The sequence below is a fragment of the Pseudoflavitalea rhizosphaerae genome (assembly GCF_003991355.1).
In the GTDB taxonomy this organism is placed as follows: Bacteria; Bacteroidota; Bacteroidia; order Chitinophagales; family Chitinophagaceae; genus Pseudobacter; species Pseudobacter rhizosphaerae.
Window position 1 is genome coordinate 288357 of the sequence record NZ_RCSU01000007.1, and the last position, 53157, is coordinate 341513.

Consider the following 53157-nt stretch of genomic DNA (forward strand, 5'->3'; position numbering starts at 1 on the left):
TAAAATGGTGATTACTGCGCCGGCGATAGTGATATACGCGCCGGTCATATTCTTGTTGGTGAGCTTATACCAGACGGAGAGGTTGTAATAAATGCCCAGGAAGATACTGGCCATGCTCAGCACCGGCACAATATGCAGGCCTTCGGCATACTCCGGATGTTTGCCAGCTATCAATACTTTCCAGGCATCCAGGAAGAGTGCGATGAAGAGGAACATGAAACAGCAGGCAATTACGAAGAATTTCATCACCCTGGCGTACATGCGCTGCGCGCCTTCATTCCGGCTCTGATTGAAGAAGAAAGGCTCGGCCGCCATCCGGAAGATCTGGATAAAGATGGTGATCAGCACGGCCAGTTTGTAGTTGGCGCCAAATACGCCCAGTTCGAACTCGCGTTGCGAAACAGTGGCCGTTGACACTTTCTGATAAACCAGCCTGCTCAGCATTTCATTGATCATTCCCCCGAAACCAACAATGATCAGCGGGTAACTGTATTTCATCACCGCTTTCCACAATTTCATATCGAACTGGAAACGGAAGGAAGTAAACTCTTTATATAACAGCAATAAACATACGGCGCTGGCAATTACGTTGGCGATGATGAAATAGCCGATACCGATCTCCGGTCTGTACAACTGGCCAAGAAAAGTATAGGGATCAGCTTCGCGTGCGGGTTTGGCTACATAGAAGAAGAACAGCACAATGGCAACGTTCAGCACTACCGTTACCATATTGATGAATGCATATTTGCGCGGCCTTTCTTCCTGCCGTAAACGCGCCATGGGTATGGTATAGAGCGTATCGAAGAAAACGATCCAGATCATCCAGGTCACAAATTCCGGGTGTCTTTGCATCCCGATAAAACTGGTCAGCGGTTTCTCGAATAAAAAGAGAAGGGCGGTGAACAGGATAGTGGTAATGATAACGGATACGTTGAGGGTATTGTACAGTTTCTGACGGTCATGGTCCTGCGCAAACCGGAAATAACTGGTCTCCAGACCATATGTAAACAAGATGTTAAGGAAGGGGATAACTGCGTAGATCTGCGTGAAAGCATAGGAACCGTTAGGGTCAAACAACTGGAACCCCAGCAGGCTGATGCCAAAGCTGAGGAACCTGCTGAATATCCTGGGAACGCCATACCAGAGGGTTTGACCGGCTAATTTCTTGATGCTCAAACGCGGATTATTTATAGATCAGCGTCAAAATTAAGGGTTCGGTTGAGAATACTGGCTGAAATTCAACTTACCGGCTTGTTGATGGCTGAATTATGCAGGGTTTATTGTCCGTTAGTTGGTGCTTAGTTGCCTGGTAATTGCCTGGTAATTGCCTGTTAGTTGCCTGTTGAGTGCTGTCGGAGTGCTGCGGAGGCTATGGAAGAGGTACCCTGATGGCATAACGGTCTGCTCAACCATTCTGTTCATTTCCTGCGGATATTCTAAACAGTTATGTATTTTTAGCCCGTTAAACCAAGTTGATAAACGTATGAAAAAACGAATCCCCTTCTTCAGCCTGATGGCTGCTTCCCTCCTTTTTAGTGCAACTTCATTCTCTCAAAGCGCTATTGAAGGTAAAGTGGAACACACGAAAGGCAACAAAGCAGCAGCAGTTATCGAGCTTCCTTATCCTGAGGAGGAAGTTGCAGATATGCTCAGTGATGCCATGGCCGCCAGAGGCGTGAAAGGCGATAAGGCCAAAGGTTTTGTTGTGTACCGCAATGTGCGGCTGAACGACAATGACCAGGACCTGAATGATATGCATTTCAAAGTGGAACGCAAGAGCCGCAAAGAAAAAGATATCACCAATGTGTACCTGATCATCGGCAAACCCAGCGAAAATATCGGACTCCGCTCAGCAGTTGATTATCACAAGATCGAAGAGGCAAAATCCTTCCTGAATACTATGGTGCCTAAAATGGAAGCACATCACCTGGAAGTGCAGATCAAAGAACAGGAAGCACTGGTAATAAAGGCTGAGAAGAAGTTCCAGTCGCTGGTGGAAGATTCTGTTTCTTATGTAGAAAAGATAAAAGGACTGGAGCAGAAGCTGAACACCAACCGTACAGACAGGGCATCCCAGGATGTTGAAGTGAAAAAACAACGCCAGACACTGGAAGCAATGCGTTCCAGGAGAAAGCCGAAATAATATCGGAGATTGGCAGTCGCTCGCCTCCCGGCGAGCGACTTCTATTTGTTCGCCTCCGGCGAACACCACGTCGCCGGAGGCGACTAAACAAAAGTCACTCGCCGGAGGCGAGCGACTGGCGACTCACTAATTACACTTCGCGTTTTGCTTCCAGAGTAAAACCGATAGTGGTCCCCACATCAGGGGTACTACGCACATGGATACTTTGTCCATGTGCTTCTATGATATGTTTACAGATGGCCAGTCCCAGGCCGGTACCGCCCTTGTCTCTGCTGCGGGCGGTATCAGTTCTGTAAAATCTTTCGAAGATGCGGTGCAGGTGTTCTTCTTCAATCCCGATTCCATCGTCGCCAATTTCAATCAGTACATGCGAGTCGTCGGTTTTGTAAACGCTGGCAACAATGGTGCCTCCGTTCTTACCGTATTTACAGGCGTTTTCCACCAGGTTGGTGAGTACCTGTTTGATCTTCTCTTTATCGGCAAACACAGTTATCGGTGCTTCACAACCTTTTTTGATAGAGGTTTTGATCTGCTTTGCCTGTGTTTTGATGGAGAGGGAATCGTAAGTTTCGCGGATCAGGTCCTGGATGATGAAATTCTGTTTGTACAATAATTGAGCGCCGCTTTCGAGTCGTGAAATTTCATCGAGGTCATTCACCAGGTTCACCAGGCGGTCTACGTTCTTGGAGGTATTCTGCAGGAACTTCGTTCTTACTTTTTCATCATCGGCAGCGCCGTCCAGCAGTGTTTCCACAAAACTCTGGATAGCGAAGATGGGCGTTTTGAATTCGTGGCTCAGGTTCTGCAGGAATTCTTTGCGGAAGGCTTCATTCTGGCGGAGCGATTCAATTTCACGGTTGCGTCTTTCACCCCATTCTTCCACGTCTTCCCTTACCTCATCGATACTTTTTTGAGGAAGGATGTATTTGAAATACACTTCCTCTTTCTTGGTGGCCTTGGTCTGGTAGATCAGTTTGTAAATGAGTTTGATCTTCCGGTAGATGAATCTTTCCAGGGTAATAATGATGAGGGAATAACTACCGGCGAATACAACGCCGAGTGAGACCAGACCGATCTTCCAGTTCATGGTGAGCACAGCGATACCGATAGCTATCGGGATCGACAGGATGCCGGCTGTGTAAGCGGCTAATTGCCGGGGAGACAGGTTTTTCGTGGAAAGCATACCACAATATTACAGATCAAACTTATAACCTACGCCTTTTACAGTTGTGATGCAGTCCACGCCGAGTTTCTGACGGACTTTCCGGATGTGGACATCGATGGTGCGGTCGCCCACAATTACATCGTTGCCCCATACATGATTGAGGATCTCGTTCCGCAGGAACACGCGTCCGGGCCTCGAAGCCAGGAGGTACAGGAGCTCGAATTCCTTTTTAGCCAGTACCACGGAATTGCCATTCACTTTCACTTCAAATTTCACCGGGTCGATCTCCAGGTTGTCTATGCGGATCACCTTGTCTTCCGGCTCATCTTTGTTGACTCTTCTGAAGAGGGCATTTACGCGGCTGACCAGTACTTTGGGACTGATGGGCTTGCTCACGTAATCATCGGCGCCGGTTTCCAGGCCTTTGATATGGGAGCTTTCATCGTTCAGGGCGGTGAGGAAAATAATAAGGGTGTCTTTGAAGGCAGGCTGGGCGCGAAGGATCTCACAAACTTCCACTCCATTCTTCTTAGGCATCATAATGTCCAGTACAATCAACTGAGGCTGGCTTGATTTGGCCTTTGCCAGGGCATCATCACCGTCTTTGGCAGTGATCACATCATACCCTTCCCGGCTCAGATTGTACTGTATGATCTCAAGGATATCCGGTTCATCATCAGCGATTAAGATCTTCTTTCCTTTAGAATCCATGTTAACAATTAATTTACGCAAAGTTAATTTACCGCTGCAAGCCACATGTAGTTAATCGATTATGAAATTGTTAACTGATCTAATACGGGAATAATTGATTTTCCGGGCGATACGGTCAATTGGTCGTATTTTTGCAGGGTATCAACGGAGTTATCGCACCGTATGAAACCATCTATATCAATCGTTATCTTATTGATCCTGTTCTGTGGGGACCTCCTTGGTCAGGGACAGGGAGCTTCCAGTTATCAGATAGCCAGGGAAAGATCCCTCTGGCACGACAATATCGATAAGGCGCAGCTGAAACTTCAACTGGAATTCGACCGCCTGCGGATCGATACGTCCACCAAATTGCAAGCGCTGGATGCCATCACCCGCCAGGTGAATGAAATACAGATGGATATCGAAACAGATTCCACCCTCAACAGCAATGATAAAGGCCGTTACCTCCGTACGCTGGAATACTTGCTCCGCGGGTATGGCGATAAAGTGAACAAGCGTGATTTCGGTCCAACCATGGGGCCTGCCCTTGTGAAAGCCTTTGAAAAAGGTATCGATCTCAACAGGAAAAAGGAAAGTATCAAACTCCTCGTTGATGAAGTGGACTATGGGATTGGAAAGATCATCGTGGATTGTTTCGAATTCTATTTTGCCGACAATCCCGGGATGGCAGGTTCCAAAGTGACCCTGCTCCGCAAGTTCATTAAACTGCATCCTGACCAGGCGCTTCCCGTGCTACGGGATAATCCCAATATATATTTTGCCGATAGTCTCATCAGCGTGGTTGCCCAGCGCGATACCCGCCGGCTCTATGATTATGCCGCAGCACGAAACAAACTGGGCGACCGTATCCGCAATCACCCGGATACCTTCGTGAACATGGTGGCAAGAATGGCCAATAGCAAGAGCGGACAATTGTATTTCCCTTTTCTCGATAATCTTCTCAAAGGCAGGATCACACTCGCAGAGATCGATAGTGTGAAAGATGATGATTTCAAATATTTCAGGCTGATGGTGAAAACGCGGATCGATTATGCTGCCCGCCTGCTTCCGCCGCTCCGCGATACCGCCCACGAAATGAAAGCCCTTACCGCCATGATGGCGAGCAAGGCCAAACAATATTTTGTAAGAGAGATCAATGCCCTTCATGATGTGAACAATTCGGCTGTACGCTTCAAAAGACTGGAAGGCCTCACACCGCAGGAACTCTATTACATCTCCGTTCTCAGTGAAGACGAACTCTATACTTCAAGTTATGTTAGCGGCGTTTACCCACGCATCTTCGAGCGGATGGCCAATCCCCGCGGCGATAGTCTCCTGATGAGCGTCCACGGCGATTACTTCCGCAAATTCATCAAGATGGCCGCCGGATACAATACACTGAACAATTTCCTCGGCACCATGGGCAAGGAAAATGCCGCCACCCTCATGCAGTCGTTTGTGATCGGTCTCGAAAAACCGAAACCGGGAGGGGACGAACTGGAAGATGCGGTGGATGTAGCCGATTCCTATAGCAGTATCATGGACAAAGACAAGGAAATGGCCGGCTTCGTGCTCAACCAGGTCCGCTGGAGTTACGAGAAAAATGTACGCGAGAACAACAAGCGCGGCATCGTGATCTACAACCTGCTCAAGATACTTTTCCAGTCCGCAGATACAACTACCAAAACCGATCTCTCCGCAGAGCTTGGCATTCCTTCGATCTATGATCAGGATTACAAAGGGCTGGTAGATGATAGCGGCCGGGTCATTCAACAAGTGTTCTTTTATGGCGATGAAGACAAGGACGGACAACTCAGCTTCATCAATTTCATGAATATGTTCCGCGGAAGAGCCGAGTGGAGGATCAATGATAAAAATCCTGAATGGGTAACTATCAATTCTACCAGGGGCAAGCCCGTTTGGATCTATGCCAACAGGCCCCTGCTTGGCGATGATGATCCGGACGAAAAAGCACAGAACAAACTCATCGCATACCTGGAAGAACGAAATCTCAGGCCTTCCGTGGTGATCCATCGCGGACATAGCTACCACCTCGCGTCCACACTCAAGAAGCTTGCGCCGACTGCTAAAATTGTGGTGCTCGGTTCCTGTGGCGGGTACAATAACCTCAATGAAGTGTTAACTATTTGTAAGGATGCGCATATCATATCTTCCAAACAGGTGGGAACGAAAGTAGTGAACGAACCTATCCTGCAGGCTATCAACAACAACCTGGTGGCAGGCCGGAATATCGACTGGATCCCGATGTGGCGCGATCTCTCCGGCAAATTCAGGAATGATGCCGCCGCCAGGGAAAAATTTGACGACTACATCCCCCCGTATAAGAACCTTGGTGCCATTTTTATCAAGGCTTATCGCAAAGCGATGGGAGAAGAGTAATTATCACACTAACAGTACCTATCTTTGCCCCCTTGTATGTCAGAAGGGAAGGAGAAAAAAATATTCAACTTTGGTTTGCTCAGAAGGGTGTTCCAGTTCGCTGCCCCTTATAAGAGAAGATTCTACATTTCGTTGGGCCTGGCGATACTACTGGCAGTATTATCACCCATCAGGCCATATCTCATACAACTTACCATCAATGATTATGTGAAGGACGGAGCTGCAGCCGCTCTCGTAGACAAGATCCGCTTCATCGATATTGTGATCTGGGTAACCGTTATCCAGATCGGGTTATTGCTGATTGAGTCCGCCTTCCGGTTCTGGTTCTCCTTCCTCACGGCCTGGCTGGGCCAGAGCGTAGTGAAAGACCTGCGTGTGAAAGTGTACAGGAAGATACTCGGACTGAACCTCTCACAGTTCGATAAAACGCCCATCGGCACCCTCACCACCCGCACTATCAATGATATCGAGGCCATCAATGATATTTTTGCTGATGGACTGATCCCCATCATTGCAGACCTCTTATCCATCATCGCCATCCTGCTTTTTATGTTCCTGAGCGACTGGCAGCTCACCCTTGTGAGCCTGGCGCCATTCCCGATACTCATTGCAGCCACTTATGTTTTCAAGGAGAGCGTGAACAAATCGTTTATCCGTGTACGTAATGCCGTGGCTGCGCTCAATGCCTTTGTACAGGAACATATCACGGGAATGCCAGTGGTGCAGGCATTTGCCGCAGAAGACCGCGAGTTCAATAAATTCAAAAAGATCAACCGCGAACACCGCAACGCCAATATCAAAGCCATCTTCGCTTATTCGGTTTTCTTTCCCGTGGTGGAAATTGTACTGGCCGTAGGCACCAGTTTACTCGTTTGGTGGGCGGCTACCCATGCCATGCAGCTCGAAGGCAAATCGGCAGAAGACCTGATCGGTAAAATGATCTCCTTCTATCTCTGTCTGAACCTGCTCTTCCGCCCGCTCCGCGTGATTGCTGATAAGTTCAACGTTCTGCAGATGGGTATGGTGGCCAGTGAGCGTGTGTTCAAAGTACTGGACAATGAAGATTATGTGAAGAAAGATGGGCAGTTTTCACCGGAACAGGTGAAGGGAAAGATCGAATTCGATCATGTGAGCTTTGCCTATGTGGATGACCGTTATGTGCTGAAAGATGTAAACTTCAAAGCACAACCCGGGGAAACTATCGCGATTGTTGGGCATACAGGCAGCGGCAAGACCACCATCATCAGTCTGATCAATCGACTCTATCATATCCAGAAAGGTGCTATCCGCGTGGATGATGTGGATATCGAAGAATTCCGGCTGGATGCGCTCCGCAAAAATGTAGGTGTAGTGCTGCAGGATGTATTCCTGTTCTCCGGTTCCGTGCTGGACAATATCACGTTACGCAACCCCGCGATCCCACGCGAAAGGGTAGTTGAAGCAGCAAAGCTGATCGGTATGCACGATTTCATCATGCAATTGCCCGGCGGCTATGATTACAACGTGATGGAAAGAGGTAGTACCCTGAGTTTGGGGCAGCGACAGTTATTATCGTTTATCCGCGCATTATTATACAATCCATCCATTCTGATCCTGGACGAAGCCACTTCTTCGGTGGACACAGAAAGCGAATTATTGATCCAGGAAGCTATCGAAAAATTGATAGCAGGTAGAACGAGTATTGTGATTGCACACAGGTTGAGCACCATCCGCAAAGCCACACAGATCATTGTGCTGGACAAGGGAGAAGTGAAGGAAGCCGGTAATCATGAGGAACTGATGAAGCTGCAGGGCTTTTATTACAAGTTGCACCAGATGCAGTTTGAGAAGCAGGTGCAGGGGTAGAGGAACGATGAATGTATTGTATTCATTTTTTCTTTGTAGTAAGCTATTATCATTGTTTTAAGGACCTGTAATTTTATACTATGGAAAAGCAGGAAATAATCATTTATAATACTTCGGATGGCAAATCATCTGTACTACTTTATGCACGTGATGGAAATGTTTGGATGAACCAGGCTCAGTTAGCGGAACTTTTTGACACCTCCGTTCAAAATATTAGTAATCACATAATTAATATATTGAAAGAGAGTGAGTTGAGTTCAAATTCAGTTGTCAAGGATTACTTGAATACTGGTGCTGACGGTAAACAATATAATGTTTCTTTTTACTCACTTGACATGATCCTGGCAATTGGATTCAGGGTCAGGAGTAAACGCGGAACTCAATTTAGAATATGGGCTAATCAAAATCTTCGACAATATTTGATCAAGGGTTTTCTGATAGATGATGAGCGTTTAAAAAATCCAGATGGTAGACCGGACTATTTTGATGAACTATTAGAACGGATTCGTGATATCAGAGCTTCAGAAAAGCGGTTTTATCAAAAAGTAAGAGACCTTTTCGCTTTGAGCTCCGATTATGATCCAACCGATAAAGCAACACAAATGTTTTTTGCTGAAACTCAGAATAAATTGCTGTATGCAGTTACGGGGAAAACTGCGGCAGAGATCATTGTAACAAGAGCTGATGCAGATAAGCCTAATATGGCTTTGACATCATGGAAAGGTGAAGTAGTTCGTAAGCAAGATATTTATATAGCCAAGAATTATTTGCTAGAGGATGAAATTGATACCTTAAACAGGTTGGTAGTAATCTTTCTTGAAACTGCAGAGTTAAGAGTTAAGAACCGTAACGCACCAACTATGGGCTTTTGGAAAGAAAATGTGGATAGGATCCTTGAATTCAACGACAAAACTGTATTGAAAGATTCCGGCAGAATAAGCAATGCCCAAATGGAAGAAAGTGTTTCTGAGATTTATGAAGTTTTCAATAAGAAAAGAAAGGAAATAGATGCTAACCTTGCTGATCTTCAAGACCTGGAGGAGTTGAACAATAAATTGGCTGCCCAAAAGAAAAAAGAGTGAGCTACAAAACGACTGTACCAATTCTTCTTCCCAAAGAAATTAGTAAATTGCATTAATGAAAGAGTATCCGAAAAAGGAGGAGCAGCATCTTCAACAAGTAAATGATCACGATGCTGAATACAAATCCCATCAGGATGTTGAAGATAAACGTTTGGAGCAGCATATGCGCTTATCTGATATCGAGAAATACAAACTTTTTCGCAGAATGTTGCGTATAGGTAAGATGCTGGCATCCGCTAAAATCACTCACCAGTCTTAATTTCTTTCTATGGACATAATGGATGATGGTCTGTTAAGGTTTTGGAAAGGACTAAACCAGAATGGAGTTTTGTACATAATGGTTGGCGGTTTTGCAGTCAATATGCACGGATATATTAGAGCGACTGCAGATGCAGATCTTCTTCTGAAGACGGTATCGTGCTTGATATAATGACTTCATTAAAAGGAGTCGATATTAGTTTTGAGGAATGCTTGAAAATGGCTTCAATTGCAGAATTGGAAGGAATCAAAGTGCCTTTTCTTCAGATTAACCATTTGAAAGTGCCTTTTCTTCAGATTAACCATTTGATAGATAACAAGAAAGTGGTAAACCGACCTAAGGACCAGTTAGATGTTATTGAATTGGAGCGTATAAGAAATCTCAGGCAGCAAAAAGGCTGATTTTCAAGTAATAGTGTTTTAAGAACATATCTGGTTTTAATTCCACTTTTTCATTTTCGTCAATTTTGTGACCACTTGCTCCTGCATTTTTCCTCATGGGCCCTCTTTTTCCCTCCTTTCAGTAAAATACTTTCAACACTCGTTCTTTTTCAGCCGTCCCCAACGTATCTTTGCGCCAAATTTAACGACAGGTATGAAGGTTAGCAGTCTCAAATCCTTTGCTGTAGCGAGTTTCAGCCTTTTTATGATTCTATTTTCTAATGTAACTCTTGCACAGCATGACCAGCATGAAGAACAGGGCCATGCCGCTACAGAAAAAAAGAAGGGTTTCGATGCCAATAAGGTGATTTTCGACCACGTTCTGGACGGGCATGAATACCATTTCATGGACGTTACCGGCGAAGATGGTCATTTGCATCCCATTTCCCTCCCGCTGCCTGTAATGCTTTACTCCCCGCAGCGCGGTTTCACTGCATTCCTCAGCTCTAAATTCGAGCACGGTCATGCAGACTATAACGGATACAGACTGGTAGATGGTAAAGTGTTCCCTGTGAACGAAGCCGGACAGATCGATGAGTCCGTAACAGTTTACGATATCTCCCTCACACGTAACGTAGTTCAGATGCTGGTGGCGCTCACCTTACTGGTGGTGATCATGCTGAGCATTGCTAAAAAATACAAAAAAGGAATTGGTGTAAAACAGGCTCCATCTGGTTTCCAGAATGCCATCGAGCCTGTGATCACTTTTGTAAGGGATGAAGTGGCAAAGCCAAACCTCGGTCATAAGTATACGAAGTATCTGCCCCTGCTGCTGACCATCTTCTTTTTCATCCTGATCAATAACCTCTTTGGCCTGCTCCCCGGATCAGCCAACGTAACCGGTAATATCGCGTTCACTGCTGTTCTCGGTGTGATCTCTTTCATTGTGATCCTCTTCAGCGGTAACAAACATTTCTGGGGTCATATCTTCAACCCACCTGTGCCTGGTTTTGTGAAGCCCATCATGGTGCTGGTTGAGTTCCTCAGTATTTTCACCAAGCCATTCGCATTGATCATCCGTCTTTTTGCGAACATGCTGGCTGGTCACATCATTATTATTTGTCTGATCTCACTGATATTCATCTTCGGAGGCATGAGTGCAGGTATCGGTTGGGGATTCTCACCCATCTCCATCGGTTTCTCTGTGTTCATCTTCCTGATTGAAGTGCTGGTAGCATTCATCCAGGCGTTCATCTTCACTAACCTCACAGCCGTGTTCATTGGCCAGGCTATTGAAGAAACACATCACCATGATGATCATGCGCACCACGATCTGCCGGATGATGCAGTGATCATTTAATAAACGTTGTCATTTTTTATCAATTCTAATAAAAACAGAAAAATGGATCTTTTAAACATTATGTTGAGCGAAGTAGCCTGGGCTAATGCCGGAGGCGCTATCGGTGCAGGTATGGCTGCAATCGGTGCTGGTATCGGTATCGGTCAGATTGGTAAAGGTGCAGTAGAAGCTATTGCCCGCCAACCGGAAGCTGCTAACGACATCCGCGCTAACATGATCCTGACTGCTGCGTTCGTAGAGGGTGTTGCCCTGTTCGCAGTTATCGCAGGTATCCTGGCTATGTTCGTTTAAACAAACATTATTACTGCATCCAACGCAAAGGGCCGAGGATGCAGTAATCTTTCAAATTCTGTTTTTAATTACTGTTGCTATTATTAAAGCTTATATATGATATTACTTAAATCCGGCATCGACTTACTTGTACCAGAAAATGGTTTATTGATCTGGACTGCGCTGGCTTTCCTCATCGTATTCTACATCCTTTCCAAATTTGCCTGGAAGCCCATCCTGAACTCCCTGAAAGAAAGGGAAACAGGTATTGCTGACTCTCTGGCTACTGCCGAAAGAGTAAAGGCTGAAATGGCCCAGATGAAGAGCGATAATGAAAGACTGCTGGCTGAAGCACGTGAAGAAAGAGCAAAACTGCTGAAAGATGCTGCGGAAACAAGAGACAGGATCATCAACGAAGCAAAAGAAAAAGCAAAAGTTGAAGCCAACAAGCTGATCCTGGATGCAAGATCTGCTATCGAACAGCAGAAAATGGCTGCCCTCACTGATGTGAAAAATCAGGTTGGTAACCTCGTTATCGAAGTAGCTGAAAAAGTACTGCGCCGCGAACTGGCCAATAAAGCTGAGCAGGAGAACTATATCAAATCATTGGCAAGCGAAGTGAAACTGAACTAATTTAATCTTTATTATGCCCAATCCACGTTTAGCTGGAAGATATGCAAAGAGCCTGGTAGACCTGGCGCTCGAAAGAAATGCACTGGAGGAAGTATATAAAGATATGCTCTTCCTGCAGAAGGTTTGTAAGAACAGTCGCGATTTCGTAAACCTGCTGAAAAGCCCTGTGGTAAAGGCCGATAAGAAGGCTGCTATCCTGGATGCTGTAACAGGCAGTGAGATCACAGAACTAACGGCTTCTTTCAACCGCCTGCTGGTAAACAAAGGCCGCGAAGGCAACCTGCCCGAGATCGTAGCAGCGTTCATAGACCAGTACAAGCAACACAAAGGAATTCAAACTATTCGTCTCACCACTGCCATTCCTGTAAGCGAAGACCTGAAGAACCAGATCGTCGCCAAAGTACAGGAGCAGGCAGGAACAAAGAATATCGATCTCACTACTACAGTGGATGAAGCTATTCTCGGTGGGTTCAAACTGGAGATCGGAGATACACTGGTTGATGCCAGCATCTCTTATGATCTGAACAAGATCAAGGCCCAGTTCCTGAACAACGACTTTATTTATAAAATCAGGTAGTGAGTATACTCACACTCTATAAATCAACAATAAACAAGGTTATCATATGGTAGAAATTAAACCCGATGAGATCTCAGCGATATTGCGCCAGCAATTGAGCAATTTCAATGCCGCCGCTGATCTTGAAGAAGTGGGTACTGTATTACAGGTGGGTGACGGTATCGCCCGTGTATACGGATTAAGCAACGTACGCTCTGGTGAGCTCGTTGAATTTGAAAATGGCGTTAAAGCTATTGCCCTCAACCTCGAAGAAGACAACGTGGGTGTGGTATTGATGGGTGAGAGCGGAGACATCAAAGAGGGTGCTAAAGTACGCCGTACCGGTAAGATCGCTTCTATCAACGTAGGAGAAGGAATGCTGGGCCGTGTTGTAAATACCCTGGGCGACCCTATCGACGGAAAAGGCCCCATCAAAGGTGAGCGTTATGAGATGCCCCTCGAGCGTAAAGCTCCCGGCGTTATCTTCCGTGAGCCTGTAAAAGAGCCGCTGCAAACCGGTATCAAAGCCATCGACGCCATGATCCCCATCGGCCGCGGTCAGCGTGAGCTGATCATCGGTGACCGTCAGACTGGTAAAACAGCGATCGCTATCGATACTATCATCAACCAGAAGGAATTCTTCGAAGCTGGTAAACCTGTATATTGTATTTATGTAGCCATCGGTCAGAAGGCTTCTACCATCGCCGGTGTGATGAAAACCCTGGAAGATGCAGGTGCAATGCCCTACACTACCATCGTAGCGGCTTCTGCTTCTGATCCCGCTCCGCTGCAGTTCTACGCTCCTTTCGCTGGTGCTGCCATCGGTGAGTTCTTCCGCGATACCGGACGTCCTGCACTGATCGTGTATGATGACCTTTCAAAACAAGCCGTAGCTTACCGTGAGGTATCCCTGCTGCTCCGCCGTCCGCCGGGCCGCGAAGCTTATCCTGGTGACGTATTCTACCTCCACAGCCGTCTGCTCGAACGCGCCGCTAAAGTTATCAACGACGATAGTGTTGCAAAGAACATGAACGACTGCCCTGATTCAATCAAGCACCTCGTTAAAGGTGGTGGTTCACTGACCGCTCTGCCGATCATCGAAACACAGGCCGGTGACGTATCTGCATACATCCCAACCAACGTGATCTCCATCACCGATGGTCAGATCTTCCTGGAAGGTAACCTCTTCAACGCTGGTATCCGACCGGCCATCAACGTAGGTATCTCTGTATCACGCGTAGGTGGTTCCGCTCAGATCAAATCAATGAAGAAAGTATCCGGTACCCTGAAACTGGACCAGGCCCTCTATCGTGAGATGGAAGCCTTCTCCAAATTCGGTGGCGACCTGGACGCTGCTACCAAACTGGTACTGGACAAAGGCGCCCGTAACGTGGAGATCCTGAAACAACCTCAGTACACTCCGTTCAAAGTGGAAAAACAAGTAGCGATCATCTACCTCGGTACGCAAGGTCTGCTCCGTGAAGTTCCGGTTAAACGTGTACGTGAGTTCGAAGACCACTTCCTCCTGGAAATGGATAACAAACTCCCTGATGTACTGGCCGAATTCAAAAAAGGCATTCTTGATGACAACAGCATCAAGAAAATGGTTGACCTCGCAAAGAGCCTCATGCCTCAGTACAAATAAGCTGATAAGAATATTCAGATTCATAGTGGAAGTGCTTCCGGTTTATACCCGGAAGCACTTTTTTTATGCGCTGGAAATCAACGCCACACAAGGTTTTAGCTCTTGTTGCAGAAAAAACTTTGGGGAGATGCTTGCACAATTGAAATTTTGTAATTTACTTTGCTTCATCAAGTCAAACGACTTCCTCCAAATCCCCTCGAATAGCCGTACTCTTTTCTCCATCCAATTTTCATAAGTAATCCATTTCTGCCAATTTCTACGAAAATGACCTTATAGGTTCCAAATTCCTGTGGGCTACCGCGTTCAAATTCTGTTACCCCTTTAATAGAAATATATGAAAGCGTACCCTACGGTAATCACTATTACCCAAGTTGCCCGTATCACCTTTAAATCAACAGCTTTAGTTCTGTTATTTATTGCAAACTCTGTTTTCGGTTACTCGCAAGAGTTAGAATTCAGAAATTCAAAACTTGAACCTAATTCACCAGCTTCCGCCGGTAAAGACGGTGCTGTGTACAGGTTCCCGTCTGTAACTACAAATGTAGATGCACGGGTCACGATCATCAAACGGTCCTCCTCCCTGGTGAAACTAGACGCCATCGACCTCACTTCATCTGGCTTCGATAACGCATTCCAGCCACAAGTGAACTACAACAATGGCACTACACCTAGAGGTTTCAGTGACTGGTATATGGAGTTTGAAATTGCTTTCGTGAAGAGTGGGACCAATCAGCCTGTACCCGTTGAAAGTGTTGACCTCACTGCACTTGACCTGGATGGAAACGGCGGTACACTCAGCGAACATGTTTCATTCTTCAGCCTGGAATCATATACGCTGGAAGCGAGAACGCAGATCAAGGCGAGCAGTGTGAATGAAGCGCTGACTGGTTATATGGGACTGGTGCCTGGTAAAAAATTCACAGGGCCCACTGCCAACTACACGAACATTGATCCCACCGCCACCAGGGTGATGGTGACCAACAAATATTCAAACATTTCAAGAATACGCCTGCGTGCGGGCGGCGTGAGCCAGGGAAGGGATGGAGCAGCATCGAGGATGTATTCTTTCTGGTTCAAATCATTTGTTTACACTGAACCAGTTGAAGGTTCGCTGCCAGTTAAACTCAGCTCTTTCAACGCTACCAAAAAGAACGATACCAGGGTTGCGCTCAACTGGAGCACAGCACAGGAGATCAATGCCAGTCACTTTGTAGTGGAACGCAGCTTCGATGGAAAGGAATATGACGAAGCGGGACTCGTGTTTGCGATCGGGAACTCCAATGTGAACAACAACTACAAGTTCACAGACGATCTGAAGAACAAGTACGCCAGCATCATCTACTATCGTCTCCGGATCGTGGATATGGACGGAAAAACAGAGAAATCTGTAGTGCGTATCATTCGTAATGCAGAAGTGAAAGAATATGCGAAGATCCTCACCTATCCTAACCCTGTGGTAAACGAATTACGTGTGCAGCTTCCCGTAAGCTGGCAGAACAATACAGTGAATATCGAAGTATTCAATAACAGCGGCCAAATAGTAAAGCGTCAGGTTGCCAATCGCGCAGGGCAGACTGAAGTGGTGAATATGAGTGATCTGGGTGGCGGTATCTACTTTGTTCGCGCAGGAAACGGAACCGAATCTTCCACTCAACGAATTGCGAAATTGAAATAAACTCTACACTCAAATTTTTATAAGAGTACGATCTACAACAAGTCATCCTGTGTCTACAGGGTGTGTTTTAAGAAAGTTCAGCCTTTACGTACCTGCTGATGCTTTCTGTGATCAACAACTCTTCAACTGGTTTTTATTTAAAGGGTACGATCAACAACAGCCGGGCTTTTCCAAGCCTGGCTTTCTTTTTGGGCCTGCCTGCCTCCGGGGGGATGCAAATCCGGCTGGGAAATGAACCGACGCGGGAGAATGATTTGGGGCTGTGGATTGGAGAGATGAGGCGGTGGTAATGCTGTTGGGCTGCTTCGCTTACATTTCGCAAGGCCGGATTTGCATCACCCCCCGGAGGCATGGGCACGCTGATAGGGTAAGAGTGATAAAAGAAGAAATATGAAAAGAAAGCAGGTTAGGCAAAGCTGCAAAATATATGGAGTGATCTGGATTTGAATCAGAGAAAATGTACTTCCTATTTCCTGATGTGCAGATAAGATTGCAGGTTGTTGACGTATTTCTGAAAGGCTTGTCTGCCGGGGGAAGTGATGCGGCAAATGGTTTGAGGATAGTTGTTGTGGAATTGTTTGTGAACTTCGATGTAGCCTGCTTCGCGGAGCTTATTGATCTGAACGCTGAGATTGCCGGCTGTGGCATTGGTCTTTTCGCGGAGAAGCGTGAAGTCGGCCTCCGGTTGTTGCATCAACAGGCTGATCACGGCAAGGCGGAGCTGGGAGTGTAAGATGGGGTCGAGGTCCTTGAATTCCATTACTGCGTTTTCAACGAATACAGTAACAAATATACAGTCAAAGCAGGGTGATCAACCAGCAAGCCGATTAAAAACCCCGCTTTGAATTTTAATACTATTTACAACCGGCGATCATCTCTTCCAGTTGTTTTTGCCCCCAGTTGGGATGCAGTGCAGATGCGGGTTTGAAGCTGCCGTATTTTTTTAACGCTTCTTCCATGATGGGTTTTGCAGTAGAACAGCCACCACCGAACTGCTCTGGTGTGTAGCGCAGATTTTGTCCCTGGATGAAATAGGGACGAGGATTTCCGGGGTCCTGTGATTTGGCATCGCTCAATGCTTTCTCAATAGCGGGGCCATACTGCATATAACGTTCCATCGGGTTCACGATCATACGAACTGTGGCAGAAATGGATTTGATCACGCTGATCTCGGAATTGCCGGGCGCCAGGGCGGATGCTTTTGCCAGCAAGGTATCTATCTTATCCGCATACTGATCATTGTTAGGAGCATCATTTTTCACCAGGGCATAGATGCCATATGCGTATGCTGCGTAATAATAGGGAAGCCACTGGTTCTTTTCTGCATCTGCGATCCGCTCGAATGCCTGGGAAGAGGCCAGGAAATCATCGGCTGTTTTATTCACGCCCAATTCTTCGATCCTGGCGGTCATGGCGCCGGTATACTTTTCACTTTGTGCCATGGCTGTTACTGTCAGCGTAAGTGCAGCAAATACAAACAGGATTTTTCTCATTGTTGATTATTTTATAAGTTACTGTTGATGACGTCTTCTGATCTGTCTATACCAAAACTGATAAAGCATCCCACGAAAAAGAAACGGCGTGCAGTGGGAAGGACCGGATCTTTGCGGCTGCCATTCCAGGAATAGTTGTAACCGAAGACCTGGTCGTTGCCCAGCACATTGTTCAGCGAGAATACCCAAACCGTGAACTTCTTCGCATCTTTCTTCCCGATACTGGGCAGGTAGTTCACACTCAGGCTGAGATTATTGTAAGTGATGGTCTTGCCCTGGTCTGCGATCACAAATTTACCATCGCCGGCATTGTAACGGAAATTATAATAGGGCCTGCCAGTGGCAAAGGAATAAGAAGCGTTGAAACTGGTTTTGATTTTTGTAAGGAACTTCTTCACAACCAGGCTGGCGGTATGATTGGCTGCAAAGGATGGCTGGATGGCATAGGGATAATTCAGGTAATCCCGTTTCGTATCCAGAAAGGAATAGGAAATCCAGTAATCCACGTCCTTGAATGTTTTCCGGTCGCGCCAGAAAAGTTCGATTCCCTGTGCTTTCCCGGAGCCACCGTTGGCCACGCTGTCTGGCAGTGTATTCCCTTTGGTGGCATAGGTTTTCACCAGTTCATCGTATTTCTTATAAAAGGCTTCTATGCGCAGTGTATAGTTGCGGCTCACGCGCTGGTAGTTGGCGATGTAATGTGTGGCTTTGGTATACAACAGGTCGTCTGTTTGTGCATAGTTGCGGAGAAAGAATTCCTTTTCGGGACGCTGATAGAAAATGCCGTAAGCCAGTGATACCTGTGCCTGGTTGCCCAACTTGTAAGCAAGTGATGCCCGGGGCACAATATTGGCCCTGTTCAGCAGCGAAGAATGTTCTACACGTCCACCCAGTTTGGCGGCAATGTCGTTGGTGATGTATACATCGGCTTCTGCAAAACCTGCTTTGAAATGATCTTCCGCATTTGTTTTCGCATGCTGCACATAACGGTTGGTGAAATCTGTTTTGTCTGTGAAGTAGAGGTACTCACCCCCAAAGCGAATGGCGCTGAGGCCATATAATCTTCTTTCCAATACCATCTTGATCTGTGAGAGATCCGAATTGTTCTTTATGTGGAAGGATTTGCTGTCGTAAGGAACCTGGGCTATGAATTGTTCTTTATTATCCTGGTCTTCCAATACATTCCTGATCTTATCGATATTATTACTATACGATGCGCCCAGGTTCAGTCTCCAGTGTTTTCCGATCTTTTCCTTCCAGCTCAGGTTCGTATATACGTTAAAGTTATAGAGCGTGAAGGCATTTTTGAGTGCGGTGGAATCGATATCTGCCCTGCGCAGTCCCAACTGGCCATAGTTGAAATAGCCATAGAATTTAAGGATACCTGTTTTGGAGGTCTTGATCCTGAAATTGAATTCTCCGTTATGGAATTGTGGTGTAAGGAAATTATCGGGCCTTTGTTTTATGATGGCGAAATAAGCTGCCAGGTTGGTATAGCCGTAATTGGCGCCCCAGCTGGATTTCTTGTCTTTGCCGAGTTGGTTGTAACCGCCGCTCACAAAGATGGGCGAGATCCCAAGATTGGCTGAGGTTTGATCGGGAAGGTCAGTTGATTCCAGGATCAGAGCGGAAGAGAGTGCACCGCCATAGAGTGCCGAATAACCGCCGGTACTGAACACAGTGCCTTTGAAGATGAAAGGCGAAAAACGGCCGCGGGATGCGATATCCGGAACACTGCTCTGAAAATAATTGTTCACCAGTGTGCCATCGATGAATACTTTGGCTTCTTCGGAACTGCCACCGCGTACAAAGAGCCCTTCTTTCTCTCCTACCTGCTGGGCGCCGGGCAGGGTTTTGAGTGCATTGGTAATGTCCCCGTCAGAGCCGGCAGTTGTGACGATATCGATAGGACCCAGTACTGTAGTACGTTTGGTATCGCTTGCTTCAAAGGTCCCTGCTGTGATCACTACCGCAGTTAGCTCATTGGGTTCGGCTTTCAGGATGGCATCCAGTTTTTGATCGCCGCCTGCGAGTGCGATCTTTTGTTCAAATGGTTTATAACCGATGCAGGTGATCAGCAGGGTTTGTTCTCCTTTTTCTGATGTGCGGAAGCGGTAATTGCCGAGTGAGTCCGTAGTAGCGCCGTCGTAGGAATTCTTAATGGCGATGCTGGCGCCGCCAATACCTTTTCCTTTGCCGTCTTTGATCCGTCCCTGGAGAACGGTTTGGGCACTCCCCAGAAAACTGGTGAGCAACAGGAGGATGAAGGGGATCACTTTCAGCATAGCGGTTAAGTTTATGAGGCAAAGTAAAGTAGTTTATACAGTAAACTTAAATTCCGGGTGCCTGCTTTCGGTAAAACCGGGGACGGGGTCGGTAAAACGGGGGATGTTACCGGCATTATTTTGGCCTGTGGGCCAGGTTTTTTATTGTGTTGAGAGGGAAGTTTATTTTTTGGCCCTTGTAAATGAATCTCATCCGGCATTCATTATTTTCTTTGCAACAGTACATATTGATGTATGGTAAATCTCCTATTGCAGGTAAATGAATTATTAATTACTCTTGCATTGACACACCATAAACAATTAATCCTTTACCGAAAAACCTGGATGCATGAAACATCTGTACTCTTCCTTCTTCTACACAATTTCCCGGATTTATCGTCATTCCTCCTGGCAGCATTGATTTTGCTGTGCACGTGGCATTAATACTTTCAACTAAAGCATAATGAGAACGGGAAATAATTTGCTTTGGGTATTGCTGCTTGCTACTACCATGCCTTCGGTTGCACAAACCAGGTATAGCAGGGTGAGCATACAAATTCCGCCGCAGGGCCTTACCTGGCTAACTGCGAAAGGCGTTTCCTTTGATCATGGCGAAGTGAACGAGGAGAGCAATTCATTCATTACCTCCCTTAATACCAAACAGCTTGCTGCACTCAAGGCAACAGGCAGTTCCTATTCTATTCTGATAGAGGACGAAGAAGCTGCATTCAGACAGCAGTACCGAAAGGGTAATTTCTATCGCAATGCCGGCGCCACCATGGTGAACGGCAAATTGCAATTCCAGCAATCCTGTGCTTCCGCCATTGAATCGGTGGATGTGCCGGCAGCATTCACTGAAGGCTCATACGGCGGCTATTATACTTTCGCAGAAATGCAGGAGAGGATCAATTACATGGTAAACACTTATCCCAGCCTGGTGGATACCATCATCCTTCCAACAAGGACCTATAACGGCAATCCCCTCATAGTGGTGAAAATATCAGACAATGCGGATACAGACGAGAACGAACCAGAAGCCCTCTATACCGGTCTCCATCATGCGCGCGAAGGCATGAGCATGATGAACCTTTTCTTCTTCATGAATTATCTCCTGGAACATTACAATTCGGATGCCCGCATCAAAGACCTGGTAGACAGCCGGGAATTGTATTTCCTTCCCTGCGTGAATCCTGACGGATATGTTTACAATGAAACGAATTCTCCCGGTGGCGGAGGCATGTGGAGAAAGAACAGAAGGAACAATGGCGCCGGTAACGGAAGAGGGGTGGATATCAACAGGAATTACGGGGTAGACTGGGGAGTGAACGGAGCGAATGTTTCCATCTCCAATGATCCTGATGATGAAACCTATATTGGGCCTTCCGCCTGGTCAGAACCTGAAACCCGCGCCCTGCGTGAACTTGGACAAAGCAGGCAGTTCACCATCGCAATAGATCATCACGCTTACGGAAATTATTATGTAACGCCTTTTGGCCGTCCAGCGCTGCACAGCTTCACTACGCAGGATCTGAGTTTTTATAAATATGCTTCCGCCCTCATGGGTAAATACAATGGTTATTCCGTGGGAGATGGACAGGCCACGGTAGGTTACTATGCGGTAGGCAATTCAAGGGACTGGCACCTGATCGGGGATATCGGAACAGGAAGCAAACAAAAGACTTACGGTTATACAGTTGAGATAGGTTCCGGTTCCTATGGCTTCTGGCCGGATAATTCACTGATCATTCCCATTGCCCGCTCCATGTTCTTTGCCAATCTGCAAATGGCGTATATGTCCGGTTCATATTTTGAATTGCAGGACCTCGATCCGATTGCTTTCAATAATACCAGTGGCAATTATCATTTTTCCATTCGCCGGATCGGGCTTACCGATGCGCCGGTAACGGTTTCCCTGCAGGCCCTGGAGAATATCACCATTACCGGCGGGCCGGTCTCTATCAACAGTATGCCCAATTATTTCGACATACTGGAGAGGGATATCGCCTGGCAGTTGCCCAATGCCATCGCGCCGGGCACCAGGATACGTTTTGTATGCAGAACAGTGTCTGCCGGTGTTACGCTTACCGATACCATCGTGAAGTTCTATCAGCCGGACCAACTGCTAAATGATGATATGGAAAGTACAACCAACTGGAATTACACCGGCAACTGGGGAACCACCACTGCTGCGGCTTTCAGCGGCAGCAGATCTTTGAGTGAATCCCCATCAGGCAATTATTCCAGCAATGAGCAAACCTACGCCACTTACAAAAATGCTATCGATCTTTCCGATGCGGAATCCGCTTATCTCGTTTTCCGTACAAGGCATCGCGCACAGAATGGGTACGACAGACTGCAGGTGCAGCTCTCCGGTAACGGTACTTCCAATTATCAATCGGTTTGCGCCACAGGCACTATCCGTGAGAACGTGGGCGCAATGAACAATATACCGGCACTCACAGGAATTCATGAAACCTGGACCCAGGAAGTGGTAGACCTGCGTGATTATCTGGGAAATAATAATGTACGTCTGCGTTTCGGCTTCATGTCAAATTCATCCCGTGTAGACGAAGGGTTTAATATCGACAATGTGGAGATTGTGAAGTCAACACATATCGTACTCTCTGTACAATTCATAGATGTGCAGGCAAAGCGGCAGACGAATGGCGTACTGATCAGCTGGGAAGCAAATACTGGGTACGACCACCATCATTTTGAAGTGCAACGTTCGCTTGATGGTGTGAACTATGTAACCATCGGCGCCATACTTGATGGCGCGCCTTATAATTTTTTGGATGCGGAACCGGGAACAGAGAACCACTACCGCATCAGGGCTGTAGACAAAAAACAACGCAGTCAGTATAGCAAAACAGTATACCTGAATTACAAACAAACAACGTTCATCACTGTTACGCCTAATCCCGCTTCGCATGAACTGATGCTGCGCTTCAACCTGGATACCGATACGCGCTATTTGCTCAGTATACGGGACGTTACGGGCAGGCAAATGCTTCAGCAGGTGCTGAAACTGGCCAGGGGGGCAGGTTACAGGCAATTCAATATCAGTAACTGGATCCCGCAGCTGTACATTGTTACGCTGAAGGACCTGGTAACCGGCAGGGAAACAGTGAACAAAATTTTAAAAAGATGATAGCACAATACATGTTGTTGAAGAGCAACAGTTGATCTGAGTTTTAAACCATGTAAATCCAATTTTATGAAAACGGGAAAATACCTTTTGGCTGTTTTGATCATATCAGCATCCATTTTTGGTATGAGCGAGAGAACGATAGCCCAGAGTCTTGACCTGAGTAAAACTGTAACCAACGTAACCATGTCTTCGCCAGGTAACCTGGCCAAGGAAGGGGACATATTGGAATACACGATCGTGGTAAGAAGTCTGGCCGCATTGAACCTCACTAACACCACAGTAATAGATCATATTCCTGCAGGTACGGCCTATGTTGCAGGTTCCACAAGGCTCAATTCCGCGCCCCTGGCAGACGAGAATGGGACTACGCCATTCACCGGTGACGGTGCATTGGTGAATTCCGCTTTGCGGCCTGCCGGAACTATTGAGCCCGGAGGAACGGCAACGATCCAGTTCCGGGTGCGGGTTACTGCCAATGGTGGCAATATCACCAATTATGCAATGGTGGAATGTGATAATGGCGCCAGCCACATTTTTCAGAACACCAATACGGTATTCACCAATCTTACGCCCGATGCTACCTGCTCAGTGATCTACCAGTCAACCGCAAGAACAACCAGCGGTCTCCCGGGTGATAATCAACCTTACCGGTATTTCAAAACGGTGAGCACTTCAAACGGAACCGGTGGTTCCATTCTTTATAACGGAGAAACAGGTCTCTGCCGGAATGCACTTACCAATGCATTACTGCCTTCAGGCAGTGTGCTGAAATATGCTTCTGCCATTGCTTATGATAAGAATTCGAACCGTATCTATTTCGTCAATAACTACAGCAATTCCTTGCAGGATTTGTGTTATGTAGATCTGAACCAAACCACTAAAACTGCTTACAGGTATGTGAACTATCCACTGGAAACCACACTTTCAAGTGGCTGGAATATCAACCGGATGGCCTTTGCTTCTGACGGTTACGGTTATGCGATCACGCAGAATGGCCAGGATATTATCCGCTTTTCTGTGAATCCTTCCACCAATATACCTACCATCACGCGTTTGGGCGCATTGATCAACGATGCGTCTAATGGCAGCTTCGATATCCTCGATGAAAGCGGTGGTGATATTTTCGGGGATGGTTCCGGTAACCTGTACCTGATTGCCAACTCCAGCAGGATGTATAAGATCAATCCCAATACCAAAATATCAACATACCTGGGCACTGTAAGTCCTTTCCCTGCCAGCACTTCCAATGCCATTGCCGTTGATGCATCCGGTACCGTGTATATCGGTGGCGCTTACAGGAATGTGTACACGGTTAACCTGCTTACAATGGAGGGCAACTCCATCACAGGCGGCAGCACCAGCAACGTATGGACCACCGGTGACTATACCAGTTGCGCCTTTCCGGTTCTGGCTCCGGCGCTGGCAGCCAACAAGACTTACAGGAATATCAATGGAAGCCCGTTTGTGGTGGGAGGAGATACTGTAGAGTACAGGATCGAAGTGATCAATACAGGCAATATCAACGCAGCAGGTGTTAAACTGCACGATGCGATCCCCAACTCAACCCTTTATATTCCCGGAACTACCAGGCTGAATGGGGTGCTGCTTGCAGATGATCCGGGTCCTTTGATGCCTTATGCGGTTCCTGGCGGAAGAGAGATCCATTCTCCCGGTGAATTCAACGGTATCATCAGGCCGGGCGCCGCCAACAGTGCGGTGCTCACTTTCCGGGCCAAAGTAGAACCGCTGGCCCTGGTATGTAACCAGAGCCGCATTACGCTACTGGATGTGAATGGCAATACCATCTTCATCAACTCGAATGACCCCGCCATGCCGGGCGCAGGCGGTTCGCAGAACCCAACCTGCTTCTTCTCCGATGGTACACTGCCGGTGAGGAGCATCGATCTGAAAGCCAATATCCAGAATGATCGCTCGCATCTTACATTCACTGTAAAGGAAGAACAGGATATAGATTACTACGAAGTGCAGTATGCCGCTGATGGTGTCAACTTCAGCGCTATCGGTAAAGTAAAATCGAAAGGAAATACTCTCGGCTCACATATTTACAACTATACAGATGCTGTGAACACTGCAGCGGTGAACAGGTACTACCGTATCCGTGTGGTAGGTATCGCCGGTAATGATGTTACTCTTTCAAAGATGGTGCGTGTGAGCCTGCAGAACCTGCAGCAGATACAGGTGCAACCGAATCCATTCCAGGCTGATATTACTGTGAAGATGGAGCTGAGAGCACCCGGACAGGTGCGATTCAGGCTGATCGATATTTCAGGTAAAGAAGTAATCCGTCTGAACAAACAATTGGCAAGAGGAGCGCACAGCATCACCATTCCGGCGGGAGCGAAATTATCTCCGGGCGTATATGTGATGGAAATACTAACTGTTTCTGATAATAACGTACATCGCCAAAAGCTTGTGAAGCGTTAATTGGTTTTGAATAATAGCAAAAGGGGCTGCTCAATTCACCTGGGCAGCCCCTTTTGTTATGGTGTGGGCGCTAAATAGGGGTATCTCGAAAAAAAATCCCCCCGGTCCTGCTGAATGCGGATGGGGGGATAATGTATTACCTCTGTGAAACCAATAAACTATTACTCTTTCAGCAATTTAACGATCATGCGCTCATTGCTGTTGATGATCACTTCCAGCAGGTACAATCCGGGGCGGAGGCCGCTGGTATTGTCGAGCGTGAAAGTATTGGTGCCCGCGCCGGCTTTGGATGTTTTACGCATCACTTCAGTACCGGTGCTGGTAAGCACTTTCATCACTATCATGGAAGTCTCATTCACTTGCACGTTCACCACAATATCATTCTTTACAGGGTTTGGTGTAACGCTCACCATCTTGAGGGCTGCTTTGTTGTACACACGAACGATCAGGATCTTGCTCATGAATACGCGACCGTCTTTATCAACCTGTTTCAGTTGATAGTAGAGGTCCTTCTTCGTCGCATTGCCCGGTTTATCGTTGAACACATAGTTCACTTTTACATTGGAATTGCCTTGTGCGGCGAGTGTGCCAACAGTCTGCCATTTCTGACCGTCGCTGCTGCGCAATACCTCAAAGCGGTCGCTGTTGCTTTCGAAAGTGGTTACCCAGCTAACTTCCACATCGCCGTTTGTTTTGCTAAGGCCTTTGAAATCGACCAGGCTTACAGGCAGTGGGCCGCCGGTGGGGAAAGTGATAGTTACTGTAGCTGTAGGAGAGCAAAGCTGTGCATAACCGTTATCACATACTTTGTAAGTGAAGCTGGTGCTGCTTCCGTTAAAACCAGGGTTTGGAGTGAATTTGAAAGAACCGTCGCCGAAGAGCTCAACTGTTCCGTCTGGTGAACCTTCTACCAGTTCAGCAAACAATATTTCACCATCAGGATCGTAGTCGTTGTTGGTTACTTCGCCGGTAGCAGTGAAAGTGTTGGTGCCTGGCAGTTCATCATCTTCTGCAACAGGGGGAGCGTTACAACCAGTTTCGTATTTCTTGTTCACGCTTACCCAGAATTTATCGATGCCCAGGCTGCTGGTTGAATTGATGCCCTGGAAATTCACATACACTTTGAAAACGCCACTACCGATCTCAGGGTAGTAGAAAGTTCTGTCGTACTCATAAGTTACGCTGGGATCTGCATTGGTGATCTCAACACTGTCCAGGTAGTTACCGTAGATATTATTATCAACGTCGGTAACATACACTTTGAACCATTTGCGGGCTCCGTTTGACGGGCCGCTCACTTTGTAGGAGAATTTCACGTTCAGGTTTCCCCACATGTCAAGAGCAGGAGTATAGAAGCCCGTTTCCTGAGTGGGAGAAGTGGCGGGTCCCATTACGATGCCGCCATCGCCTTCGATGCCCGGGGTAAAGCCGCTGTTCACATCAGCACTTTTGAAGATCCAGCATTCGCCAACGAGATAAGTTTTTACCTGATTGAGAGGATAGCCATCACGTGAGTTGAAATTTTCATAAGTCTGGGCCGTAACGGCGAGAGACATGAATGCACATACGATGGCAAGGAGGGTAGAATTCAGTTTCATACTGTCAACAAGATTTCAGAGTTTTTGAATAAAGTTTTTTTGCATGGCACGGATTGCATGCGATCGGGGGCATTCAAAGGAAGTTCGACTTGAAATTTGTTGGACAAAGGAGTTCTATGTAGCTCACATAGCTATTGGACATTTGAGGATAACCTTATTCAGGTTGGGCTGTATAGAGAAATTACTACTGAGAAAAATTTGGAGGAAATTGGTACAGGACAATTTTAAGACCTGTATTGGACGGAATTGTCGTAGGATGATGAGAATTGAAGGCAAATATAGTCAGCCGGATCTTAATATACAAGCCCTGGTGTAAAAAAATAACAGATTGAACCGGATTTACGCTGTAATTGTATTGTAATTTGCAAGAGATAAAACCTGCTATGCCTCCAGTAATCACGGTCAACCACCTCAGTAAGTATTACCAGGATATTAAAGCTGTTGATGATATATCCTTTACAGTAAACAAGGGAGATGTGTATGGATTCCTCGGACAGAACGGAGCTGGCAAGTCCACTACCATCCGCATGTTGCTCACGCTGATACAGCCTACTGCAGGCACTATCGAGATCTTCGGCATGGATATACGAAAACACCGGGAAGAAATTCTCCGGCAGGTAGGGGCTGTGATCGAAAGACCGGACCTTTACAAATATCTCAGCGCGCTTGAAAATCTCAGGCTCTTTGCAAAACTCAGTGGACTGAAACTTTCCGACGCTCAGTTGATGTTGCAACTTGAAAGAGTGGACTTACACCAACGTGCACACTCCAAAGTGCATACTTTCTCGCAGGGGATGAAACAGCGTTTAGGGATTGCCGTTGCATTGGCGCATGATCCGCAGCTGGTGATCCTGGATGAACCCACTAACGGGCTGGACCCGCAGGGAATTGCAGATATCCGCAGGCTGATCGTGGAACTGAGCAGGGAGCATGGCAAAACAGTTCTGGTGAGCTCGCATCTGCTGAATGAGATAGAGCTGACTGCTACCAGGATGATCATCATCAACAAGGGAAAAAAGATGGCGGAAGGCGCATTGCAGGAAATGTTCGATCCGTCAAAGATGCTCATCGAGCTGCGTGTGGCCAATCCAGATCATACAAGGCAGCAATTACAGCCATCCGTATGGCAGCCTTTGCTGATGCAGCAGGATGGTAACCTGTTCACCATCCGCATGAAAGAAGCCGATATCCCCCGCCTGATAACAGACCTCGTGAATATGGGCGTTGCCATCAACAGCCTTCAGCCTAGACATTCGCTGGAAGCCTATTTCCTGTCATTAACAACATCCAACCAGCATGTGGACCATCCTGCAAATTGAACTGTTCAAAATTTTCAAACGTCCCCGTACCTATATCGCTTTTGTAGCGATCGCAGTGATCGTATTCCTGATACAACTGGCATTCTACGTGGATGGCGGCGCTTATATCAGCTTCCTCATGCAAAGTATCGAGTCGGATTTCCATGTGGAAGGAAAGATCCTGAACGGTTACTTCATCTGTTATTTCATTCTGCAGACATTACTGATACACGTGCCCCTGTTGATAGCGCTGATCGGCGGCGATATGATCGCCGGCGAAGCCAATATGGGCACATTGAGGCTGCTGATCAGCAAACCAATTAGCAGGGCTTCGCTCATTACCGGCAAGTTTATTGCTACTATGGTATACACTTTGCTTTTACTGGTGTGGATGGCCATTCTTTCACTGGGGTTGAGTATGCTGATATTCGGTACCGATGACCTGCTGCTCTTCAAGGGAGAGGAAGTAGTGCTGCTCCTGAAATCGGATATCCTATGGCGTTATGTTGCGGCCTTCGGATTTGCCGCTATTGCGATGACAACCGTTGCGGCCTTATCTTTCTTTTTGTCGCTTTTTGCAGAAAATTCTATCGGCCCCATCGTGAGCACCATGAGCGTGGTGATCGTATTCACTATCCTCACCAGTATCGACCTCCCTTTGTTCAACGCCATGAAACCTTATCTTTTTACCTCCCATATGCTGGGTTGGAAAGGTTTCTTCGATGATGATATTTTTTACAACAGTATCGCAAGATCAGCTATCTTTCTGCTGGTGCATATCGGCGGATTGCTGGGATTGTCCCTGGTGATCTTCAAAAAGAAAGATGTGCTGAGCTGATCAACAACCTAAAACTGTACTGATGGAAAGAAGAAAATTCATGCAGCAATCGCTCCTCGCCGGAGCTTCCCTGGCGGCAAGCCCTTCACTGCTGGCGTCCTGCTCGCAGAACTCAGCTGAAGCAGGCAAAACATTCACGATGGATTTTGCCTTTCATGATAATATGTTCAGGAACCATGGTGGCCGGGATTTCATCGACCAGATCAAATGGGCGCACGACCAGGGATTCAGGTCCATCGAAGACAATGGCATGATGGCCCGCCCCGTTGAACTGCAGGAGAAGATCGGTAATACACTGGCGAAACTGGGAATGCGTATGGGTGTGTTTGTGATCACTACAGATAACTGGCACTGGAAAACAACACTCACTACCGGTAAAGAAGAATGGACCAGCAAAATGGAGAAGGATTGCAGAACTGCCGTGGAAGTAGCTAAAAGATGCAATGCAAAATGGGTGACCGTTGTTCCCGGTAACTACGAAAAAAACCTGCCGCTGGAAACGCAAACAGCCAATGTGGTCAGCGCCCTGCGCAAGGCTGCCGATATACTGGAGCCTGCGGGACTGATCATGGTGCTGGAACCACTGAGCGATAACGAAGATCTTTTCCTTCGCTTGTCAGGACAAACATTCAATATCTGCAAATCCGTGAACAGCCCCAGTTGCAAGATCCTGTATGATATTTACCATATGCAGCGCAACGAAGGCAATCTCATTGCCAATATTGATAAGTATTGGGAAGAGATCAGTTATATCCAGATCGGCGATAATCCGGGAAGAAAAGAACCGGGTACGGGAGAGATCAATTATACAAACGTATTCAAACATATTTACAATAAAGGGTACAGGGGTGTGATGGGCATGGAGCACGGAAATGCGAAGCCCGGAAAGGAAGGCGAAATAGCGTTGATCAAAGCCTATCGTGATGTGGATGTAAAAGCAGGCGCCTGATTCACCTGTTCTCTAAACTTAATCATTATGCGAAAAGTTCTTAATATTTGTTGGTTGCTTTCCATTGTTATCTCATTGTGCAGTGTAACAACGAATGCCCAGGACGCGGCAGCGCTGGTGAAGCGGGTGAAAACAAAGCTGGAAACAGTGAACAATTACGAAGCAAATGGCGTAATGAAAACAAATGTGAGTTTCATCAAAGTGCCGGATTCGAAGATCACAGTGTATTATAAAAAGCCGGATAAGTTCCGGATCAAAAAGGAAAATGGGATCTCCATCATGCCGAAAGGCAGTGTGAGCCTGAATCAGGGCACATTGCTGGCCGGAGAGAATTATACAACCGTTGCAGCAGGCACAGGAAAGGTGGGAGATCAGACGGTGGCTATCGTGAAGTTGTTGCCACTGGATGAAAAAAGTGAAGTTGTTGTTTCCACTCTCTACATCGATGAGAAAGATGCAGTGATCAGAAAAGCTATAACCACTACCAGGAACAACGGCACCTATGAGATCGAAATGAGTTACGGAAAATACGCATCATGGGGATTGCCTGATAAAGTTGCTTTTATTTTCAATACCAAAGATTACAAGTTACCCAAAGGGCTTGCATTTGATTATGATACCGGAGAGAAGCCCGCTGCAGCAACTGATAAAAATCAAAAAGGAAAAGTAGAAATCACATACTCCTCTTACAATATCAACAAAGGTATTTCAGACAGCATCTTCCAGTAGATTTTCGCAGTTGTTTTACTTTCCTGTTTTCAATATCGCAGCGTAATTTGCCGGCTGTTACAGATTGATGTTTATCAAAATGGTAGACATTTAGTTGACGGCGATTATATAATTATGCTTCGTGTATACTATTCATATTAGTATGCCGTTTGCAATCCGTACCAGGCTATAGTTCCACTGTCCATCCCCATTATCAGTAATGTTTCTCATTCTCCTGCAGAAAATTTCTGTGGAAAACACTTCTATTGCTTTACAGCAATTGAATGAAAGACACCCTTAACACTAAACGATGTGTATGAAAGATCTTTTACGAAAACAGATGATGATGTGGATGTTGGCAACGATCCTGGTTGCCGGTATTACATTGGATGCAAAGTCACAAGCTACAGTCAGCCGGCCTTTTGCCGTGGGCACGGGTAATTGTGGAGCGGGAACGCAGATGATCCACTTTTACAATTACAACCCAAACAGTAATCAGCTTACGAGCGATGTAACACTGAGGTGTACCCCACAGCTCAAAGCGGGAAATATTTCCGGCAGCAACATGTTCAGTTCCTACAATTCAGGAGTGTCTTTCAATCCTGCAGATCAGAAGATCTATTACCTGAAGACTGCAACATACATGGGAGAGCCCCGCACTTATGTCTGGAGCTGGCCACTTGGCACCTGTCCGGCAAATTCAGGTAACAGGCTGGATACAATGCGAACTTTCAGGAGTTATATTCTGGCGATGGTGTTCGATGCTGACGGGAAAGGCTACCTGCTTGAATTCTCCACAGGTTCCGCACCGTACCAAACATATATAAGATCCATTGATTTTGCAACTGGCGTAGTGGGTGGCAGGGATAACCTGGTGCTCACGGGCGGCGCCAGGATCTGGGATTCAGGAAGCGGGGATATCACGATCTCACCCAGCGGTCAGATGTACTTTGTGGTGGACAATAAATTGTTCACACCCGATTACAGGAATTATGAAGGTACAGGCAAGAACCTCACCACTACCTATATCGATTCCGTAAAAACTTCCGGAAACCTTGTGGGCCTTACCTATTCCAATGGCGAAATGATCGGCACCTGGTACACTTCCGGTTGTCCGTTCTATATCATCAACCCACTTACAGGTGCGCGTACGAATGTAAACAAACCTACGGGCGTTTATGCCGCCAATGACCTTGCTACGGTAGTGTCCGGCGTTGGCGCTGCAAAAAGACTGGTTTCGGTTACGCCTACAGGTGTGCCGGATCAATATGAAGTGGAGTACGATGTTTATGTTCAGAACTATGGTAATGTGCCCATCACCAATGTGAAGGTGATGGACAATCTGGCTAATATAAACGGAGCTGCAAACCTAACCCTCAACAGTGTTTCCTTCGTGAATAACCCTGCGGGTTTAACGCTCAATGGCGCTTATGATGGTAAAACCAATACCACATTGGTCAACAGTGGCACTATCAATGCCTGGCCTGTTGCAGAGAATCACGCTACCATCCGCATCAGGGCTACTCTAAGCAATATCCAGGCAGGCGTGATCTACAATAACAGCGCGTATGTGACCGCCACCGGATTCAGCAATGCTGCTTTGAAAGATTCATCTACCAACGGACCGGACCCTGACCTCAACTCCAATGATAAACCGGATGATGTAGGGGAGAACCAACCAACGCCGCTGTTGATCTCTGTAACGGCGCAAACGCCGCCCTGTTCCGCATTACAAAAGATCCTGTATACAGAGAACTTTGGTACGGGAAGCAATACCACTGCACTTCCCAAAGCAAGTTCCTCAACGGATTATACCGGGTCTACCACGCAACCGTTGATGGTAGACAGATACATGCTCACTTCCAACGCTAATAACGGGGATAATGGAAGGTGGATAAATCTTCCTGATCATACAACCGGCTCCGGAAGAATGATGGTGGTGAATGCCGATGCAGACAATAAAATATTCTTCAAAGATGCTATCGGCGCGCTCTGCCCCGGACAACAATATTCCATGTTCTTCTATGCTGCATTCCTCGGCAACAGCACCTATAGCACGGTCTGCGACGCCTTCGGCGGCTTCAGGTACCCGCGTGTGATGATGACCATCAGGGATGCGGTAACAGGCATGGTGATCACACAAATTGCCACAACAGATATCACCAATACTTCCTGGCAGCAATACGGCTTGAAATGGGTGATGCCTCCTGGTTTTACCAATGGCGTAACTTTTGAATTGTCGAACGATGCACATGGTGGTTGTGGTAATGATATCGCCATCGATGATATCCAATTCGGGTCCTGTGATCCTATGCCAACTGTATCAACTGTTGCGCCCACTGCGGGTTGTATCGGAGGCGCCACCAATTTCTGGGCCCAGCCCAGTGATCCTGCCGTAATGCCCGGCCCCAAAGAATTCCAGTGGCAGGTAAGCGCCAACGGAACAACCGGATGGTCCAATCTCGGAAGCGTAACCAGTTCACAGATGTACACCATCAGCCCGCTTGCGGCAACTGATATCAATAAATACTATCGGGTGATCATGGCAGCCCAGGGAAATATGTCTTCCACCGCCTGCCGCGACACTTCCGATGCTTTCCTGCTGACAGGTAAAGCCAGTTCCGTTGCTCCCACTTCAGCTTCAAAGAACAAGTTGAGGATCTGCCCTGGAGAACCAGTTACACTTCGCGTCAACGGTGGGACCCTGGGCACCAATGCAGTATACAGGTGGTATGCCGGCGGCTGTGGAACCGGAACTGCTGTTGGAACAGGTACTACCATTACCGTTTCCCCTTCATCAAGCACTACTTATTATGTAAGGATCGAAGGCGATTGTAACGCCACTTCCTGTGTTAGTGTGGCCGTTCCCGTTATCTGCGATATCGATCGCGATGATGATGGTATCCTGGATACAGACGAAAGCGGCGGCATGGATGTATTTGCTGATGATGATTTCGATGGCACCGAAAATTACAGGGATAATAATACCCCCGGCTTTGTGGATACCAATGCTGATGGTATCGATGACCGTTACGACCGCGACCTGGATGGCGTGATCAATGCACTGGATCTCGACAGTGATAACGATGGCATTCCGGATGTTGTGGAAGCCGGCGGCGTAGACGCCAATGGTGATGGCAGGATCGATAACTTCACTGATGCCGATGGAGATGGACTCTCTGATAATGTTGATGCAGCCGTGGGAATAGCAGGTTCTGCCGGTCTCGGCCTCGCAGATCTCGATGAAGATGGTATCCCCAATCAATTTGATCTCGACAGTGATAATGATGGCATTCCCGATATCCGCGAAGCACTGGGAACTGACAATGACAATGATGGAAAAGTGGATGCGTTTGCCGATTCAGATGGAGATGGCTTCGCCAATAGCGTAGACCAGGATGCGAACAACGATGGTAATCCTGATGCAGGCCAGAAAGCTTTGCTACGCACTGGTGCGGACAACAACAATGATGGAAGACCGGATTTCTATCCTCATAAGAATCTCGACAGGGATGCGCGCCCCAACCCATATGACCTCGACAGTGATGGTGATGGCATCACCGATGTGCGCGAAGCGGGTTTCCCCGATGCAGATAACAATGGTCTGTCTGATGGCCCCCGCGGCGCTGCCACCGGATGGAGTACTGTCATCGATGCACTGGCTGGTCCGCTCGCTTTACGTAATAGCGATACAGATCCTGTGGGAGCCAGCAACCCTGATTATCTCGACATCGATTCCGATAACGATGGTATCCCCGACAATATCGAAGCGCCTCCTACCGGCAATTACCAGATGCCAATGGGTACAGACGCAGATGGCGATGGTATAGACGACAGGTATGATAATATTTCCGGTTTCGGTGGTAACGGAATAACACCCCACGACCTGGATACCGATGGCATTCCCGATTATATCGATGAAGATTCGGACGGGGATGGATTGAATGATGTGGTGGAAGGAAATGACTTCAACGGCAACTTCAAACCTGATGATGACGTGAGATTGACCAACCAGGATGCAGATGGAGATGGTCTCGATAACCGTTTCGATGCAGACAATTCATCACCCAAAGGTACTTCCCGCTTCATCGGTGCGTTTGGATCTGTGAATGGTGATCCTGTCCCGGGAACACGCTCCACTTTGCAGAGTACCTATTCAACACAACCGAACCGCGACTGGCGTTATCTTGGTACTGTATTGGATGTGAACATCCTCAGCTTTACAGGACATCTTCAGAAGGAAATGGTTAAACTGAGCTGGCGCGTTACTTCAGACAAGCCCGTAACACATTTCATAGTTGAACGAAGCGTAGACGGCGCCAACTTCAGCGGGATCGCAGAAGTTCCTGGCAGCAATAATCTCGACGCTCCTGTAACTTTCAAATACAATGATGATATCAGCAGTCTGAGTGTGAAAGCAGTGTATTACCGGGTAACGGCGGTAAGTCCTGAGAATGGTTTGAGAACAACACAGGTCCTTACAATCAAACGTCAGGGACTGACCTACGAATTAAGCATCAATCCTAACCCGGCAAGGAACAATGCAAGCATCAGCATGAACGTGAAGCGCGATGCCAGCATCGATGTGAATGTGATAGATGCTTCCGGTAAGGTTGTGCTTCGTCAGAAACAACAGGTATATGCCGGCGCCAACAGTTTCCCGATCGAAGGAATACAAAGGCTTCCGGACGGCATGTACAATGTGATGGTTAAATCCGGAAACGATATCCAGTACAGGAAATTAGTTATTCAGCGATGATTAAGTCTTATTCTATGATCATGGGACTGACTAAAAAGCTACAATCTTAGGATTTCGGGGAGCCCACTCGCTCGCCTCCGGCGAGTGAGTTTTGTTTAGTCGCCTCTGGCGACGCGGTGTTCGCCGGAGGCGAACAAATAGAGGTCACTCGCCGGGAGGCGAGCGACTGCCAGCTCTCCGCCTTTTTAGTCAGTCCCCTTATAACAGTGCTGTATAAGCGCGAATTAATTCAATTGCCAGAATGCATAATTGAGGGCGGTTGCAAAACTGACCCATAGGAGATAAGGAATATTCAACCATGCTGCTATTGGTTTTAACCGGTAGAATCTTGTCAGCATCACAATGATCAAAATCCACAACAAAATAATATCAATCAAGGCAGCAGCAGGGTTTTTCAAATAGAAAAACAAGAAGCTCCAGAGGAAGTTGAGCGCAAGTTGCAATCCGAAAATAAAAAGTGCTTTTTCTTTCTGAACTCCCGGGGGCTGCTTCCAGATAATGTAGAGTGAAATTCCCATCAATACATACAATACTGTCCATACAGGACCGAAGAGCCAGTTGGGAGGTGCGAAGGATGGCCGGTTCAGCGTTCTGAACCAGGTATCTACCGATTGGGCCGTAAACCAGCTGGCTATCAACCCTGTGGCTACAGGAATAGCAATAGCGATTATAAGTTTTAAAATGGGTCGCATATGATCGTATATATAAATATGTTGCCAGCTACCAGTTAAAGCGGAGTGTAATATTACCAACTTCGTGGCTCTTTACTCCTTTCACGTAGGCAGACAGGATCTTTTGTGTGAATGAAATACAGAAGTTGCCATGAGACAATACAATGCCATAATCCAGCGATGCAGTGAATCTTTTCATATCGGGCGTTACCACTTTGTATTTGTCCAGTACGAAGCCTCCCTGAAGCAATGCATTGTAAGCAATGAACCTGGCCGCGGGCTTTGCAAAAGCGTATACCTGCCAGCGCCCGTTCCTGCTGGAATTGGGCGGAGTACCGGTCTGCGCCATCAATCCGAGGAAATAAGGTTTCATTTTCCCGGTGCGCACAATGGCGTAGGTTTCCAGGCCGTCAGTCATTGTACCCGCATACACTCGCGCGCCTCCGATCAATTCAGCAAAGTTATTTCCTGTTACCTGTTTTTCCACAGCTAATTCCAGGTTAAGGAGAATATCATTGGGCAATTGATTTTCCCATCCCATCGGTTGTTGTGTACCGGTAAGCCTGTGCACGAATTCCTGTATCTCCCTGGCGCCCGATGCTTCGCCCAGCATGCCACCCATGAGCCCCTGCATAGGGATAATCATTATGGATGGGCGCTTCAGCTTTGGTGTTGTTGGGAGTGAACACCAGGTGTATGAGGCCAACACCATAAATGTTAATGGCGTTATTGCCGGCTTTGGGAGCCCATCTTTCCAGAAAGAAAGTGGAGTTTTTCTTATTGTAGAAATAATCGATGAAAGTGCCTGCTGTATAGGCTTTGTCAGTTCCCTGCCCACGGATATTGATAAAATCTTCATCCACAGAGACCCTGAGCTGATTGCGGTATTCTCCTTTCTTTTGTGCCTGCAAAGCATTGGGCCAACCTGTGATCAGTAAAATAGCTGTACAATAAGGCCAGCGCTTTTTCATCCTTGAACCGTTTAGGAACAATGGACTGAAAAATTATGCCAGGGGATCAGAAAATGGAATTATCCTTCGCTGTCTTCTGATAATTCGATCTTTTCATCCACTGCGTTGGCGAGAAGCTGGTTGGTTATTTTCTTGAGAGGGTTCTTATGGTTCTCTTTGTATTCGATTCTTTGCTGGATGATATCGATACACTCATAAATGGCAGTGAGGAATGAAGCGTGATCGGCTTTGTTCTTACCGGCAATATCGAAGGCAGTGCCATGATCGGGAGAAGTTCTTACTGCAGGCAGACCGGCAGTGTAATTTACACCTTCGCCGATGGCGAGAGATTTGAAAGGGATCAGGCCCTGATCGTGGTACATGGCCAGTACTGCATCGAACTTTTCGAAATGTCTGCGTGCGAAGAAAGCATCGGGACTGAATGGCCCTATCACCATCATATTGCGTTTGGCTTCTTTGATGGCTGGTTTGATGATCTCTTCTTCCTCTTTCCCGATCAGTCCTTCATCACCTGCGTGTGGATTGAGTCCCAGCACAGCGATCTTTGGTTTATCGATCCCGAAATCGCGGATCAGGGAATTGTTGAGGATATTCAGTTTGGAAAGGATGTTCTCACGTGTAACATGTTTGGCAGCTTCGGCCAGTGGAACATGCTCGCTGAGCAGCGCTACCCTGAAATTGCCGGAGGTCATCAGCATCAGTACGTCCTGCATGCCGAATGCATTTTTAAGGAATGGCGTATGACCTGTATAATTGAACTCTGCTGATTGTACATTCTTCTTATGGATGGGTGCTGTTACCAGTCCCTGGATCTTTTGTTCCTTCAAAGCCTGCACGGCCGCCATAAGGGATTTCACAGCGTATTTACCGGCCACTTCGGTGAGCTGGCCCGGCTGGATATTCACATCTTCCTCCCAGCAGTTGAAAATATTTATCTGCTTGTGGTTGATACGGGTGAAGTCTTTGATGTTCTGGTAATTGAAATTGGTATCGGGGATGCCTTTGCGATAGAAGTTGATCACCTTGTTGGAGGTGAAGATAATAGGGGTGCACATTTCAAGTATCCGGTGGTCAGCAAAGGTCTTGATCACTAATTCCGGTCCGATGCCATTCAGGTCGCCGATGGAAATGCCGATTACTGGTTTGTGTTGTTGTGCACTCATATTGAATAATTCAGGGGCCTAAATTACGTATTTTTGCTGCTCATGTATACACTTAAAAAATCCTTAGGGCAGCATTTTCTGAAGGATGAGAGCATCTGCCAGCGTATTGTGCAGTCTTTGGAGGAATATCCATTTCAAAAACTGCTGGAAGTGGGGCCCGGAGGGGGCGCTCTTACGAAGTACCTGCTGAAGCTGCCGGGTATCGATTTCCGCTGTGTGGAGCTGGATGATGAGAAAGTGGCCTGGTTACTGAAAAATTACCCGGCACTGGAGGGAAAGATCATCCATAAGAGCGTGCTGGACATCGATCCTCCCTTTGAAGGCCCCTTCACTGTGGTGGGCAATTTCCCTTATAATATTTCCACTGAAATACTTTTCAAGGTGCAGGAATGGCGGGCGCAGGTAGAAAGTATGGTGGGCATGTTCCAGAAAGAAGTGGCGCAGCGCGTGGCTGCCAGAGAAGGCAATAAGGTCTATGGCGTTACCAGCGTGCTGATGCAGGCCTACTTCAAAGTGGATTATTTGTTCGAAGTGGATGAAAACGCTTTCAATCCTCCCCCCAAAGTGAAAAGCGCCGTGATCCGGATGACGCCACTCAAAGAGCCAGTGAATATCCGTAGTGATAAACATCTTTCCCTGTTGGTGAAAACTGCGTTCAATCAAAGACGTAAGACCCTGCGGAATGCAGTGAAAGGATTGTTTGAGCCGGATAAATTGCAGGATGGAATTTTCAACAAAAGAGCAGAACAATTGTCGGTTGCTGATTTTGCAGCGCTGACATTCATAATGAGATAAAATGAAGAAAGTCATTATCACCGCAAAGGTGCACCCATACCTCATAGAACAGTTGACGGCCAGAGGATTTGAAACGGAATATCTTCCAACTATATCTTACGAAGAACTGAGTGATAAGATCGCTGATATTACAGGGCTGATCGTTACCACCCGTTTGAAAATCGACAGGCCAATGCTGGAGAAAGCAGATCAGCTGAGATGGATCGGCCGGCTGGGCAGCGGAATGGAACTGATTGATGTGCCTTTTGCAGAGAGCAGGGGCATTCTCTGTGTGAGCAGCCCGGAAGGAAATCGCAATGCCGTTGCTGAACATGTTCTCGGTATGTTGCTCAACCTCATGAACAGGATTACACTGAGCCAGTGCGAAGTGAAGGAGTTCAAATGGGTGCGCGATGGCAACCGGGGTACTGAACTGAGTGGAAAAACGGTTGGTATCATTGGATACGGAAATACAGGAAGCGCTTTTGCCAGGTTGCTGGAACCATTTGGCGTTACAGTACTGGCTTATGATAAATACAACCAGGGATTTGCGAAAGGGTTTGTGCATGAAGCCAATCCGGAGCAGATCGCCCGCTATGCCGATGTGATCAGCATGCACCTGCCGCTGACCGACGAAACTTTTCATTATGCCAATGACCCATTCTTCAATTCATTGAAGAACAAACCTTATTTCCTGAATGCAAGCAGGGGCAAGGTCCATGATACGGCGGCGGTGATCACGGCCCTGAAAAACGGCGCTATTGCAGGGGCCGGACTTGATGTGCTTGAAAATGAAAAGCTTGAACTTTATACGGAAAAAGAGAAGGAGCGATTGCAATGGCTTACTGCGCAACCCAATGTGATAGTAACTCCGCATATTGCAGGATACAGCCACGAAGCCTTCTATAAAATGGCGGCCGTTACGCTGGAAAAATTGAAATTGTAGTAAGGTTTGTAAGGAGAAATCCATTATATTTGCTTTGAAACATAATCGTGCAACGCTTCAGCACCCACTGAGGCGTTGTTCTTTTTTTCTATTTTCGGAAGCAAAAAAACAAATGCTTCCTGCAAAAAGAAGGAGGTTACAATGAGTGTTTTGTATGTAAGCAAAGAAACACTGGAGCAAATGAAACAAGAGCTGCACAGTATGCGTACTTCTGACAGACCTGCAGCAGCCAGGGCCATCGCGGAAGCCCGCGAGAAAGGCGACCTGAAAGAAAATGCCGAATACGATGCTGCCAAAGAGGCCCAGGGAATCCTGGAAGCCAAGATCAAAAAATTGGAAAGCGATGTTGCCAGCGCCCGTGTGCTGGAAGCTGATAATGTAGACACCAGTAAAGTGTCTATCCTTACAAAAGTTACATTAACCAATCTCAATACAAAGAAACAGCACACCTATCATATCGTTTCTGAAAAGGAAGCTGACCTGAAACAAGGTAAGATCTCTGTTGCTTCTCCAATAGGAAAAGGTCTGTTGGGCAAAGCAGTAGGCGAAGTTGCCGAAGTGCAGGTGCCGGCAGGATTGGTCAAGTTCAAAATATTAGACATCACTGCTTAGATAACAGCCCCGGTAACGGGGCTTTTTTATTGGCGGTTCTTCCTTAGTTTTGTTTCATGACAATATTTTCAAAGATCATAGCCGGGGAAATTCCCTCCTACAAAATTGCCGAGAACGATAAGTTCTATGCATTCCTGGATATCTTCCCATTAACCGAAGGTCATGTTCTGGTAGTGCCGAAGATTGAAACGGATAAATTCTTTGAAGTGCCTGATACCTATCTGGCGGAGATCCTGGTATTTGCAAAACCCATTGCAAAGGCTATTGAACTGAGCTTTCCCTGTAACCGGGTAGGCATGGCCGTGGTAGGTCTGGAAGTGCCGCATGCCCACCTGCACCTGGTGCCCATCAACAGTATAGATGATCTGAACTTTACTAAGGGAAAGATCAAAGTGGGCCCTGAACAATTGAAGCTGGCTCAGGATAAGATCCTGTCTAACCTTCACCTGTAATCGAAAATTTATTTGGCAGGACGGATGCGTGATGGATTTTTTTTGATGAAGTCTTCCCATCCTTTTAGTACTTTGCCCTGGTTGCCCAGGAAAGGTTTGTCCTGGAAATGGTGGCAGACGGCTACGGCCAGTGCATCAGACATATCGTGTGTATGGATCCAGGCATCCTGGAGACTGAGTATCTGTTGCAGCATTTTCCAGACCTGTTCTTTATCAGCGTTGCCATTGCCGGTGATAGATTGTTTGATCTTTTTGGGAGAATACTCGTGAACCTCCAGCCCCGCCTGCATTGCCGCCGCAATTGCCACCCCCTGAGCCCTGCCCAGCTTCAACATACTCTGTACGTTTTTGCCAAAGAAGGGCGCTTCGATGGCGCAGTACTTTGGTTTGAATTCAAGTATCAGTGAACAAATGCGCTGGTGAATGAGTTGCAGTCTTTCATAATGTTCTTTTTTACTGCTCAGTCTCAGTACATCCATTTCAATCACTTTTACTGAAGAGGGAGAAGCTGCAATAACGCTGTAACCCATGAGCAGTGTACCAGGATCGATACCAAGAATTATTTTAGAATTGTTTTGCAAGGGAAGTGCCGGGGATTCGATTAATATTGTAAATCTGTTGAAACCACTGAACAAAAATATCAAATTAATCCTCAACTATGTGATCGGGCCACTGGTGTTTTGCCTGCTGGCCTGGAGCATCTACAGGCAGTTGAACAGGCAGCCCAACTGGGAGGAATCTTTTCTCCAGATCAAACTGGCTTTCGAAGGGATGCATATTTGGAAATTTATGTTGGTATGTGTGCTGATGCTGATCAACTGGACCATCGAGGCGCGTAAGTGGCAGGTAGCGGTGACCAGGCTGCAGCCGATCAACCTGCTGCAATGTCTCAAAGCCATCTTTACCGGTACTACCATGGCTTTCTTTACACCTAATCGTATTGGCGAGTACCTGGGAAGGATCCTTTATATAGAAGAGGGGAAGCGTATCCAGGCCATCTCCGTAACCATCGTTTGCAGTATGGCGCAATTGCTGGTTACCCTCATTACTGGTATTGCGGGATTACTGTACCTGCGGAATGTTATTTCGCATACAGCACCGTTAGATGACTCACTATTGTTCTGGACCAATACTGTTTTATGGATTACGATCCTGGGCTGCATCGTTTTAACGTTGCTTTTCTTCAAACTGGCATGGTTGGTGAAACTATTGGAAATGATCCCGAAGTTGGGGAAACTGGTGCAGTATATCAGGGTTTTAGATTCTTTTAACGCAACTATCCTCTGGAGGATCTTGTCTTTAAGTATAATACGCTATTTTGTTTTTATAGCCCAGTATTACCTGCTCTTTGATGTTTTTGACGTGGACCTGAGCTTTGCGGAAACATTCGCGTCCATGTCTGTTGTGTTCCTGGTGCTGGCTATAGTGCCTTCCATAGCAATGATTACCGAACTGGGCGTAAGATGGAAGGCCAGTATAGAGCTGGTACAATTTTTTAGCACCAATATGATAGGGGTGCTGGCAACTTCGTTGTCTATATGGGTTATCAATCTGGTAATACCGGCTTTGGTTGGAAGTTTATTAATTTTAAGTATCCGCATATTCAGGAACAGATAGGATATATACGAAATTTTATTTATATATTTAATCAGACGAGCTATACATGAAACTCTATAGAACTGGTTTATTGGCAATACTGATCATGGCCAGCTTTCCCCTGGAGGCCGGCAATGGTTTCTGCAACCTGCGCAATACTTCATTTGCAGCTGGCGAGCAAATCACCTTCAAGGTATTCTATACAGTGGTGGGCGCTTATTTTGGCGCCGGCGAAGCTACTTTCAATACAAAGCTGGAGCGGCTCAACAACAAGCCTGTTTATCATATAGTGGGTGATGGCAAAACCTATAGTTTTTACGATAATTTTTTCAAGGTCCGCGACAAGTACGAGACTTATATCGATACGGCTACACTGCAGCCTTATCGTTTCATCCGCAATATCGATGAAGGCGGTTACAAGAAATACGAGCATGTCACATTCAATAAGACCACCAATACGGCTGTTACCAACAATGGTGTTTTCAAAACGCCGGAATGTGTACAGGATGTATTGAGTGCTATCTTCTATGCCCGTAATATCGATTTCAATTCTTTAAAGCCAAATGATAAGATCACTTTCAGCATGTTCCTCGATAATGAAGTGTATGAAATGTATATCCGTTACCTGGGAAAAGAAACAGTAAAAACCAAATACGGTAAATTCCGCGCAATCAAATTCAAACCCCTGCTGATCAAGGGGACCATTTTCGAAGGCGGTGAAAAGATGACGGTATGGGTGAGTGACGACGCCAATCGTATTCCCGTACGTATCGAGAGCCCGATCTCTGTAGGTAGCGTGAAAGTGGATATGATCAGTTACAGGAACCTGCGGCATAGGCTGAGTTCGCTGATCAGCTTATAGAGACCATAGGGACTACCCGGTTGGAAGAAAATTCCTAATAAAACAAAACCGGACGGATTCATCTGAAAACTATTCTTCTTCAGCTTTAATGACAAAAGCGCCTGACCGGGCGCTTTTGTTAATTATATCTCGCTCAACCTGAACATTTCTTTTTGTCGTATGCCCTTCTCTGTCATACCCAATGTGCAGCATTCATGCAGGGGATCATGCTCAAAGAAAAGGATGTATTCGTTATCCAGCGCCTCCTGCAGGAAAAGTTTTTTCTCATTTAGTGTAGTCAGTGGGAACATATCATAAGCCATCACATAAGGCAATGGGATATGGCCGATGCTGGGAAGCAAGTCGGCCATGAACAGGATTGTCTTGCCTTTATAGCTGATCTGTGGCAGCATCATTGCGTCTGTATGACCGTGTACATAGCGTACTGAAATACCTTCCCCGAAAGGAACGCCATCAACTGGTTCGATGAATTTCAGTTGCCCGCTTTCCTGGATCGGCATGATATTGTCTTTCAGGAAAGATGCTTTCTCGCGATCATTGGGTTGGGTGGCCCATTCCCAGTGACGGAGATTGCTCCAGTACGTTGCGTTTTTGAATGCAGGAACTAATTTGTCGCCTTCTCGGATAATACTGCCGCCGCAGTGGTCGAAATGCAGATGCGTTAAGAAAACGTCCGTGATATCGTTTCTGTGAAAGCCATGTTCGGCCAGGGATTTATCAAGCGTTTGATCTCCGTTCAAATGATAATGTCCGAAGAATTTCGCGTCCTGTTTATCGCCGATGCCATTGTCTACCAGGATCAGTCTATTTCCGTCTTCGATGAGGAGGCAGCGCATGGCCCAGTTGCAAAGGTTGAGTTCGTCTGCGGGGTTGAGTTTGTTCCAGATGGTTTTGGGAACAACGCCGAACATAGCGCCTCCGTCGAGTTTGAAATTACCGGTATGGATCGTGTAGAGTTTCATGGCAATGATTAGATTATTGAATGGCTTTGTTTAATTGTTTCTGTTTCATGAGCGCGGAGATCAGCCAGATAAAGCCGATAAAGAAAAAGACGATCAAAGACAGTACCGAATTTTTCATACCGCCGTGATCTTTGGTGAGTTCTTCAATAAATCCGAAGGAGAACATACCCACCACTATCGCTATTTTTTCAGTAAGGTCATAGTAACTGAAGAAAGATGCTGTATCCTTTGTTTCGGGCATCAGTTTGGAATAGGTACTGCGGCTGAGGGATTGAATGCCGCCCATCACCAGTCCTACCGCAACGGCAAGTCCATAAAAAAGAAATTCGGGATCGCCGCCATTCTCTTTCACTTCAGCAGTAAAGAAAGCGCCGATACAGATCAGGATCCAGAAAGCTACCACGCCCATGAGTACCTGAATATTTCCAAGTCGTGCTGACAGCCTTGCCATTCCCCAGGCTCCGAGTATTGCTACCAATTGTATGATCACGGCAGTGAGGATGAGTTTTGTCTGGTCCAGTTGCAGCAGTTTTGCCCCGAATAGTGTAGCAGCCAGCATCACGGTTTGAACGCCCATGCTGTAAAAAAAGAAGCCGCGGAGAAAACGTTTGAGCACGGGCAGTTTGGTTACCTGCGCATATACTTTTTTCATTTCATGAAAGCCTTCCGTGAGAAAGCTCTTTTCATGTACCTGGTTGCTGGGAGTGGATTTGGGTAATCTCCTGAAAGTGATCTGTGCAAAGGCAAACCACCAGATGCCAACAAGGAGGAAGGTATAACGGGATGCCTCACCTGCATCTGTCATTAGTAAGATCAGCACAAAACCGATGAGCTGGCAGATCACGCTTCCTACATATCCGAAGGAGAAGCCACGTGCACTGATGCGGTCCATGTCTTTCGGTGCTGCGATCTCAGGAAGGTAGGAGTTGTAGAAAACCAAACTTCCTGCCCAACCAATGGCTGCGAGCATGAAGAAAAATACGCCGAATCCTACTGACACATTTTCAATATCGAAGAAAAAAAGCGCTGAACAACCTACTGCGCCTAAATAACAAAAGAAGCGCATAAACTGCTTCTTGTTACCTCTCGTATCAGCAATGGAGGTAAGAATGGGATACATCAATGCAATGATCAGGTAGGCAACGGAGATAGAGTAATCATACAGGGAAGTATTCACATATTCCCTTCCGAGGAAGGGAACGGAGTTGGCGCCATATTTATCAGCCGTAACAGCCGCAAAATAGATCGGGAAAAATGTGGTGGTAATAACCAGGTTATACACCGAATTGGCCCAATCATAAATGGCCCAGCCATTAATGACTTTTTTTGATGCAGTTGTTTGCATGTGCAGTGGTTGAACGGTTACAGGGAAAAGGGTGGTTCCTGTATCAACTGTGGATCACACCTGTGTAGATCAGGATCAGCAACAGGATACCGGCGATAATGCGGTACCATCCAAACAGGCGGAAGCCATAGCGTTGCAGGAAGCCGATGAAAAATTTGATAGCGAGCATTGCTACCACAAAAGCCACAATATTACCAACGATGAATGCCGTGATATTATCAGAGGAAGCAAGTATCAGCTCATACCCTTTTTGTTGAACGCCTCCTGTTTCAACGTCTTTCAGGAAAAGGGTATACCCGGTGGCCGCACACATGGTAGGCACTGCCAGGAAGAAAGAGAACTCTGCGGCCAGTCTGCGCGATAATTTCTGCTGCATACCACCGATAATGGAAGAAGCGCTGCGGCTCATGCCCGGGACCATGGCCAGACATTGCCAGAGGCCGATGATGAATGCTCTTCTGAAAGAGATCCTTTCTTCTGTATCGATATCATTCTTTGTGAACAGCCTGTCTATGAAAAGCAGTACCACGCCACCAAGCAGTAATGTGATCGCTACTGTTGTTGGGCTTTCCAGCATGGCATCGATCTTATCGGAAAACAATTTTCCCAGCACCAGGGCTGGTATAACGGCAATGATCAGTTTAGCGTAGAACTGCCAGCGTTTGAAATCGAAGAATTTTCTCCAGTACAATACCACTACCGCCAGGATGGCGCCAAGTTGTACCGCAACTTCAAACAGCTTGGTGAACTCTTCTTTATGGATACCCATCAGGCTGCTGGCGATGATCATATGCCCGGTGGACGAAACAGGTAAGTATTCAGTAATGCCTTCTACTATGGCAATGATGATTGCCTCGGGTAAACTCATTGTACGGATTTTACATTATGCTTTCGGCTTGCGGAAGATCGCAAATACTTCAATGCCCAGGCCCAGCAGGATGAGGATAGGTGCAACAGTGATACGGGTGGTACTATACACATCGGAATCGAGGAATACATTGGGGTCTTTGCTTTTGCCACCAGCCATCAGGATAATGCCGAGCACCATCACTGCCAGTCCGATCAGGATCCACATATAATTTTCTCTTCCGAACAGGTTGCTGCTTGTTGTTGAAGTATTGCTTTTTGCTTTAATATCAGCCATTGTACAATGATTGAGTGTGCAATATAGGGGTTTTAATACAGTTCATCCAGTTTCATCTTCAGGTATTTTACCACGCTGCGCCAGGTGCTGAACAAGCTGATACTGATGCCCAGGACCAGCAGGAATCCGAAAAGGAGGAAGAGTTTGCTGTTATCGCGGAGGTCCCTTAAATAAGGGAGGAAAGATTCGGAAAGGGTCATCAATCCATAGATCAATGCAATGGCGATCATGGCTGAGATGGTGCCATTCACAATGGCCCGCACATTCATGGGCCGCGAAATGAAGCCCCTCGTTGCGCCAACCATCTGCATGGTTTTGATCAGGAAGCGGTTGCTGTACATCGCGAGACGAATAGTATTATCGATCAAAACGATACTAAGTATACAGAAGATGCCGGCCAGGATAGCAAAAACGATCAATCCTACCCGAACGGTGGAACCCATCTTCTCCACGATAAATGCCGGGTATTTCACGCTTTCCACTACCAGGGCCTGCTTTTCCAGGTCGGCCTTGATACTGGCTACTGTGTCTTTCTGAACATATGTTGCTTTGAGATTGAGGTCGAATGAGGCTGGAAGCGGGTTCTCGTCAAGCAATGCAGAGAAATCCTGACCTTCATCTGTCATCCATTTCTTCTTGGCAGCTTCTTTATCGATGTATTCCACGCTCTTGGTATAGGGCTGGGCAACCAGGTAAGTCTTCAGTCCTTCTATATCGGTAGGCGTTACATTGTTCCGGAGATAGATCTGTACTTTCACTCCTTCCCGCAGTTCTTCGGTATACCGCTTTGCATTCAGCAAAAGCCACCCAAAGATGCCAACTAAAAAAAGTACAATGGTTACCCCGAGGATCGCCATAAAGTATGACGGCTTGGAACGCTTGGCCGAAGCCTTTCCGATTTGAGCCATGAAATAAAATTTTTGATGGGTTAGTAGTGGAGCAAAAATAGCTGATTTGGGCCGTTTAAACAGGATAATCCGTATTTTTGATGCCCCTCTAACGATTGAAAAGCCCGGAAAATTCTGAGGGTAAAGGCTTTTAACGTTTCCTCAACTTTTGTATAAAACATAAAAATTTCCGTTCTGTAACGGACAAGGCATGGAATACAATTTCAGAGATATTGAAAAGAAATGGCAGGCGCAGTGGATCGCTTCCGGCGCATACAAGACCAGTAACAACAGTACAAAACCCAAAGCTTATGTGCTGGATATGTTCCCTTATCCAAGCGGAGCGGGTCTGCACGTGGGGCATCCGCTAGGTTATGTGGCCAGCGATATCTACGCCCGCTACAAAAGACTGAAAGGTTTCAATGTACTGCACCCCATGGGATACGACGCTTTTGGTCTGCCTGCTGAACAATATGCCATCGAACGCGGCATCCATCCTGCCGTGAGCACCGAGGCCAATATCGAAACATTCCGCCGCCAGCTCGACAATATCGGGTTCAGCTACGACTGGAGCCGCGAAGTCCGCACCTGCGATCCATCTTACTACAAGTGGACGCAGTGGATCTTCCTGCAATTGTTTGAGAGCTTCTACAACCGACAAACCAATAAGGCGGAAAAGCTGGAAGGGCTGATCGCTTCTTTTGAAAAAGAAGGGAATGCCAACCATCCTTTCCCTAACAACAAATATGAGGCCCCCAATGGCAACAGGACTTTCACCGCTGAAGAGTGGAAGAAATGGGACGAAGTGGCGCGGCGTGAGATCCTCATGCAGTACCGGCTTGCCTACCTCGCCCACACGGATGTTAACTGGTGCGAAGCCCTTGGCACTGTACTCGCCAACGATGAAGTGATCAATGGCGTCAGCTATCGTGGTGGCTTCCCCGTTATCAAGAAGAAAATGCGCCAGTGGAACCTGCGCATCACAGAATATGCAGAAAGATTATTGCAGGGACTGGAAGTGGTTGATTTCTCAGACTCCATGAAAGAGATCCAGCGCAACTGGATCGGTAAGAGCTATGGTGCTGAGATCAATTTTAAATTGAAAAGCGAAAAGAATACTGTAACCGATATGACGGTGTTCACTACCAGACCTGATACCATCTTTGGTGTGGACTTCATGGTAGTGGCTCCCGAGCATGATATGGTGAAAGAGATCACTGCGGCAGATCGTCAGCAGGCAGTGGATGAATATCTCCAGTATGTGCAAAGCCGTTCCGAAGTGGAGCGCATGGCCGAAGTGAAGAAGATCACCGGTTGCTTCACCGGCGCTTATGCCATCAATCCTTTCAATGGCCGTGAGATCCCTGTGTGGATCTCCGAGTATGTGCTCGCCGGATATGGAACAGGCGCCATCATGGCCGTTCCCTGCGGCGATGAGCGCGATCATAAATTCGCCGTTCATTTCGATATTCCTATCACCAATATCATCGGCGATGCCTATGATGGTAAGGAAGCCAATCCTACCAAGGATGCTATTCTCGGAAATTCCGATTTCCTGGATGGAATGGTTATGCGCGATGCCATTGAAGTAGTATTGAAAAAAGTGGAAGAACTGGGTATCGGTAAACGCCAGGTGAATTTCAAAATGCGCGATGCCGGCTGGAGCCGTCAGCGTTACTGGGGCGAGCCCTTCCCCATCGTTTTCAAAAACGATATCCCTTATGCGATGGATGCGAAGGACCTCCCGCTGGAACTACCGCCCAGCGATGATTTCAAGCCTTCCGGAACCGGCGAGGGGCCGCTGGCCAATATCCCTACATGGGTGAATATTTCAGAAACGGAAAAGCATGATACCAACACCATGCCCACCCACGCAGGTGCGGCCTGGTATTTCCTTCGCTATACAGATCCTCACAATACAGAAGTGTTTGCAGACCGCAAAGCGCTGGATTACTGGGGGCAGGTAGACGTGTACGTTGGTGGCTCAGAGCACGCAGTGGCACACTTGCTTTACTCACGCCTTTGGGTGAAAGTGTTGCATGATCTCGGTTATCTCGGTTTTGATGAGCCTTTCAAAAAGCTGATCAACCAGGGCAAGATCACCGCTGAATCCAAATTCGTTTATCGCGTTCGGAATACCAATCAATTTGTTTCTGCCGGATTGAAAGATCAGTATGAAGCTGATCCGTTGCACGTGGATATCAATATCGTGGATGGGTTGGAGTTAGATATCGAAGCATTCAAAAAATGGACACCTGATTTTGCAGATGCCACATTCATTCTGGAAGATGGTAAATATATCTGTGGCGCTGCCATCGAGAAAATGAGCAAATCATACTTCAATGTCAGCAACCCTGACCAGGTGGTAGCCAAATACGGAGCGGATACTTTCCGCATGTACGAAATGTTCCTCGGGCCTTTGGAAGCCTCCAAACCCTGGGACGTAAAAGGTATTGAAGGCGTTCATCGTTTCCTCAAAAAATTCTGGCGCCTGTTCTATGATGAAACCAAAGGACAGGTTTGGACGAACGAGAAAGCCACAGACGCTGAATGGAAAGTGATCCACAAAGCCATTAAGAAGATTGAAGAAGATACTGAACGCTGGAGTTTCAATACCGCAGTGAGCGCCTTCATGGTTTGTGTGAATGAGCTCAATGAGCTCAAATGCACCAAAAAGGAAGCGCTGGAAAAACTGATTATTCTTCTCACTCCATACGCACCGCACGTGAGCGAAGAGCTCTGGCAATTGCTCGGCAATGCAGGTTCTGTGCTGGATGCAGCTTACCCTGTTGCAGAAGAGAAATACCTTGTTGAAACCAGCAAGGAATATCCGATCTCCATCAATGGAAAATTGAGAACTACCCTGGTGCTTAGCCTGGAAGCTTCGCAGCAGGAAGTGGAGCAGGTAGTACTGGCCAATGACGTGGTGCAGAAATGGCTGGAAGGTAAGCCCCACAAGAAGATCATCTTCGTGAAAGGAAAGATGGTGAATGTGGTGATATAGCGTTATCTTTCAGTACAATGGATTCCCCTTTCAGCAATATCATCCGGAAATACCAGTCCACTTTCCACCCTGTTGTGAAAACGGAGCCCGAAGAAAAACTGCTGACGCTCGATCTGAGTGAGCAAAACTGTTCACTCTCCAATGAGGTACTGGCAGATACCAACCGTTTTGCGCAGTGGATCAACCAGCAGTTGGAGCGGGCTGGTTGCCGCTTTGCCATCGGAGGTTACAGGGAAAACAGGAAAGTTTACCAGACCCCTCTCTTTGCTGGGGAAAAGCCTGGCGATGAACCGCGAACCGTTCACCTGGGCATCGATATCTGGGGACCAGCCGGCACTCCGGTATATGCATTCATGGGAGGAATGGTCCATAGTTACGCGTATAATAAAGCGGATGGCGATTACGGCGCCACGCTTGTTCTGTTGCATCAACTGGATGGAATGCCTTTTTATACTTTGTACGGCCATCTCAGTTTGAAAGATATACAGACGCTTTCAGCCGGACAATACATTATCTTTGGACAACCAATAGCCCATTTCGGTACCCCGTCTGAGAACGGCAACTGGCCACCACACCTGCATTTTCAGGTGGTCCTGGATATGGAACTCAAAGAAGGTGATTATCCCGGAGTTTGTAAATGGTCTGAGCGCGATAAATACTTTTCCAATTGTCCTGATCCAAACCTGATCCTGCAGTTATTACCTACCAAAAGTTAACCCCCTTCATCCCAATCATTGATTGTAAACTTCACCGTTTACCCCCTGCCTGAACCGTGGTACAGAAGTCCCATGCGTGTGCTTTATTTATTTCTATTTGATAACCTATAAACTTTCTCTTATGTCATTCAATCTTCTCGATTCGGTGAAAGGATTATTTACCAGCGACCTCATCAGTAAGATGGCATCATCTTTTGGTGAAAGCGAGGGTGGAATACAAAAGGCAGTTAGTGGTGCTATTCCTGCAGTGCTTACTGGTTTACTCAATAAAGCCGGTTCAGCTGATGGCGCTGCCAGTCTACTGAACCTTTCCAAAGATGCGTCCGGTAGCGGAATGCTGGGCAATCTCAGCGGCCTCCTGGGAGGCGGTAACCCATTAGGAAAAGGCATGGACATGCTGAAAGGGTTATTCGGCGACAAAACCAGTTCCATCACAAGTATGATCGCCAATTTCGGAGGTATACGCGAGTCATCCGCATCATCACTGCTTAGTGTAGCCGCACCCGCTGCGCTGGGAGCAGTTGGAAAACAGGTTACGCAAAACAATATGGGCGTAAGCGGCCTTACCAGCTGGCTGGCTGAACAGAAAGACAGTATCCTGAGCGCAGTGCCTTCAGGGCTGAATATCGCAGGTGCATTGGGGTTGGGAAGTCTCAGCGACCTCGGCAATAAATTGTCTGGCCTACTCGGAGGCGCTACCGGCTCTGTGAAACATGTGGCAGGTACCGCTACCGCTTATGCGCACGATACTGCTGAAAAAGCAAAAGGAGGCGCTAAATGGCTTTGGCCACTTCTCCTGGCCTTGCTGGTGATACTGGCCCTGATCTATTTCCTGAGAGGAAAAGGTAAAAATGATGAAATGGCTGTTACACCGCCCACCGAACAAACCTCACCGGCGCCGGATACCACAAGTTCTATCAGCGCAGCGCCTGCACCTGAATCCATCAAGGTTAGACTGCCGGACGGGTCCGAACTGGATGCTTACAGAGGCGGCATCGAAGACAAGCTCGTTTCCTTCCTCAATGATCCCAATTCCAAAGGAGGAAAAGATGTTTGGTTCGATTTCGATAACCTCAATTTCAAAACAGGCAGTGCAGAGCTCACAGAGGAAAGCATGGTGCAGGTGAATAATATTGCTGCTATCCTCAAGGCATATCCGAAATTGGTGATCAAGATCGGTGGGTATACAGATAAGAGCGGAGATGAAAAAGTGAACATGAAACTGAGCCAGGACCGTGCGAATACTGTATCCGGTTCACTGAAAGCCAAGGGGGTTAATAATAAGCAGATCGCCGGCGCCGAAGGTTATGGATCTCAATTTGCGAAAGCTGCTGCAGATGCGCCTGATGAAGAAAGGAAGAAAGACAGAAGGATTGCCGTAGGTGTGAGAGAAAAATAAAAAACCCGGGGAGCAGTCGCTCGCCTCCCGGCGAGCAATGTCATTAA

At 47.0% G+C, this 53157-nt stretch carries 43 protein-coding genes and 1 pseudogene (1 of these 44 cut by a window edge); 27 read left to right on the forward strand and 17 right to left on the reverse strand.

Features of this window, described 5'->3' with window-relative positions; genetic code table 11:
- Together D9Y29_RS14415 and D9Y29_RS26910 are read right to left on the reverse strand one after the other, a co-directional pair.
- Positions 1 to 1176: the 5' portion of a lipopolysaccharide biosynthesis protein gene (locus D9Y29_RS14415; protein WP_127129325.1), read on the reverse strand. The gene continues 354 nt to the left of window position 1, outside the view; only the first 1176 of its 1530 coding nucleotides appear in the window; its start codon is at positions 1174 to 1176; its stop codon lies off the left edge, out of view.
- Between the two features lie 111 nt (positions 1177 to 1287).
- Positions 1288 to 1422 carry a hypothetical protein gene (locus D9Y29_RS26910; protein ID WP_277601126.1) on the reverse strand — a complete coding sequence of 45 codons (135 nt, stop codon included), beginning with the start codon at positions 1420 to 1422 and terminating at the stop codon, positions 1288 to 1290.
- A 61-nt stretch (positions 1423 to 1483) separates the two neighbouring features.
- On the opposite strand from D9Y29_RS26910, the gene D9Y29_RS14420 reads away from it, so the two are divergent.
- The gene (locus D9Y29_RS14420) at positions 1484 to 2143 is read left to right on the forward strand and encodes a hypothetical protein (RefSeq protein WP_127129327.1); all 660 of its coding nucleotides are present in this window, start codon (positions 1484 to 1486) and stop codon (positions 2141 to 2143) included.
- Between the two features lie 130 nt (positions 2144 to 2273).
- Here the strand turns inward: D9Y29_RS14420 and D9Y29_RS14425 are convergent, their stop codons facing one another.
- Together D9Y29_RS14425 and D9Y29_RS14430 are read right to left on the reverse strand one after the other, a co-directional pair.
- Complete coding sequence (locus D9Y29_RS14425; RefSeq protein ID WP_127129329.1) at positions 2274 to 3326, reverse strand: sensor histidine kinase; 1053 nt, start codon at positions 3324 to 3326, stop codon at positions 2274 to 2276.
- 9 nt (positions 3327 to 3335) lie between these two features.
- A complete protein-coding gene (locus tag D9Y29_RS14430) occupies positions 3336 to 4019 on the reverse strand; it encodes a response regulator (RefSeq protein WP_127129331.1) in 684 nt (227 codons plus the stop codon).
- A gap of 162 nt (positions 4020 to 4181) precedes the next feature.
- On the opposite strand from D9Y29_RS14430, the gene D9Y29_RS14435 reads away from it, so the two are divergent.
- The 10 genes from D9Y29_RS14435 to D9Y29_RS14485 all read left to right on the forward strand — a co-directional run bounded on the left by D9Y29_RS14435 (position 4182) and on the right by D9Y29_RS14485 (position 16103).
- Positions 4182 to 6398, forward strand: a complete 2217-nt coding sequence (locus D9Y29_RS14435; RefSeq protein ID WP_127129333.1) for a hypothetical protein — start codon at positions 4182 to 4184, stop codon at positions 6396 to 6398.
- Positions 6399 to 6434: 36 nt separating this feature from the next.
- Positions 6435 to 8243 (forward strand): ABC transporter ATP-binding protein, encoded by a 1809-nt coding sequence (locus D9Y29_RS14440; RefSeq protein ID WP_127129335.1) that lies wholly within the window; start codon positions 6435 to 6437, stop codon positions 8241 to 8243.
- Positions 8244 to 8323: 80 nt separating this feature from the next.
- Complete coding sequence (locus D9Y29_RS14445; RefSeq protein ID WP_127129337.1) at positions 8324 to 9325, forward strand: virulence RhuM family protein; 1002 nt, start codon at positions 8324 to 8326, stop codon at positions 9323 to 9325.
- Positions 9326 to 9380: 55 nt separating this feature from the next.
- Positions 9381 to 9584 carry a hypothetical protein gene (locus D9Y29_RS14450; RefSeq protein ID WP_127129339.1) on the forward strand — a complete coding sequence of 68 codons (204 nt, stop codon included), beginning with the start codon at positions 9381 to 9383 and terminating at the stop codon, positions 9582 to 9584.
- Between the two features lie 645 nt (positions 9585 to 10229).
- Positions 10230 to 11324, forward strand: coding sequence for a F0F1 ATP synthase subunit A (gene atpB, locus D9Y29_RS14460; RefSeq protein WP_241237941.1), 1095 nt, complete (start codon positions 10230 to 10232; stop codon positions 11322 to 11324).
- 42 nt (positions 11325 to 11366) lie between these two features.
- The gene (gene atpE / locus D9Y29_RS14465) at positions 11367 to 11615 is read left to right on the forward strand and encodes an ATP synthase F0 subunit C (protein WP_127129343.1); all 249 of its coding nucleotides are present in this window, start codon (positions 11367 to 11369) and stop codon (positions 11613 to 11615) included.
- 96 nt (positions 11616 to 11711) lie between these two features.
- Entirely contained in the window at positions 11712 to 12227 is a 516-nt protein-coding gene (gene atpF, locus D9Y29_RS14470) for a F0F1 ATP synthase subunit B (protein WP_241237942.1), read from the forward strand.
- A 13-nt stretch (positions 12228 to 12240) separates the two neighbouring features.
- On the forward strand, positions 12241 to 12804 hold the full coding sequence (atpH, locus tag D9Y29_RS14475; protein ID WP_127129345.1) for an ATP synthase F1 subunit delta: 564 nt from the start codon (positions 12241 to 12243) through the stop codon (positions 12802 to 12804).
- Between the two features lie 46 nt (positions 12805 to 12850).
- The gene (atpA, locus tag D9Y29_RS14480) at positions 12851 to 14428 is read left to right on the forward strand and encodes a F0F1 ATP synthase subunit alpha (protein ID WP_127129347.1); all 1578 of its coding nucleotides are present in this window, start codon (positions 12851 to 12853) and stop codon (positions 14426 to 14428) included.
- A gap of 511 nt (positions 14429 to 14939) precedes the next feature.
- The gene (locus tag D9Y29_RS14485; protein WP_164735407.1) at positions 14940 to 16103 is read left to right on the forward strand and encodes a T9SS type A sorting domain-containing protein; all 1164 of its coding nucleotides are present in this window, start codon (positions 14940 to 14942) and stop codon (positions 16101 to 16103) included.
- A gap of 466 nt (positions 16104 to 16569) precedes the next feature.
- On the opposite strand, the gene D9Y29_RS14490 is transcribed toward D9Y29_RS14485, so the two are convergent.
- The 3 genes from D9Y29_RS14490 to D9Y29_RS14500 form a co-directional block, all read right to left on the reverse strand.
- Positions 16570 to 16863: a winged helix-turn-helix domain-containing protein gene (locus D9Y29_RS14490; protein WP_127129351.1), complete on the reverse strand. Its 294-nt coding sequence runs from the start codon at positions 16861 to 16863 to the stop codon at positions 16570 to 16572.
- A gap of 94 nt (positions 16864 to 16957) precedes the next feature.
- Positions 16958 to 17596 carry a hypothetical protein gene (locus D9Y29_RS14495; protein ID WP_127129353.1) on the reverse strand — a complete coding sequence of 213 codons (639 nt, stop codon included), beginning with the start codon at positions 17594 to 17596 and terminating at the stop codon, positions 16958 to 16960.
- 11 nt (positions 17597 to 17607) lie between these two features.
- Complete coding sequence (locus D9Y29_RS14500; RefSeq protein ID WP_127129354.1) at positions 17608 to 19881, reverse strand: TonB-dependent receptor; 2274 nt, start codon at positions 19879 to 19881, stop codon at positions 17608 to 17610.
- A 442-nt stretch (positions 19882 to 20323) separates the two neighbouring features.
- On the opposite strand from D9Y29_RS14500, the gene D9Y29_RS14505 reads away from it, so the two are divergent.
- The gene (locus D9Y29_RS14505; protein WP_127129357.1) at positions 20324 to 23011 is read left to right on the forward strand and encodes a M14 family metallopeptidase; all 2688 of its coding nucleotides are present in this window, start codon (positions 20324 to 20326) and stop codon (positions 23009 to 23011) included.
- A gap of 66 nt (positions 23012 to 23077) precedes the next feature.
- On the forward strand, positions 23078 to 25456 hold the full coding sequence (locus D9Y29_RS14510) for a T9SS type A sorting domain-containing protein (RefSeq protein WP_127129359.1): 2379 nt from the start codon (positions 23078 to 23080) through the stop codon (positions 25454 to 25456).
- Positions 25457 to 25617: 161 nt separating this feature from the next.
- On the opposite strand, the gene D9Y29_RS14515 is transcribed toward D9Y29_RS14510, so the two are convergent.
- Positions 25618 to 27054: an Ig-like domain-containing protein gene (locus D9Y29_RS14515; RefSeq protein ID WP_127129361.1), complete on the reverse strand. Its 1437-nt coding sequence runs from the start codon at positions 27052 to 27054 to the stop codon at positions 25618 to 25620.
- A 383-nt stretch (positions 27055 to 27437) separates the two neighbouring features.
- Between D9Y29_RS14515 and D9Y29_RS14520 the strand changes: the two genes are divergently transcribed.
- The 5 genes from D9Y29_RS14520 (at position 27438) to D9Y29_RS14540 (ending at position 35606) form a co-directional block, all read left to right on the forward strand.
- On the forward strand, positions 27438 to 28373 hold the full coding sequence (locus D9Y29_RS14520; RefSeq protein ID WP_127129363.1) for an ABC transporter ATP-binding protein: 936 nt from the start codon (positions 27438 to 27440) through the stop codon (positions 28371 to 28373).
- Positions 28351 to 29190, forward strand: a complete 840-nt coding sequence (locus tag D9Y29_RS14525; RefSeq protein WP_127129365.1) for an ABC transporter permease — start codon at positions 28351 to 28353, stop codon at positions 29188 to 29190. The genes D9Y29_RS14520 and D9Y29_RS14525 overlap by 23 nt, the downstream gene beginning before the upstream one ends.
- A 22-nt stretch (positions 29191 to 29212) precedes the next feature.
- Positions 29213 to 30139, forward strand: a complete 927-nt coding sequence (locus tag D9Y29_RS14530) for a hydroxypyruvate isomerase family protein (RefSeq protein ID WP_127129367.1) — start codon at positions 29213 to 29215, stop codon at positions 30137 to 30139.
- Between the two features lie 27 nt (positions 30140 to 30166).
- Entirely contained in the window at positions 30167 to 30868 is a 702-nt protein-coding gene (locus D9Y29_RS14535; RefSeq protein WP_127129369.1) for a LolA family protein, read from the forward strand.
- 295 nt (positions 30869 to 31163) lie between these two features.
- Entirely contained in the window at positions 31164 to 35606 is a 4443-nt protein-coding gene (locus tag D9Y29_RS14540; protein ID WP_164735408.1) for an Ig-like domain-containing protein, read from the forward strand.
- 224 nt (positions 35607 to 35830) lie between these two features.
- Here the strand turns inward: D9Y29_RS14540 and D9Y29_RS14545 are convergent, their stop codons facing one another.
- From D9Y29_RS14545 to pdxA, 3 genes and pseudogenes are all read right to left on the reverse strand, one after another.
- Entirely contained in the window at positions 35831 to 36298 is a 468-nt protein-coding gene (locus tag D9Y29_RS14545; protein WP_127129373.1) for a TspO/MBR family protein, read from the reverse strand.
- 28 nt (positions 36299 to 36326) lie between these two features.
- A pseudogene (locus tag D9Y29_RS27065) lies at positions 36327 to 37248 on the reverse strand (lipid A deacylase LpxR family protein).
- Positions 37249 to 37307: 59 nt separating this feature from the next.
- The gene (pdxA, locus tag D9Y29_RS14555) at positions 37308 to 38411 is read right to left on the reverse strand and encodes a 4-hydroxythreonine-4-phosphate dehydrogenase PdxA (protein WP_127129377.1); all 1104 of its coding nucleotides are present in this window, start codon (positions 38409 to 38411) and stop codon (positions 37308 to 37310) included.
- Positions 38412 to 38453: 42 nt separating this feature from the next.
- On the opposite strand from pdxA, the gene rsmA reads away from it, so the two are divergent.
- The 4 genes from rsmA to D9Y29_RS14575 all read left to right on the forward strand — a co-directional run bounded on the left by rsmA (position 38454) and on the right by D9Y29_RS14575 (position 41195).
- Positions 38454 to 39206 carry a 16S rRNA (adenine(1518)-N(6)/adenine(1519)-N(6))-dimethyltransferase RsmA gene (rsmA, locus tag D9Y29_RS14560; RefSeq protein WP_127129379.1) on the forward strand — a complete coding sequence of 251 codons (753 nt, stop codon included), beginning with the start codon at positions 38454 to 38456 and terminating at the stop codon, positions 39204 to 39206.
- 1 nt (position 39207) lies between these two features.
- Positions 39208 to 40131 (forward strand): NAD(P)-dependent oxidoreductase, encoded by a 924-nt coding sequence (locus tag D9Y29_RS14565; protein ID WP_127129381.1) that lies wholly within the window; start codon positions 39208 to 39210, stop codon positions 40129 to 40131.
- 141 nt (positions 40132 to 40272) lie between these two features.
- A complete protein-coding gene (gene greA, locus D9Y29_RS14570; protein ID WP_127129384.1) occupies positions 40273 to 40743 on the forward strand; it encodes a transcription elongation factor GreA in 471 nt (156 codons plus the stop codon).
- A 56-nt stretch (positions 40744 to 40799) separates the two neighbouring features.
- On the forward strand, positions 40800 to 41195 hold the full coding sequence (locus tag D9Y29_RS14575; protein ID WP_127129386.1) for an HIT family protein: 396 nt from the start codon (positions 40800 to 40802) through the stop codon (positions 41193 to 41195).
- Between the two features lie 8 nt (positions 41196 to 41203).
- Here the strand turns inward: D9Y29_RS14575 and ruvC are convergent, their stop codons facing one another.
- On the reverse strand, positions 41204 to 41776 hold the full coding sequence (gene ruvC / locus D9Y29_RS14580; RefSeq protein WP_127129388.1) for a crossover junction endodeoxyribonuclease RuvC: 573 nt from the start codon (positions 41774 to 41776) through the stop codon (positions 41204 to 41206).
- Between the two features lie 37 nt (positions 41777 to 41813).
- On the opposite strand from ruvC, the gene D9Y29_RS14585 reads away from it, so the two are divergent.
- Both D9Y29_RS14585 and D9Y29_RS14590 read left to right on the forward strand, forming a co-directional pair.
- Positions 41814 to 42812, forward strand: coding sequence for a lysylphosphatidylglycerol synthase domain-containing protein (locus tag D9Y29_RS14585; RefSeq protein ID WP_164735410.1), 999 nt, complete (start codon positions 41814 to 41816; stop codon positions 42810 to 42812).
- Between the two features lie 46 nt (positions 42813 to 42858).
- Positions 42859 to 43653: a DUF3108 domain-containing protein gene (locus D9Y29_RS14590; RefSeq protein ID WP_127129392.1), complete on the forward strand. Its 795-nt coding sequence runs from the start codon at positions 42859 to 42861 to the stop codon at positions 43651 to 43653.
- A 122-nt stretch (positions 43654 to 43775) separates the two neighbouring features.
- Here D9Y29_RS14590 and D9Y29_RS14595 read toward each other — a convergent pair whose 3' ends face one another.
- The 5 genes from D9Y29_RS14595 to D9Y29_RS14615 are packed head-to-tail and all read right to left on the reverse strand — an operon-like array spanning position 43776 to position 48012.
- Positions 43776 to 44615, reverse strand: a complete 840-nt coding sequence (locus D9Y29_RS14595) for an MBL fold metallo-hydrolase (RefSeq protein ID WP_127129394.1) — start codon at positions 44613 to 44615, stop codon at positions 43776 to 43778.
- 13 nt (positions 44616 to 44628) lie between these two features.
- Positions 44629 to 45960, reverse strand: a complete 1332-nt coding sequence (locus tag D9Y29_RS14600; RefSeq protein ID WP_127129396.1) for an MFS transporter — start codon at positions 45958 to 45960, stop codon at positions 44629 to 44631.
- A gap of 43 nt (positions 45961 to 46003) precedes the next feature.
- Positions 46004 to 46828, reverse strand: coding sequence for an undecaprenyl-diphosphate phosphatase (locus tag D9Y29_RS14605; protein ID WP_127129398.1), 825 nt, complete (start codon positions 46826 to 46828; stop codon positions 46004 to 46006).
- A 15-nt stretch (positions 46829 to 46843) separates the two neighbouring features.
- Positions 46844 to 47104, reverse strand: a complete 261-nt coding sequence (locus tag D9Y29_RS14610; protein WP_127129400.1) for a DUF3098 domain-containing protein — start codon at positions 47102 to 47104, stop codon at positions 46844 to 46846.
- Between the two features lie 32 nt (positions 47105 to 47136).
- Complete coding sequence (locus D9Y29_RS14615; protein WP_127129402.1) at positions 47137 to 48012, reverse strand: cell division protein FtsX; 876 nt, start codon at positions 48010 to 48012, stop codon at positions 47137 to 47139.
- Positions 48013 to 48202: 190 nt separating this feature from the next.
- Between D9Y29_RS14615 and leuS the strand changes: the two genes are divergently transcribed.
- The 3 genes from leuS (at position 48203) to D9Y29_RS14630 (ending at position 53110) form a co-directional block, all read left to right on the forward strand.
- Positions 48203 to 50995: a leucine--tRNA ligase gene (leuS, locus tag D9Y29_RS14620; RefSeq protein ID WP_127129404.1), complete on the forward strand. Its 2793-nt coding sequence runs from the start codon at positions 48203 to 48205 to the stop codon at positions 50993 to 50995.
- Positions 50996 to 51012: 17 nt separating this feature from the next.
- On the forward strand, positions 51013 to 51711 hold the full coding sequence (locus tag D9Y29_RS14625) for a peptidoglycan DD-metalloendopeptidase family protein (RefSeq protein WP_127129406.1): 699 nt from the start codon (positions 51013 to 51015) through the stop codon (positions 51709 to 51711).
- A gap of 121 nt (positions 51712 to 51832) precedes the next feature.
- Positions 51833 to 53110 carry an OmpA family protein gene (locus D9Y29_RS14630; protein ID WP_127129408.1) on the forward strand — a complete coding sequence of 426 codons (1278 nt, stop codon included), beginning with the start codon at positions 51833 to 51835 and terminating at the stop codon, positions 53108 to 53110.
- Positions 53111 to 53157 lie beyond the last annotated feature (47 nt).

Bases quoted from the DNA above. Each gene is read 5' to 3' on its own strand.
- D9Y29_RS26910 (WP_277601126.1), bottom strand. From the start codon at position 1,422: ATGAACAGAATGGTTGAGCAGACCGTTATGCCATCAGGGTACCTCTTC.
- D9Y29_RS14420 (WP_127129327.1), top strand. From the start codon at position 1,484: ATGAAAAAACGAATCCCCTTCTTCAGCCTGATGGCTGCTTCCCTCCTT.
- D9Y29_RS14425 (WP_127129329.1), bottom strand. From the start codon at position 3,326: ATGCTTTCCACGAAAAACCTGTCTCCCCGGCAATTAGCCGCTTACACA.
- D9Y29_RS14430 (WP_127129331.1), bottom strand. From the start codon at position 4,019: ATGGATTCTAAAGGAAAGAAGATCTTAATCGCTGATGATGAACCGGAT.
- D9Y29_RS14435 (WP_127129333.1), top strand. From the start codon at position 4,182: ATGAAACCATCTATATCAATCGTTATCTTATTGATCCTGTTCTGTGGG.
- D9Y29_RS14440 (WP_127129335.1), top strand. From the start codon at position 6,435: ATGTCAGAAGGGAAGGAGAAAAAAATATTCAACTTTGGTTTGCTCAGA.
- D9Y29_RS14445 (WP_127129337.1), top strand. From the start codon at position 8,324: ATGGAAAAGCAGGAAATAATCATTTATAATACTTCGGATGGCAAATCA.
- D9Y29_RS14450 (WP_127129339.1), top strand. From the start codon at position 9,381: ATGAAAGAGTATCCGAAAAAGGAGGAGCAGCATCTTCAACAAGTAAAT.
- atpB (WP_241237941.1), top strand. From the start codon at position 10,230: ATGATTCTATTTTCTAATGTAACTCTTGCACAGCATGACCAGCATGAA.
- atpE (WP_127129343.1), top strand. From the start codon at position 11,367: ATGGATCTTTTAAACATTATGTTGAGCGAAGTAGCCTGGGCTAATGCC.
- atpF (WP_241237942.1), top strand. From the start codon at position 11,712: ATGATATTACTTAAATCCGGCATCGACTTACTTGTACCAGAAAATGGT.
- atpH (WP_127129345.1), top strand. From the start codon at position 12,241: ATGCCCAATCCACGTTTAGCTGGAAGATATGCAAAGAGCCTGGTAGAC.
- atpA (WP_127129347.1), top strand. From the start codon at position 12,851: ATGGTAGAAATTAAACCCGATGAGATCTCAGCGATATTGCGCCAGCAA.
- D9Y29_RS14490 (WP_127129351.1), bottom strand. From the start codon at position 16,863: ATGGAATTCAAGGACCTCGACCCCATCTTACACTCCCAGCTCCGCCTT.
- D9Y29_RS14495 (WP_127129353.1), bottom strand. From the start codon at position 17,596: ATGAGAAAAATCCTGTTTGTATTTGCTGCACTTACGCTGACAGTAACA.
- D9Y29_RS14500 (WP_127129354.1), bottom strand. From the start codon at position 19,881: ATGCTGAAAGTGATCCCCTTCATCCTCCTGTTGCTCACCAGTTTTCTG.
- D9Y29_RS14505 (WP_127129357.1), top strand. From the start codon at position 20,324: ATGAGAACGGGAAATAATTTGCTTTGGGTATTGCTGCTTGCTACTACC.
- D9Y29_RS14510 (WP_127129359.1), top strand. From the start codon at position 23,078: ATGAAAACGGGAAAATACCTTTTGGCTGTTTTGATCATATCAGCATCC.
- D9Y29_RS14515 (WP_127129361.1), bottom strand. From the start codon at position 27,054: ATGAAACTGAATTCTACCCTCCTTGCCATCGTATGTGCATTCATGTCT.
- D9Y29_RS14520 (WP_127129363.1), top strand. From the start codon at position 27,438: ATGCCTCCAGTAATCACGGTCAACCACCTCAGTAAGTATTACCAGGAT.
- D9Y29_RS14525 (WP_127129365.1), top strand. From the start codon at position 28,351: ATGTGGACCATCCTGCAAATTGAACTGTTCAAAATTTTCAAACGTCCC.
- D9Y29_RS14530 (WP_127129367.1), top strand. From the start codon at position 29,213: ATGGAAAGAAGAAAATTCATGCAGCAATCGCTCCTCGCCGGAGCTTCC.
- D9Y29_RS14535 (WP_127129369.1), top strand. From the start codon at position 30,167: ATGCGAAAAGTTCTTAATATTTGTTGGTTGCTTTCCATTGTTATCTCA.
- D9Y29_RS14540 (WP_164735408.1), top strand. From the start codon at position 31,164: ATGAAAGATCTTTTACGAAAACAGATGATGATGTGGATGTTGGCAACG.
- D9Y29_RS14545 (WP_127129373.1), bottom strand. From the start codon at position 36,298: ATGCGACCCATTTTAAAACTTATAATCGCTATTGCTATTCCTGTAGCC.
- pdxA (WP_127129377.1), bottom strand. From the start codon at position 38,411: ATGAGTGCACAACAACACAAACCAGTAATCGGCATTTCCATCGGCGAC.
- rsmA (WP_127129379.1), top strand. From the start codon at position 38,454: ATGTATACACTTAAAAAATCCTTAGGGCAGCATTTTCTGAAGGATGAG.
- D9Y29_RS14565 (WP_127129381.1), top strand. From the start codon at position 39,208: ATGAAGAAAGTCATTATCACCGCAAAGGTGCACCCATACCTCATAGAA.
- greA (WP_127129384.1), top strand. From the start codon at position 40,273: ATGAGTGTTTTGTATGTAAGCAAAGAAACACTGGAGCAAATGAAACAA.
- D9Y29_RS14575 (WP_127129386.1), top strand. From the start codon at position 40,800: ATGACAATATTTTCAAAGATCATAGCCGGGGAAATTCCCTCCTACAAA.
- D9Y29_RS14590 (WP_127129392.1), top strand. From the start codon at position 42,859: ATGAAACTCTATAGAACTGGTTTATTGGCAATACTGATCATGGCCAGC.
- D9Y29_RS14595 (WP_127129394.1), bottom strand. From the start codon at position 44,615: ATGAAACTCTACACGATCCATACCGGTAATTTCAAACTCGACGGAGGC.
- D9Y29_RS14600 (WP_127129396.1), bottom strand. From the start codon at position 45,960: ATGCAAACAACTGCATCAAAAAAAGTCATTAATGGCTGGGCCATTTAT.
- D9Y29_RS14605 (WP_127129398.1), bottom strand. From the start codon at position 46,828: ATGAGTTTACCCGAGGCAATCATCATTGCCATAGTAGAAGGCATTACT.
- D9Y29_RS14610 (WP_127129400.1), bottom strand. From the start codon at position 47,104: ATGGCTGATATTAAAGCAAAAAGCAATACTTCAACAACAAGCAGCAAC.
- D9Y29_RS14615 (WP_127129402.1), bottom strand. From the start codon at position 48,012: ATGGCTCAAATCGGAAAGGCTTCGGCCAAGCGTTCCAAGCCGTCATAC.
- leuS (WP_127129404.1), top strand. From the start codon at position 48,203: ATGGAATACAATTTCAGAGATATTGAAAAGAAATGGCAGGCGCAGTGG.
- D9Y29_RS14625 (WP_127129406.1), top strand. From the start codon at position 51,013: ATGGATTCCCCTTTCAGCAATATCATCCGGAAATACCAGTCCACTTTC.
- D9Y29_RS14630 (WP_127129408.1), top strand. From the start codon at position 51,833: ATGTCATTCAATCTTCTCGATTCGGTGAAAGGATTATTTACCAGCGAC.